The organism is Dapis brunnea BLCC-M229 (assembly GCF_050015995.1).
In the GTDB taxonomy this organism is placed as follows: Bacteria; Cyanobacteriota; Cyanobacteriia; order Cyanobacteriales; family Microcoleaceae; genus Trichodesmium.
In genome coordinates, this window is sequence record NZ_JBNHEP010000099.1 from 82,819 (window position 1) to 137,065 (window position 54,247).

Annotated in this window: 43 protein-coding genes and 3 pseudogenes; 15 read left to right on the forward strand and 31 right to left on the reverse strand. The window is 36.3% G+C overall.

Features of this window, described 5'->3' with window-relative positions; translation table 11 throughout:
• Positions 1 to 179: 179 nt before the first annotated feature.
• Complete coding sequence (locus ACP6PM_RS12140) at positions 180 to 1,835, forward strand: SulP family inorganic anion transporter (protein ID WP_426584900.1); 1,656 nt, start codon at positions 180 to 182, stop codon at positions 1,833 to 1,835.
• 370 nt (positions 1,836 to 2,205) lie between these two features.
• Here the strand turns inward: ACP6PM_RS12140 and ACP6PM_RS12145 are convergent, their stop codons facing one another.
• The 6 genes from ACP6PM_RS12145 to ACP6PM_RS12170 form a co-directional block, all read right to left on the reverse strand.
• Positions 2,206 to 3,714, reverse strand: coding sequence for an MFS transporter (locus ACP6PM_RS12145; protein WP_426584902.1), 1,509 nt, complete (start codon positions 3,712 to 3,714; stop codon positions 2,206 to 2,208).
• 645 nt (positions 3,715 to 4,359) lie between these two features.
• A complete protein-coding gene (locus ACP6PM_RS12150) occupies positions 4,360 to 5,025 on the reverse strand; it encodes a hypothetical protein (protein ID WP_426584904.1) in 666 nt (221 codons plus the stop codon).
• Positions 5,026 to 5,239: 214 nt separating this feature from the next.
• Entirely contained in the window at positions 5,240 to 6,772 is a 1,533-nt protein-coding gene (locus ACP6PM_RS12155) for a ferredoxin--nitrite reductase (protein ID WP_426584906.1), read from the reverse strand.
• 732 nt (positions 6,773 to 7,504) lie between these two features.
• Complete coding sequence (locus tag ACP6PM_RS12160) at positions 7,505 to 8,041, reverse strand: transposase (RefSeq protein ID WP_426584908.1); 537 nt, start codon at positions 8,039 to 8,041, stop codon at positions 7,505 to 7,507.
• 88 nt (positions 8,042 to 8,129) lie between these two features.
• On the reverse strand, positions 8,130 to 8,345 hold the full coding sequence (locus tag ACP6PM_RS12165) for a transposase (protein WP_426584910.1): 216 nt from the start codon (positions 8,343 to 8,345) through the stop codon (positions 8,130 to 8,132).
• A 177-nt stretch (positions 8,346 to 8,522) separates the two neighbouring features.
• Positions 8,523 to 8,651, reverse strand: coding sequence for a four helix bundle protein (locus tag ACP6PM_RS12170; RefSeq protein ID WP_426584912.1), 129 nt, complete (start codon positions 8,649 to 8,651; stop codon positions 8,523 to 8,525).
• Positions 8,652 to 8,767: 116 nt separating this feature from the next.
• Between ACP6PM_RS12170 and ACP6PM_RS12175 the strand changes: the two genes are divergently transcribed.
• Entirely contained in the window at positions 8,768 to 8,914 is a 147-nt protein-coding gene (locus ACP6PM_RS12175) for a hypothetical protein (protein ID WP_426584914.1), read from the forward strand.
• 274 nt (positions 8,915 to 9,188) lie between these two features.
• On the opposite strand, the gene pyrR is transcribed toward ACP6PM_RS12175, so the two are convergent.
• Genes pyrR through ACP6PM_RS12190 form a run of 3 tightly spaced genes read right to left on the reverse strand, consistent with a single transcriptional unit; the run spans position 9,189 to position 11,262 of the window.
• Positions 9,189 to 9,719 (reverse strand): bifunctional pyr operon transcriptional regulator/uracil phosphoribosyltransferase PyrR, encoded by a 531-nt coding sequence (gene pyrR / locus ACP6PM_RS12180; protein ID WP_426584916.1) that lies wholly within the window; start codon positions 9,717 to 9,719, stop codon positions 9,189 to 9,191.
• Entirely contained in the window at positions 9,716 to 10,771 is a 1,056-nt protein-coding gene (gene cbiB / locus ACP6PM_RS12185; protein ID WP_426584918.1) for an adenosylcobinamide-phosphate synthase CbiB, read from the reverse strand. Before cbiB ends, pyrR begins: the two co-directional genes overlap by 4 nt.
• 47 nt (positions 10,772 to 10,818) lie before the next feature.
• Entirely contained in the window at positions 10,819 to 11,262 is a 444-nt protein-coding gene (locus ACP6PM_RS12190; RefSeq protein WP_426584920.1) for an Rrf2 family transcriptional regulator, read from the reverse strand.
• 313 nt (positions 11,263 to 11,575) lie between these two features.
• On the opposite strand from ACP6PM_RS12190, the gene ACP6PM_RS12195 reads away from it, so the two are divergent.
• Positions 11,576 to 12,004, forward strand: coding sequence for an AbrB family transcriptional regulator (locus tag ACP6PM_RS12195; RefSeq protein ID WP_426584922.1), 429 nt, complete (start codon positions 11,576 to 11,578; stop codon positions 12,002 to 12,004).
• A 901-nt stretch (positions 12,005 to 12,905) separates the two neighbouring features.
• On the opposite strand, the gene ACP6PM_RS12200 is transcribed toward ACP6PM_RS12195, so the two are convergent.
• The 8 genes and pseudogenes from ACP6PM_RS12200 to ACP6PM_RS12235 all read right to left on the reverse strand — a co-directional run bounded on the left by ACP6PM_RS12200 (position 12,906) and on the right by ACP6PM_RS12235 (position 23,152).
• Entirely contained in the window at positions 12,906 to 13,814 is a 909-nt protein-coding gene (locus ACP6PM_RS12200; RefSeq protein ID WP_426584924.1) for an AAA family ATPase, read from the reverse strand.
• A gap of 594 nt (positions 13,815 to 14,408) precedes the next feature.
• The gene (locus tag ACP6PM_RS12205) at positions 14,409 to 14,633 is read right to left on the reverse strand and encodes a hypothetical protein (protein ID WP_426584926.1); all 225 of its coding nucleotides are present in this window, start codon (positions 14,631 to 14,633) and stop codon (positions 14,409 to 14,411) included.
• A gap of 35 nt (positions 14,634 to 14,668) precedes the next feature.
• Positions 14,669 to 15,023 (reverse strand): annotated as a pseudogene (locus ACP6PM_RS12210) (RNA-guided endonuclease InsQ/TnpB family protein); the annotation flags it as partial.
• A gap of 446 nt (positions 15,024 to 15,469) precedes the next feature.
• A complete protein-coding gene (locus ACP6PM_RS12215; RefSeq protein ID WP_426584928.1) occupies positions 15,470 to 15,772 on the reverse strand; it encodes an RNA recognition motif domain-containing protein in 303 nt (100 codons plus the stop codon).
• Positions 15,773 to 16,896: 1,124 nt separating this feature from the next.
• A complete protein-coding gene (locus ACP6PM_RS12220) occupies positions 16,897 to 18,003 on the reverse strand; it encodes a bifunctional riboflavin kinase/FAD synthetase (RefSeq protein WP_426584930.1) in 1,107 nt (368 codons plus the stop codon).
• An 88-nt stretch (positions 18,004 to 18,091) separates the two neighbouring features.
• Positions 18,092 to 19,006, reverse strand: coding sequence for an MBL fold metallo-hydrolase (locus ACP6PM_RS12225; RefSeq protein WP_426584931.1), 915 nt, complete (start codon positions 19,004 to 19,006; stop codon positions 18,092 to 18,094).
• 287 nt (positions 19,007 to 19,293) lie between these two features.
• The gene (locus ACP6PM_RS12230; protein WP_426584933.1) at positions 19,294 to 19,518 is read right to left on the reverse strand and encodes a zinc ribbon domain-containing protein; all 225 of its coding nucleotides are present in this window, start codon (positions 19,516 to 19,518) and stop codon (positions 19,294 to 19,296) included.
• A gap of 1,984 nt (positions 19,519 to 21,502) precedes the next feature.
• Positions 21,503 to 23,152, reverse strand: coding sequence for a DUF655 domain-containing protein (locus ACP6PM_RS12235; RefSeq protein WP_426584935.1), 1,650 nt, complete (start codon positions 23,150 to 23,152; stop codon positions 21,503 to 21,505).
• Between the two features lie 437 nt (positions 23,153 to 23,589).
• Here ACP6PM_RS12235 and ACP6PM_RS12240 point away from each other — a divergent pair, with 437 nt between their 5' ends.
• From ACP6PM_RS12240 to ACP6PM_RS12250, 3 genes are all read left to right on the forward strand, one after another.
• The gene (locus ACP6PM_RS12240; protein ID WP_426584937.1) at positions 23,590 to 23,988 is read left to right on the forward strand and encodes a DUF7682 family zinc-binding protein; all 399 of its coding nucleotides are present in this window, start codon (positions 23,590 to 23,592) and stop codon (positions 23,986 to 23,988) included.
• A gap of 782 nt (positions 23,989 to 24,770) precedes the next feature.
• Entirely contained in the window at positions 24,771 to 25,949 is a 1,179-nt protein-coding gene (locus ACP6PM_RS12245; RefSeq protein WP_426584986.1) for a cysteine desulfurase family protein, read from the forward strand.
• 700 nt (positions 25,950 to 26,649) lie between these two features.
• Positions 26,650 to 27,492: a prohibitin family protein gene (locus ACP6PM_RS12250; RefSeq protein WP_426584939.1), complete on the forward strand. Its 843-nt coding sequence runs from the start codon at positions 26,650 to 26,652 to the stop codon at positions 27,490 to 27,492.
• 167 nt (positions 27,493 to 27,659) lie between these two features.
• Here the strand turns inward: ACP6PM_RS12250 and ACP6PM_RS12255 are convergent, their stop codons facing one another.
• The 3 genes from ACP6PM_RS12255 to ACP6PM_RS12265 all read right to left on the reverse strand — a co-directional run bounded on the left by ACP6PM_RS12255 (position 27,660) and on the right by ACP6PM_RS12265 (position 31,547).
• Positions 27,660 to 28,208, reverse strand: a complete 549-nt coding sequence (locus ACP6PM_RS12255) for an FcoT family thioesterase (protein WP_426584987.1) — start codon at positions 28,206 to 28,208, stop codon at positions 27,660 to 27,662.
• A 325-nt stretch (positions 28,209 to 28,533) separates the two neighbouring features.
• Positions 28,534 to 29,721: a 7,8-didemethyl-8-hydroxy-5-deazariboflavin synthase subunit CofH gene (cofH, locus tag ACP6PM_RS12260; protein ID WP_426584941.1), complete on the reverse strand. Its 1,188-nt coding sequence runs from the start codon at positions 29,719 to 29,721 to the stop codon at positions 28,534 to 28,536.
• A gap of 410 nt (positions 29,722 to 30,131) precedes the next feature.
• On the reverse strand, positions 30,132 to 31,547 hold the full coding sequence (locus ACP6PM_RS12265; protein ID WP_426584943.1) for a helix-turn-helix domain-containing protein: 1,416 nt from the start codon (positions 31,545 to 31,547) through the stop codon (positions 30,132 to 30,134).
• Positions 31,548 to 31,676: 129 nt separating this feature from the next.
• Here ACP6PM_RS12265 and ACP6PM_RS12270 point away from each other — a divergent pair, with 129 nt between their 5' ends.
• From ACP6PM_RS12270 to ACP6PM_RS12280, 3 genes are all read left to right on the forward strand, one after another.
• A complete protein-coding gene (locus ACP6PM_RS12270) occupies positions 31,677 to 32,831 on the forward strand; it encodes a P-loop NTPase family protein (protein WP_426584945.1) in 1,155 nt (384 codons plus the stop codon).
• Complete coding sequence (locus tag ACP6PM_RS12275; RefSeq protein ID WP_426584946.1) at positions 32,828 to 34,357, forward strand: WD40 repeat domain-containing protein; 1,530 nt, start codon at positions 32,828 to 32,830, stop codon at positions 34,355 to 34,357. Before ACP6PM_RS12270 ends, ACP6PM_RS12275 begins: the two co-directional genes overlap by 4 nt.
• A gap of 432 nt (positions 34,358 to 34,789) precedes the next feature.
• Entirely contained in the window at positions 34,790 to 35,263 is a 474-nt protein-coding gene (locus ACP6PM_RS12280) for a hypothetical protein (protein ID WP_426584948.1), read from the forward strand.
• Positions 35,264 to 35,432: 169 nt separating this feature from the next.
• On the opposite strand, the gene ACP6PM_RS12285 is transcribed toward ACP6PM_RS12280, so the two are convergent.
• Both ACP6PM_RS12285 and ACP6PM_RS12290 read right to left on the reverse strand, forming a co-directional pair.
• Entirely contained in the window at positions 35,433 to 36,299 is an 867-nt protein-coding gene (locus tag ACP6PM_RS12285) for a Uma2 family endonuclease (RefSeq protein ID WP_426584950.1), read from the reverse strand.
• Between the two features lie 143 nt (positions 36,300 to 36,442).
• Entirely contained in the window at positions 36,443 to 37,054 is a 612-nt protein-coding gene (locus ACP6PM_RS12290; RefSeq protein ID WP_426584951.1) for a DUF3318 domain-containing protein, read from the reverse strand.
• Positions 37,055 to 37,398: 344 nt separating this feature from the next.
• On the opposite strand from ACP6PM_RS12290, the gene ACP6PM_RS12295 reads away from it, so the two are divergent.
• Positions 37,399 to 37,701, forward strand: a complete 303-nt coding sequence (locus ACP6PM_RS12295; protein WP_426584953.1) for a hypothetical protein — start codon at positions 37,399 to 37,401, stop codon at positions 37,699 to 37,701.
• A 727-nt stretch (positions 37,702 to 38,428) separates the two neighbouring features.
• Entirely contained in the window at positions 38,429 to 40,018 is a 1,590-nt protein-coding gene (locus ACP6PM_RS12300) for a peptide ligase PGM1-related protein (RefSeq protein WP_426584955.1), read from the forward strand.
• Position 40,019: 1 nt separating this feature from the next.
• Here the strand turns inward: ACP6PM_RS12300 and ACP6PM_RS12305 are convergent, their stop codons facing one another.
• The 8 genes and pseudogenes from ACP6PM_RS12305 to ACP6PM_RS12340 all read right to left on the reverse strand — a co-directional run bounded on the left by ACP6PM_RS12305 (position 40,020) and on the right by ACP6PM_RS12340 (position 49,279).
• Positions 40,020 to 40,601 (reverse strand): hypothetical protein, encoded by a 582-nt coding sequence (locus ACP6PM_RS12305; RefSeq protein WP_426584956.1) that lies wholly within the window; start codon positions 40,599 to 40,601, stop codon positions 40,020 to 40,022.
• A gap of 104 nt (positions 40,602 to 40,705) precedes the next feature.
• A complete protein-coding gene (locus tag ACP6PM_RS12310; protein WP_426584989.1) occupies positions 40,706 to 41,008 on the reverse strand; it encodes a type II toxin-antitoxin system PemK/MazF family toxin in 303 nt (100 codons plus the stop codon).
• A gap of 33 nt (positions 41,009 to 41,041) precedes the next feature.
• Complete coding sequence (locus ACP6PM_RS12315; protein ID WP_426584958.1) at positions 41,042 to 41,350, reverse strand: hypothetical protein; 309 nt, start codon at positions 41,348 to 41,350, stop codon at positions 41,042 to 41,044.
• A gap of 23 nt (positions 41,351 to 41,373) precedes the next feature.
• Positions 41,374 to 41,706 (reverse strand): annotated as a pseudogene (locus ACP6PM_RS12320) (DUF5615 family PIN-like protein).
• Positions 41,703 to 41,927 carry a DUF433 domain-containing protein gene (locus ACP6PM_RS12325; RefSeq protein WP_426584960.1) on the reverse strand — a complete coding sequence of 75 codons (225 nt, stop codon included), beginning with the start codon at positions 41,925 to 41,927 and terminating at the stop codon, positions 41,703 to 41,705. Before ACP6PM_RS12325 ends, ACP6PM_RS12320 begins: the two are co-directional and overlap by 4 nt.
• 55 nt (positions 41,928 to 41,982) lie before the next feature.
• Positions 41,983 to 47,553, reverse strand: a complete 5,571-nt coding sequence (locus tag ACP6PM_RS12330; protein WP_426584962.1) for an nSTAND1 domain-containing NTPase — start codon at positions 47,551 to 47,553, stop codon at positions 41,983 to 41,985.
• A 190-nt stretch (positions 47,554 to 47,743) separates the two neighbouring features.
• A complete protein-coding gene (locus tag ACP6PM_RS12335; RefSeq protein WP_426584964.1) occupies positions 47,744 to 48,118 on the reverse strand; it encodes a XisI protein in 375 nt (124 codons plus the stop codon).
• Between the two features lie 45 nt (positions 48,119 to 48,163).
• Positions 48,164 to 49,279, reverse strand: coding sequence for a DUF1822 family protein (locus tag ACP6PM_RS12340; protein WP_426584966.1), 1,116 nt, complete (start codon positions 49,277 to 49,279; stop codon positions 48,164 to 48,166).
• A gap of 179 nt (positions 49,280 to 49,458) precedes the next feature.
• Between ACP6PM_RS12340 and ACP6PM_RS12345 the strand changes: the two genes are divergently transcribed.
• The 4 genes from ACP6PM_RS12345 to ACP6PM_RS12360 all read left to right on the forward strand — a co-directional run bounded on the left by ACP6PM_RS12345 (position 49,459) and on the right by ACP6PM_RS12360 (position 52,993).
• The gene (locus ACP6PM_RS12345) at positions 49,459 to 49,710 is read left to right on the forward strand and encodes a hypothetical protein (RefSeq protein WP_426584967.1); all 252 of its coding nucleotides are present in this window, start codon (positions 49,459 to 49,461) and stop codon (positions 49,708 to 49,710) included.
• Positions 49,711 to 49,801: 91 nt separating this feature from the next.
• Positions 49,802 to 50,065, forward strand: a complete 264-nt coding sequence (locus ACP6PM_RS12350) for a hypothetical protein (protein ID WP_426584968.1) — start codon at positions 49,802 to 49,804, stop codon at positions 50,063 to 50,065.
• A gap of 193 nt (positions 50,066 to 50,258) precedes the next feature.
• Positions 50,259 to 50,642 (forward strand): hypothetical protein, encoded by a 384-nt coding sequence (locus ACP6PM_RS12355; RefSeq protein WP_426584970.1) that lies wholly within the window; start codon positions 50,259 to 50,261, stop codon positions 50,640 to 50,642.
• Positions 50,643 to 50,983: 341 nt separating this feature from the next.
• Positions 50,984 to 52,993, forward strand: a complete 2,010-nt coding sequence (locus ACP6PM_RS12360) for an FAD-dependent oxidoreductase (RefSeq protein WP_426584972.1) — start codon at positions 50,984 to 50,986, stop codon at positions 52,991 to 52,993.
• A gap of 706 nt (positions 52,994 to 53,699) precedes the next feature.
• Here the strand turns inward: ACP6PM_RS12360 and ACP6PM_RS12365 are convergent.
• A pseudogene (locus tag ACP6PM_RS12365) lies at positions 53,700 to 53,910 on the reverse strand (IS630 family transposase); the annotation flags it as partial.
• Between the last annotated feature and the right edge of the window lie 337 nt (positions 53,911 to 54,247).

Consider the following 54,247-nt stretch of genomic DNA (forward strand, 5'->3'; position numbering starts at 1 on the left):
AAGGTAAACTTAAATAGCAAGTCCGAAAAACAGGAAAAAGGCCAAACCGGAAAGTTTACCAACTTAGTCCACAGAAGAACTGTGGCTTTTACTCTGAGGAGATTATTTCCTCTATTAAAATCTAATTGTGTTGATTAGTTTTCTGTTTTAACCTAGTAAAGTAATAGATCAAAGCGCTCATGCAACTTGTTAATAGGTTACATTTCAATAACCTGCGGGGGGATTTATTGGGCGGTATGACCGCTGCAATTGTGGCACTGCCTTTAGCTTTAGCCTTCGGGGTATCCTCCGGTGCTGGTGCAATAACTGGTCTTTACGGTGCCATCTTCGTTGGTTTTTTTGCAGCTCTGTGTGGAGGCACACCTTCGCAAATTACTGGTCCAACTGGTCCCATGACCGTTATCATGGCAACTGTATTTAGCACTTTAATCGCTAAGAATCCAGATTTAGGTCTGGAGATGGCATTTACTGTTGTTATGCTTGGCGGACTATTCCAGATACTCTTTGGAGTCCTGCAACTCGGAAAATATATCGTTCTGATACCCTACGCCGTAATCTCAGGATTTATGTCAGGAGTCGGCGTAATAATTATCTTGATTCAGGTCGGTCCATTTCTCGGTCATCCTGGCTCCGCGAATGTAGTTGAATCAGTTAGCAAAATCCCATACTTCTTCACCAATCTCCATCCGGTTGCAACTGCGCTAGGAATTCTCACACTGATAATTCTTTTCCTGACACCGCGCAGAGTAACTGCATTCATCCCGTCCCCACTCCTAGCATTAGTAATAGGAACTTTAATTTCAGTATTCTTGCTGCGAGATAGTAATTTGATACTCATTGGAGAAATTCCCACTGGTTTGCCAAAACCACACTTGCCAATATTTACCTTAGAGCAAATGAAGACTATGCTCGTAAATGGTTTGATGCTGGGAACTCTAGGGGCTATAGACTCCCTGCTTACCTCCTTGGTTGCTGACAACATTACTCACACTAATCACGACTCCGAGCGCGAATTAATTGGTCAGGGGATCGGAAATATAGTGTCTGGACTCTTTGGTGGATTACCAGGAGCGGGAGCAACCATGCGAACTGTCATCAATGTTCATGTTGGTGGAAGAACACCCCTATCAGGTATTACTCATTCAGTTATTTTACTATTTATTCTCTTGTGGGCTGGAAAACTGACCGAAGTCATACCCCAAGCTATCCTCGCAGGTATCTTACTCAAAGTCGGAATTGACATTATCGACTGGGAATTCCTCAAACGAGCGCATAAGTTATCACTCAAAGCTGCTGGCATTATGTACAGTGTACTATTGCTAACTGTCTTTGTCGATCTGATTACTGCAGTCGCCATTGGTGTATTCATTGCCAATCTCTTGACGGTCAAACGCCTTAGTGACCTTCAAGTTGACGAAGTTAAGGCTATAGTTGAACCCCATGATCAGGCTCCCTTAAGCCATGAAGAAAAACAACTCCTTCAGAAAGCTAGAGGTCGCCTCCTTTTGCTACATCTCGGTGGACCGATGAGTTTTGGGGCTGCCAAGGCTATCTCTGGACAGATGGGGATGGTAGAAAAGTATGATGTTCTGATTCTCGACCTCAGCGATGTTTCTTATATTGGGATTACTATGTCTCTAGCTATTGAGAATATGGTCAAAGAAGCACGTCGAAAATATCGTGAAGTGTTCTTTGTTGGTTCATCTGGTCAGGTCAAAGCCAGACTCAAAAACTTAAATATCTGGAATATTTTAGCTCCCCAAAACCTAGTAGCGACAAGGATTGAAGCTCTGCAAAACGCGCTTACTATCTTGGATGAACACTACAAAGTTTAACACTCAATAATTTAAGGTTTAGTTACTATATCAAGTTCGTTGAATCAGCGGTCAAAAAAAGTTCTTATTTCTATTTCTATACTGCTCAACTCTCCCCTCTATTTCACCTTCTCTGAATAAAAACCTCGCCCTTAAGGGCGAGGTTTTTATTCAGAATCTAGAAAAATCTTACGGTCATTCAGCAACCGTTCTACTGAAATTAGCCAAAGTTACCCAAAATCTATTTTGATATTTGAAGTTTAGTTTTCTGCTTATGTGAAAATCATCGACCGAAGTATGTCATATTACTCTTTCCACAGACTTGAGAACAGTAGGAAATCCACCTACTCATCAGTTATATTTACTCAATAGTGACAGCAACAAAAAAACCTTAGTCTTTAGCAAACACAGGAGCAGATTCGATTTGCCGATCGTCTTCCCCTTCATGGTGTTCAGCAAATGAACCTTCTGGTTCTTTCAAGAAGAAAGCACAGAAAAATGCTACAATCATTGCCATGACTCCGAGAACTTCAAAGAAAATTTTATTACCAACAGCACCTTCGGGCAACAAACTAAATAAAGTGAGATAAACCACTGCACCCACGTTACCATAAGCACCAACATTACCAGCAATCTGACCAGTCACTCGCCGTTTCACGAGGGGAACTATAGCAAAAGTAGAACCTTCAGCAGCTTGGACAAAGAAAGAACAAAGCATTGTCAGCAATACAGCAGCAGGTAGCCACCAACCTTCATCTACATGACCAAATGTTAGATAACCGATCCCCATCCCAGCAGTCAATACTGTCATTGTTAACTTACGACTACCGAGCTTATCAGATATTAAACCACCACCGGGACGAGATGCCAAATTCATAAAAGCATAACTAGCAGCAATCATCCCTGCCATTGCCTTACTCAGACCAAAAGTATTTTCAAAGAAAGCAGGGAGCATAGAAACTACTGCTAACTCAGAGCCAAAATTCACAAAATAAGTTAACTCTAAAATTGCTACCTGGGAGAATTTATAGCGATCGCTAGGGGGATAGCGTTTTTCTCCAGCAATTAGCTCTTTATTAGTTGCCCAACAGTTATAAGCTTGGAAAGCATACAAACCTAATAGCAGTAACCAGACAATATAAAGTTGACCAGGGGATAAGAAACCTACTTTACTCAACCGCCAAGCTAACAAACAGAGAACTCCTGTTAAAGGAAGATTCATCACCAGGAGGAAAATAAAATCACTTTGGGTGGTAACTTCTAAACCTCTAGCACGTTTTGGTTTCTGATAAACCTTGCCTGGGGGTGTATCTTGAACATTAAAGAAATAAAACACACCATAAAGTGCAGCAATGATACCTGTCAGAGCGATCGATAACCGCCAGTTCAATACATCACCGGAACCAAAAGTTAACCAAGCAGCTATAGTTGGCAGTGTAAAAGCAGCACCAGCAGAACCAAAGTTACCCCAACCCCCATAGATACCTTCTGCCAAACCTATTTCTTTAGGTGGGAACCATTCAGCTACCATGCGGATACCAATAACAAAACCAGCACCAACAATACTTAATGCTAAACGAGCAATCACCAACTGGCTAAAGTTTTGAGCAAGAGCAAAACCGATACAGGGAATAGCTGCATACATCAGTAAGAGTGAATAGGTAATTCTTGGTCCGTATTTATCTAGCAACATTCCGATAATAATTCGGGCAGGTACTGTGAGTGCAACGTTACAGATGGCAATAGTTCTGATTTGAGAAGTTTCTAAACCAAAGTCTGCTTTTAATGATGTTGCTAATGGTGCTAAGTTAAACCAAACAACAAAGGAGAGAAAAAAGGCAAACCAGGTTAAATGGAGGATACGGTAACGACCGCGAAAAGACCAGAGTTCTGTTAACATATTTTATTTGATTAGGATTATGCTTATGTTCTGTTTATCAATTTATAAAGGTTAGCGCTAGTAGTCTGTCTAGTTAATTTTTAAGTGTTGATAATATGTTTCGACTTTTGCCAACATATTTGTTCAGCATTCGGTAGGAAAACGTGAAGCGTGGTCTTAGCCATAACATATCGCTCACACGTACGCGGAGCAGAGTGTTCCCACTGGGCAACAATTGAATCAGGATAGGTGCGTGCGTCAGTCTTGATTTATGGCTGTTTTCATTAAAATAGACCAATTATCAGGTCTGTTACTTATCAAGCTTGACGCATACTTATATTTTTTCTTTACTGTACCTTTGTGAAAACCGCTATAATTTTTGGAGGGCGTTATACTCTCACTTTTCATCTTGCGGAGCAGAACATACCGTTCTACTGAACTTAGCCAAACGATGCTTTTAGCTTTGGAGTCTAGTTTCCTGTTTCGTCGAGAAGCACTGACCGCAGTCTGTTACCTTATTCTCAAGAGCAGGCTTAACATCGGTGGGAACTCTACCTACTGATGTACATAGTTTTCCAGATTTTCTCACAGTCTAGATTTTAGCTGTATAACGCACCTTACACTAATCCTATCAGCTTGAAAATCCCTAACATGAACATCTAAGACTTATTCAGCTACCCATTGGTTAACTTGAAGTACACCATTGGGAGTTAGTAGCACTAAAAATTCTGCTGTTGGTTTGTTAGCATCAGTAGTGCTAGAGTTAGTCAATTTTGCTAAAGGAGTTTCTGCAATATACTCGGAAGCTGCTTTATTGATATGTTCATACTTGGCAATCATTCCTGCGGAGTTCATTGTGACTCGATAGGCTAAATTTTCAGAAAAAGTTGGATATTGTTGCCATGCTTTGTCAATCTGGTTGTACAGTATCGAGCTTAATTTCTCAAGAGTATTTGAGTTAGTAATTTTTGGTGCTGCTTGAGTTTCTGGAACTGCCATAGTTACTTCAGTTTCTATCGGTGCAGTTTCTGCAGGTACTGTATTGACTGATGAGACTGACTGGGTAGTATCAACCACTGGAGAAACGGCCGAAGTTGATGCGATAACAGTAGATTTTGATGTGGATGTGTTGGCTACAATAGGAGCAGTATCAGTAGTGGATGTAGCAACAGTAGTTTCTGCTTGTTGTTGAGCATATTCTGTTAGAGAGCGCTGCCAACTATTGGCATAAAAACCAGCAAATAGTGTTAACCCAATTACAGATATAATCTTCAAACCTAGAGATTTTGCGGTTTCGGATGAATTGTTAGAACTATTAACTGTAGTAGACATTGTTGAGATTCTCCTTGTTGTAAAAATGTTGTGTTTTGAGTGTAATAAATTTTAGCTGTGAGACTAAATTTGAGAAGCGCTATATAAAGTCAAGACTAAACTTGATTACAGAAGTTGCTAATTTCCCTCTTTGTTTTTTGCGTGACTAATTAAGCTTCTCCGGTCTTTTTTGCAAGATTTATGATAGATTTTCTAGATACCCTTGCTCTAAAATTTACTTTGGTTGAGCACCAAAATTTTCAATTAACAAATTCCGTAATATTGGTTTAAGGTCTTCACAAGGAATACCTTTTTGGACACAACTGCCAAGTTGAGCATCCTTACCAACTTTACCACCCATGTACAAATCAACACCCTCAACCATTTTCCCATCTTTGCGAGCTTTAGTACCCATGAGACCAATTTCTGCAACCTGGGGTTGTCCGCAGGAGTTGGGGCAACCAGTCCAATGAATGCGTACTGCTTTTGGCATTGATAGTTCGGTTTCTAGTTCTTTGGCTATTGCCAAGGCGCGATTTTTTGTTTCAACCAGAGCAAAGTTACAAAACTGTGCCCCTGTGCATGAAACTAAGGCCCTAGTTAATGGTTGAGGATTAATAGAAAACTTTTCTAGAAGGGGTTCAGCTAGAAATGCTTCCAGTCGAGAGTCAGGAATATTAGGAATGATAACATTTTGTTCAACGGTCAAACGGATTTCTCCATTACCATAAACTTCAGCTAAACGAGCTAGGTCAAACATATCGGCAGCATAGAATCTGCCAACAGGAATATTTAATCCTACGTAGTTTAACCCTGGTTGTTTTTGTTTGTCAACCCCGATGTGGTCGCGCTTTTCCCAGATAATTTCGTCTTTGAGTGCTTCTGTTTCTAGAGTTTGCCCCATTTGTTGCTCAACTTCTATGCGGAACTTTTCGAGTCCCCACTCGTCAATGAGCCACATTAACCTTGATTTTTGCCGATTTCCCCGGAGTCCGTTATCGCGGTAAACTTCTAAAATGGCCCGGCAAAGGGCAACGACTCGATCTGGTTCTACCCAAACATTTAGAGGTATAGCGGCTTCGCACCGTTTAGCAGAGAAAAAGCCACCCACTAGAACGTTGAAACCAAATTGCTCATTTTTGTAGGCAGGAATAAAGGCAATGTCATTGATTTCCGCGTGAACTGAATTATCACGACATCCAGCGATCGCTATATTGAATTTTCGTGGTAGATTAGTAAATTCAGGGTTGCCTTTGCTATTACCAGTAATCATGTCTTGGACTTGCTGTACTAACTCACGGGTGTCGTAGAGTTCGTCAGCATCAATGCCAGCAACTGGGGAACCTGTAATATTTCGGACGTTATCCATGCCAGATTGAACACTGGTTAAACCAACTCGTTCAAATTTATTGAAGATGTCTGGAATGTCTTCAATTCTAATTCCTCGCAGTTGTAGATTTTGTCTGGTAGTAATGTCAGCATTACCGTCTTCGCCGTAGCGTTGGACTATTTCTGCTAAAACTCCCATTTGTTGACTAGTAATAATTCCATTAGGCATACGCATCCTTAACATAAATTTGCCTGGAGTCACAGGTCGAAAGAATACACCCAACCATTTGAGTCTGTGGTTACGGTCTGTTTCGTCTATTGCTTCCCAACCTATTCTGGCAAAATGTTCTATTTCTGTTTTTACTGCTAGACCATCTTTTTCTGCTTTAAATTTTTCAAACTTATTTAGTTTTGTTTGGCGTTCTATAGTGCCTGTCATCTATATTTTATTTCCTTAATTTACAGACTTTTATTTCCAGATCAAAACCTAATTTTAGGTCTAGTTTTGAGTTAATTGCTTGGTTTTTTTGAGATGTTTACTAGGATAAAAAACTTTTTTAAGAAATTATATGTTTTCTGAGCATATCTGTTTAACTAATTTTATTTTAATTCGTTGTTGACTAATTTAGAGGAAGGCAAATAAATAATTCGTAGCTTATATTACTAAATGTTTATTTTTATGAATTTTATGTATTTTAAAAATGCGTTTATTGCATAATGTTGGGAATATATATAACCAGACTTTAGCAAAAAGTAATTTAAAAATAGTATCAAAAGATTACACAGCAAGAGTTTAAGCTCAAATCATCCTATTTATGCCTAAGTTTGAGCCATTTTTAGTCTTTTGAGGTATTTTCCTTACCCCGATTGACTTTAAAGCCATTTTTGTTATGAAAAATCTCAAAGTCCCGCTATTTTACCAGGGGAATATGGGTCGGATATCGTCGGTTTAATTTTTGACAATGGTTGTAAGCATTCAGCTATCAGCTTTTTAATAAATGATATCAAATCCGGTAGCATTGGTATAATTAGATAGTTAATCTAGGAGTCAGGAGTCAGGAGAAAAGAGAATTTAGAAAGATTTGCTCTTTACTGAAGATGAAAATTTTTTGATACTGAATTAAGCGGATTTGATATAGAACCTATTTGGGATCTTTTTTTGTTTTGGCGTTCAGGCGATCGCCAATCTCTTAAGCATAAGTCTAACAAAACAAAGATTAATCTTGGTGGTGGCATTCTCAAGAGTTCTTTCAAAGTTTTTGACTAAACTCTTACATCTTTCCATCCAAGAATTAGTTCTTTCAATGACCCATCGAGCTTTGACGGGTACAAAACCCCTTTGTCCCTGCTTCTTCTTCTCAACTTTTGAGGGCTTAGGTGAGAGCTTAAACCGAATCTTGGTCATAATCGCTGGATAAATTTTTTTCAACTCAATCGTTAATTTTTCCGGGTGATATCCGTTATCAAGAAGAATAGTGATTTTAGGAATATTGACAGGTTTAGATTTGAAGTAATCAATATTGTCAGACAACATTTCAATTAATCCCACATCATCAGAGACTGATGCTTTAGTACAATGAGCAAAAAAAGGAAAACCGAGGCTATCTACTGCTAGATGCCGCTTGATTCCATTAGTACTCTTGTAAAAGCAGAATCCTTTCGACTCTGTACTCGCATTACAAGTATTTTTGACAGATAAGTGAGTCAATGATGATTAAAGTTGTCCATTTAGCTTTTTTTTTAACCTTTTGACGCAGTTGTCCATGTAAAACATCTCTAATCTTCTCAATTACCCCTTAATCTCGCCATTGTTTGTAGTGCCAAAATACCGTCGAATAAGCAGGTAAATCCTTGGGTAAATCACACCAGTTACAGCCATTCTTAAGTTGGTAGAGAACACCATCCAATATTTCTCTTTTAGTCCATTTGGGGGGTTTAGTTCTTTTCTTTTTGGGTAACAGGGGTTCAATTAGAACCCACTCCTCATCTGTCAAGCTACTAGAGTATGGCATTTTCTATCCATTATAGTCTTTCAGAAAGATCCCAAATGGCTTCTATAAAGCAAGTATTCGTTTAACCTCTAGTAAATTTTTAACCAGAGATTCGTCTAGTCTAAGCTTTGATTAAATTCAGGTCGCGAGCAAGTAAAAGATGATACTCAAGCTCACTGGTTGAAACCATAGCAATTGTCATAGTTCTGCATCTCCATTTCTACCACATCCTTCTGCAATATTTGCAGGAATTGAAGCACAAGAACGATGAGCTTGAGTTGTCAACCCATACAATTCTGTGGCGGGAAATGTAGATTTAGCTCGCACTTACTGTTAAGGTTAACTGATAAGCTCTTACCCATTCTTTTAATTCTTTGAAATCTCTCAATTGCTTTTTCCTCCTTTAAAGGTAATGAAACTGATAGCTGATAGCTGACTGCTGAATGCTTACCAATGGTTCTAGCTTGTTCTACTGGAGCGATCGCATCCCTACTAAACTACGGCAAAATGTGGCTGACGAAAGTAAGGTGGTGGAAAAAGCACAAGCAGGCGAGTTTACAGCGGTTTTCATAATTAGTAGACCACAGTAGAGAAGTTCCATCGAACTTCCCTACAAGGTTTTGGTTGTGACGTGAGGTCATGTATCAGCAAAAGCGCTGTATTGTTTATCTGCTTTAATTTTGGTCCATGGCGTTGGGACGGTCGCTTTGTTCGAGCCATATTAGGTCTATAATATAACCTTATTAGATATAGCACTACAAAAAAGTGTTGGGAAATTAATAAAATTGAAATCCTTTACAACCAATACTTTTGACTTAAGCTGAATGCTGAATGCTTAAAGCTATATCTTTGAAAACTTGCTATCTACCTAAATAACTCCACCCCATCCCTCCCATCAATATCTTGCACATAAACCTTCACCTGCTCCTCCTTAGCAGTAGGTAATTTTTTACCTGTAAAATCTGGATGAATAGGCAACTCCCGATGACCCCTATCCACCAAAACAACTAATCTAATTACTTCTGGGCGACCATACTCCACAACTGCATTCAAAGCAGCTCGTACTGTTCGACCTTTATAAATCACATCATCAACTAACACCACAATCTTACCAGTAATATCCACAGGAATTTCTGTTTTAGCTGGTGTTCGCATTCCCACTTGATACAAGTCATCGCGATAAAAAGTAATATCCAATGCTCCCACAGGTACCTTAACTTGTTCTAGTAATTCAATTTGATTTGCCAAAATTTTTGCTAGTGGAACTCCTCTGGTATGAATACCTAATAATACCAGTTGAGATAAATCTCCTGACTTTTCAATTACTTGGGAAGCTAGACGAGTAACAGTACGTCGTAACTCCTTTGCTGATAAAATTTCTACTGTATTGCTCATTTATTTACCCACCACAAATAACAGATAAAAAACAATCCCAACCATATTAAAAAGCAGTACCGAGTTAACCGTAATGCTCGATCGATCGTTTCTGGTGTAATTGGATGAGTGGCGTCTCCCAATAGTGGTTTATTTTTAACCACCCCCTTGTAAGAATTTGCACCACCCATTTGCACCCCTAATGTTGCAGCATAAGCACACTCACTCCAACCAGCATTAGGACTTGGGTCTTTCACTGCATCCCTTTGACATATTCTCCAAACGTATAGAGGTTTGCCAGAGAGAAATGCTATAGTCAGCACATTTAACCTACAAGGTAGCCAGGTTAAAACGTCTTCTAGTTTCGCACTAAACCATCCTAGATCGGTATAGGGTGCTTCTTTATAGCCTACCATTGAGTCTAATGTACTGGCAGCTTTGTAAGCAAAGGCCAAAGGTACACTGCCTACATTAGGTATTATTGCTCCTACTAAAGCATAAAATAATGGTGCTATTACTCCATCTGTAGCATTTTCTGTGACTGTTTCTAAAACTGCACGAAATATTTCTGAAATTGATAAGTTTTCTGTATCTCTACCTACATATAAACTTAATTTTTGACGTGCTTGAATTAAATTACCATTTACGACAGGTTGAAGTACGTCTTTAGCTGCGGCATTTAAACTTTTACCAGCAAAACAGCTAGCTAATAGAATGCTCTCTAATATTACTGTGAATAAAGGAAATTGGACAAAATTTATTCGTAAAGCTTGAAAAATTAACCAACTGATAATTCCACTACCGAAAACAAGAGCTACTGCCAATAAAATACCTAGCAATCTCAGTATAAGTGCAGGGAGGTTCTCTCTACGATGTTTACTGAGTTGAAAAATCAGTTGAGTGTAATGAGTAATTATCCAACCCATGACCTTGACAGGATGTGGCCAACTCCAAGGATCGCCAATCAAATAATCTAAGCAAGCAGCTATAAAAACAACAATGAAGCTATAGTTATAAGTCACAGAAATTAAATAATTATAAATTTGTTTTAGTGAATAATCATTGTCAATCATCTAAATGCCGATCAACTTTCACAACTTTATAGTCAAGCTATCAAAAACTAAACAACAAAACTTGTTTCTTCTCCTACTACAGCTTGCCAACTACGGACATCGTAGTATAAGTCTTCTAGGGAAATATTGTAAAGAGCTTCAGAAAGTTTTTTATGTAGTCGATGCCAGATAGAATAAGTAACCCAGTCTTCTGCCTGGTTAGTATCAGGAGCATATCGAGGCAAAGGTTCGATTCTTTCACCAACAGATTCTAGTATTTCTCCTAGAGATATTTGAGCTGGTAATTTAGCTAGTTGATATCCACCTTGAGCGCCACGAAATGATACAACTAAACCTGCACGACGCATATCTATTAATAACTTTTCAAGATAGGCTAGAGGTATGTCTTGACGTAGTGCTATTTCTTTGACAGATACTGGAGTATTACTTTGTTGTAAGCTTAAATCTAAAAGTGCCTTAACACTGTAATGTCCACGAGTAGTTAACTTCATTGTATTGTTATTAATTAAAAGAGGCTAAAGTAATTTATAGCTGCAACTATATCAAATGGCCATTCAACTAAACTCCTTAATAGTTAATAGTTGATAGTTCAATGCTGATATTACATACTATATAGATGATTGCTGAGTGTAATAAATTTCTATTCTTAGATTATTGTCTGAAAAATTTAATCAAATATGTGAATTTTTCACATAATTAGTGTAATATAGTTTTACAAGCAAATATCAAGCTATTGTTTCTTGGAAGTTAAACAAGCTAAGACAAAAGTTGATAACTGTAGTAAAGTGTTATAGGACTAAAAACATGGGTAAAAAGAAAAATCCTGAACCCTTACAAGGGAAAGAATTACTTGAAAAAGTCAAAGAGTTAGATAAAAAAAGTAAAGAAGAGAAAGCTAGAGAATGTGGCTACTACACTGTTACTAAAAGTGGTGTTGAACGAGTCAACATGATGAAGTTTTTGAATGCCTTGATTGATGCTGAGGGTATTGAGTTAGATGGAAAACAAAATGGTAATGGACGTGGCGGACGTTCTGCTAGTTATAAGATTAGTGTACAATCCAATGGTAATTTATTAATTGGTGCTGCTTATACTAAACAAATGGATTTACAGCCTGGAGATGAGTTTGAAATTTCCTTGGGACGTAAACATATTCATTTGCGTCAAGTAGAGGCAGAGGCAGAAGAAGAAGAGGAAGAAGAAGAAGAAGCAGTATCAGCAGGAACATTTTAAGTTAAGGCTACATAATTCACATATTTACCGAAAAGCAAGATTGAAATCCCTGTCTCTTTCAGAGCAGGGATAAAAACAAGCAAGCAATTTTTGCTTGAGCTGCTGAATGCTTTCCTTTATTAATAATTAACGAAAGCAAGGCAGAATTAGCTTTTGCACAATGAATATTTGCTAGTAGAAGTGAAATTTATGACGGTTATTAGCTTCCTCGCCGGAGTTACCCCACATCTTTGTAGCGCAGTTATTCCGCAAAAGGCAAGAAGCAAACGCCAGTATCAGTGTGGAATTAATTCTGGTCGAGGATGTGTTTCAATTACAATGAAGATAGAGAAGAAGCTGAAAATACTCTCCCTAATACCAAATTCAAAAAAGGTAGTTACATCCTAATCTATTATTTATTCCTATATTGATATTGAAAAATTAGATGGTTTGCATAAATTAGAATTGTCGCTAAATAAATGGAAAAAATCGCTCAAATTAAAACACAGCAGTAATTCCAGACGTTTTAAATTTGGAATAGCTAAAATTCTTACTTGAGTTGGGTTTGCCAGTTTTTTTTAGTTATAAAGCGACAAGTCTATTGTTTGTCAAAATTCAGCCTTTTTGTTCTCTTTATTAATATATTTCATTTGTAAGAGGTAAGCGAATGCTGAGGTAGTCAAGCTGTCAAAGGAATGAGCTTGAATAGATTAGGATTAGTCTCATTCCCGTTATACTTAATTTAGTAAGTTTTTTAATTTGTAAATTAGACATCTCCAAAAATAAAAAGTAAAGTCAATTATTATCCATAAATTATCAATTCCTCCTCCCTATTCCCTGTTCCCTGTTCCCTGTTCCCTGTTCCCTCTTTTCTGGAGATGTCTATTGCTCGGCTATTAACTATAGTCATCAAAAACTAAAACTAGGAAACTGTGACAGAACCCAGTAATCTTTCCATAATTGTTTGAGTACGTTTTCCCCCTGCTGTTATCAAGCGATGGGAAAGCACATAAGGAACAAGAAACTTCACATCATCAGGAATAGCATAATCTCTTCCCGTGAGAAAGCCTAAAGCTTGAGTTGCTCGGTGCAAAGCAACCGTTCCACGAGGACTAACACCTAGTGTAATTTCTTCATCTTCCCTTGTTGCTCTAACTAAGCTGAGAATATATTTTTGCAAAAACTCATTTACTTTTACCAAACTGCACAAACGACGTAACTCTTGTACTTCCTCCAAAGTAATGCAAGCTTTTAGTGTACTGACCCCTGAACCTTCAGAGATTCTTTGTAGCATCTGAAGTTCTTCCGACTCTGTAGGATAGCCTAATGTCAGAGATAAAGTAAAACGATCCATTTGTGCTTCTGGCAGTGGAAATGTACCTTGATACTCAATTGGGTTCTGAGTTGCAATGACAAAAAATGGGTCAGGAACAGAACGTGAAACCCCATCTACAGTAACTTGTTTTTCTTCCATTACTTCCAATAGAGCAGATTGAGTACGGGGTGTTGCACGATTAATTTCATCTGTCAATAGTACGTTGGCAAACACCGGACCGGGTAGAAATTCAAATTCCCCACTACGAGGGTTCCAAATATTAGTACCAGTAATATCGGTAGGTAGTAAGTCAGGAGTACATTGAATTCGCTGAAACTTTCCAGCGATCGAATAAGCTAGAGATTTCGCTAGTAAGGTTTTACCTACACCGGGAACATCTTCTAAAAGAACATGACCTCCTGAAAGTAATGCTACTAATACTAATGTGATGGCATGTTCTTTACCAACAATAGTCTGACTGAGATTTTGTTTCAGTTTTTCAATACTTTCTTTCATAAAATTATTATTTGCTGTATGTTTTGATGGAAACAAATAAACCCGTATTCTCTCCTCCGCTATATTTTTATTTCAACCCTGTCCTACCCGGCGAGGTCTTTAAGTACAGCTTCATAAAGAAATAGTATTAGGTGGTAGATGGTAGGTTTTAGGTAGTCAGTAAATCTTCATATTCCAACATTATAAATTAGCTTCCCAACCATGATAGCTCGTTATTTGTAAAATTATTTTTTCATGCATGGTATTATTTATTATTCTCAAACTAAATCAAGTCTTAAGTAGCAGATTATTTATCAAAATACTTTCCACAAAATAGTTTTTATTGAGCTACTACCTAATATTCTTAACCGAACACTTCTAGGATGATAAATTATAGGGATATATTTGTATTAACACTACTATTTTCATTAATAAATAACAAATGCAATTTGATTATAGGTCAAATAGCCATGACCATAAATGAAGTTTTAACAGATTACATAATTAGCTAAGTTATCAAGATTTTTAGATTGCCAAGATCAATTATCTATACTCAGTCCAAAATCGATGTCATCTCTTGATAATATATCTTTCAGCTAATAACATTATTGTCGGTTAGACTTCAACTCGGTTAATCTTTTCCGTTTTTATTTTTGACCAACTCACTCCGTAAATTCGAGAGCAAAAGGAGGTAATAATAGCTATTAAGTCTTCTATCAATTCATCTTGTTTTTTCTCACTTTGATTAACAAATTCAACTTTTTTGTCTAGTTCTTTTAACAAAATTTCTAGATAATTAGTGCCGAATTTTGCTAGAGGATCTTTGTGTTCAATAATCAATACATTATAGTCTGGGTCAACTATAGCGTTTCTCAGTAAGCAAATTTTGTGAACTCAGCACTACCACCATTGCGCTTTTTCTTAAAAGTTAGGATATTTAGCGCGTCCACTAAAAAAGTTAGTGAAAGCAGTCTGTAAATGTCTCAAACCTTGTTGTAATGGTACACTGCTAACTTCTGCTAGAAAATCTAAATCTTCCTGCTTTTTCCAGTTGGTAAGCATAGCTGAAGTTTGAGCATATCCCACCCGTTCCTGTCTCTCATACCAAACTTGAGTTCTAGCAGCTAAAGCTTTTTTGTATATGAGCCGCACACAACCCAACGTCCTGAGCAACAGATTTTCCTGCTCTGGAGTAGGGTAAAATCTAAATTTGTATGCTTTATCAACCATCTACTATTTACTGTCAACATTTACATTTTCACAAATTATATGTGAAAGCACAATATTGATTGGCATTCATCCCGACGCTTCCTTACAGGAAAGCGCGGGTATAAATGCCAACATTTTGATAAATCAAGCTATCAAGTCAGACTTTGAATTATCTTCATCAGTTCTGATAATCGTGCCGGATGGCAATTTATAACCTGTCAAATCTCCTTGTTTCAAGCACCTCCAGGTTTTTTGATAACTTATTTCTATTTTTTTAGCATAGTCTTAAAGTTTCATGTCTATAAATTTAACATGAATGACTATATTTGACTATTTTATTAAAGATATCAGCGCGATCGCTGTGCAAATCATAAAAAGCATAAATCAAATTGTGATTAACTTCAAAATATAAAAGGAATAGGATTAATTCCCATCCCTTGAATTGAATTTGATTTGATTAATAGATTTTAGTAGTCACGAGAGGAGCGGTCTCTTCTACCGCCACCACCGCCGCCACCGCGTCGGTCTTCTCGTGGCCTGGCCTTATTAACCTTGAGATTACGTCCCATCCATTCAGCACCATCAAGTGCTTGAATGGCAGCTTCTTCTTCTTCTTCAGTCTCCATTTCTACAAAAGCAAAGCCCCGAGGGCGACCGGTTTCACGGTCACTAGGAACTTGAACTCGCTTCACAGTACCATATTCAGCAAAGACATCCTTTATATCTTCATCTGTTGCATCGTAGGAAAGGTTCCCAACGTAAACTGACATAATTGACCTCCAAAATAGGAATGTAATGTAGAGAGATTTCGGAAGGCCAGCAATGCCAGATGAAACATCATCAAAAAGCTCATCACTCAAAGCAAAAACTGCAACCTATACCTATTCTCAAACTAGATTCTATCATAGAGAGTTTTGGTTAATAATTATACAAATTATAACTTTCCTCCGACTGAAAATAGGCAGTAAAGTGTTTTAGATTTTAGCTTTATAAAAGTTCCATTAAACCTCTGGACTAAATTCTCAGTCAAATCTTGCAACTCAAATTTAGGACTGCTATATTTTTTCAGTTTTTCATAATTATCATAATCATGCTCTAGAAATAATTGATTCCAAATGAATAATAAATTAAATTCAGGCAAAATCAACTCATTACTAAATTATTTTCCCTTGACACAATACCATTTTTTTTACCTTACAAAAAACAAGGTTGACAGTAATATGTTCAAATGAGGATGAAAACTAACTCTAGATTTTAATTTATCAAACCAATTTGATAAATTTTTGCTACAAATTATTAGAAGTTAGGAACCAGATAGGGTCGCCGTCGGATTGGCGATGTACAGGATTCAGGAGTTATTATATCATGTCCGCTTGAATAGTTATAAATAAAGAGGGAGGAGTCAGGAGGGAAGAGGGGGAAAAAGAAGGTATAAACAGGAGAAAGTTTTTTGATCGCGGAGCGGAACGAAGTTCTATCCCTAATTATCTGGACATGATATAATTTACCAATCAGAAGGCATGGCTTCTAACGATTCCTCTTTAACATTTTTTATCTGTTTTTTTGTCTATTGACAGCTATTAAGTATTTTTTCATCACCAATCTCAGGGTTAATTTTTCATCTGACTGATAACTGAATCCTTACATGACATACATCAAAAATTAAGTTCTTTAATCACTCAATTTATCTATAACATTATTTTTTGAAAATGCTATAATTTAGTCTTTTGAGGTTAAAAGTAAGGATAATAGCTATAACTACTACTAAAAGCTAGTAGTAGTCCATCAGAACTTTTTCTTTGGTCAACTAAGAAGAAACGAAGTAACCGAGATTTATCACATTGGGTAGATCGGCGAATAACTCGGTCTATGGATAAGCGGGGAACTATCAAAATTATATAGTTTGATTTGTAAGTATACTTCTAGCAATTCTACAATCTTCATGTATTTTAGCTTTCAGTAAATCTAGAGAAGCAAATTTTTGTTCGGGTCGCAAAAACTCTATTAAATTTACAGTTAAAGTTTGACCATATAAATCTCCAGACCAGTCTAATAAGTGAACTTCTACAGTTGGCTGTAAACCATTTAATGTAGGGCGACAACCAACATTCATCACACCTAAGTAGGGGCGATCGCCAGAAAATATTTCTTGGGGTTGCTTCTGTCGAGAAAAATAGACTTCTACAGCATAAACCCCAAAACGAGGCAAAAATTTTTGTGGTGGTAGCTGAAGATTTGCTGTAGGAAATCCTAATGTTCTACCTAATTGTTGCCCCTGGACTACTTGACCAACTAAACTGTAGGGGCGACCTAACAAACGATTTGATTTCTTCAGGTCTCCTTCTTCTAAAGCTTTACGAATTATAGAACTGCTAATACGTTCTCCATTTTCACAAGTATATAGAGGTACAATTGTTACACCTATATTGTAATTAGCAGCGATCGCCTGTAAATCTTTTGCATCTCCTGATCTCTTGCGTCCAAAACGGAAATCCCATCCTACACTTACTCTATCTGCTTGTAAGTGTTTTACCAGAATTTCTTCTACAAATTGAATAGGAGTTAAATCTGCCAATTCTTGATTAAATGGCAATAATACCACTTGTTCAACTCCAATTTGTTGGAAAAGAGCTAATTTTTCTGCTATTGGAGCCAACAATTTTTTTGGTTTTCCACTAAAAAACTCTTGGGGATGAGGATTAAAAGTAACAACCGTGGAATAAATTTTTTGCCCTTGCTCATCATCATTATTACCCAATTCACTTTGGCAATGCCATGATGAGAGTTTTAACTCTGGATGAAACAATTGCAGCTTTTTGCCTTCATCTACTTCTGTAGCTGTCGCCAATTCAGATGGACAGACATAAAGTAACTTTGATCTGCCCTTTAAGTTTAAAATCGGTTCAATTACTTGCCAGTGTCCTCGATGTAAACCATCAAAGTTTCCCAAGGCAACTGTAGTTGGAGTTAGAGCCGTAGCTAAAGAAGAAGTTATCCACACACCTTATATTTTCATTTATTTAATCATCTTTTACCACATTTAGTTTTTTTTGTCTAATTTTTTTGTTAGTTTACTAACAAAATTCAAATTAAGCAGAAATTTTAACTTCTTTTACAGTATTTACTTCTGAATTATTTTTTTGACCATTGCCAGGAGGAATTAATTGAATTGATAGACCTTCTCTTGCCATCAAACTATTAGGAAATTTTTCAGCTACTTGCTCTCCCACCTTATCTAAAAATTCATCATTGTGCAGGGGGTCATGGTGAAAAATCACCAATTTTTTGACTTGAGCTGCTTTAGCAATTTTTACAGCCTCCTGCCAAGTAGAATGGCCCCAGCCTATTTTACTAGATTTTTCCGAGTAATATTCTTCATCTGTATAGGTTGCGTCGTAGATTAACACATCTGCTTGACGAGCCAAAAATAAAACATTTTCATCAAGACGATCGGGAAAATGTTCTGTGTCTGAAACATAAGCTGCAGAATATCCTTGCCAGTTGACACGATATCCTACTGCTTCTCCTGGATGGTTAAGCAAAGCATTTTCGATAAGTACATCATCAATTTTAATTGACTTACCTATTTCCAGATCGAAAAATTTGAGTTCAGCACCCATAATTTGCAGAGGTACCGGAAAATTAGGGTTGAGCATCTGGTCATTAAGTCTTTGTTGAATAGTAGCTCCATTAGGAGCAACTGGCCCATATATACGGAAACGATTACTTTTAACAAAGGCAGGTGCAAAAAAGGGAAAACCTTGAATGTGGTCCCAGTGGGAGTGAGTGAATAACATATGGGCATCTATTGGCATTTGAGACAGAAGGGATTGACCCAAAACTCGTAGGCCAGTACCACCATCAAAGATGAAGCGATGTCCACCAACTCGCATTTCTAAACAAGGTGTGTTGCCTCCATATCTGACTGTTTCTGTGCCTGGGCAAGCAATACTGCCTCTTACGCCCCAAAATTGAATTGTGAATTGATTTTGTTTAACCGACATGAGTTTTATCGCAGAATTTCTTCAGTGAGTCCATCAAGGAGATTTTATTGATGAGTCAAGTTTTTGCCACTAAATGGCTTAGCCTTAAGAATAAATATGTATACTTAAATAGTATTTTAACTGTTATCTTCCTTGACATACTCCCGACATCAAATCACAGATTATGATGCGGGATTCTTATCATTGATAATTCTACGCTCATAAAGACAACTTAGATTAGCAATATTGCTATCACGTGCTCCAGAGGTCTGACTCTCCCCTAGCTTTCAGGTTTACCCCAGTTTCCGTTAGCGCAGCTCCTCTGCAAGAGGCAGTTCTGCAGGAAAGGAGGCGTACCCCTCGGTACTTTTGACTATTACTCCTAGCATTTCTAATCCCTTTGCTAGAATCTTCCTGGCTGCCTTGTGGTCACGGTCTGGAATATACTTGCAATGCGGAAATTTGTGAGTTCTTACTGAGAGTGATTTTTTGACAGTTTGAGGACAATTTGAACACTTGCTAGTTGTGAACAAAGCTTTTGCAAGTCATTGCGCAAGAGGTTTTTATTATCCATCCAATAACGCAAACAACTGTTTCTGATGAACTGACCTGTAACAATCATTTCATCTAAGACTTTGTAATAGAGTTGTCGCTAAATAGAGGGAAAAAATCACTCAAACCTAGACAGAGCAATAATTCTGGGTACTTTTATTTGCTAATAGTTATAATCCTTACAGGACAAGGCTTTCGGGAATTTTTAAGCTTATAAAGCGACAAGTCTAATGATTTTGACTGCCTTTTGGTTTAGCCTCAATTACTAGCAATTTATGATTAACTCCTTAGTTAGATTTATATGGGGGTAAACTATTAATATTTGTACATCATTGTAGCATTGAACCACAATAATATACTCATTATTCATCCAGGCACGCCTATCAAAGATTATAGTGTTGGCCTTCTGATGATTTCAGGTAATTTACTATCATTGAGGCACTAATTTCACTCACTTTGTTTTGATTAGGTATGTTCAATAATTAATAATTAACAATTAATAATTAATAATTACCTCTTCTTATAACAGATAGGATTTGCGCTCAAGGAATTTTTTTTCTTGTCTTGGTCGATTGTATATGGCGCACTTCAGAGCGGTTCTACATTGAGAGTGAAACCTCGCCATCCCATCCTAGTGCCGTGTCAAGACTAAAATTGTGGGTGTTTGAGCGAGCAACCTAGAAGACCTATCCCTCAACCCTTCTCCTGTGAGCATAGAGGACTGCTCCCCGTTCCCTTGCAGGGAAGGGGGTTGGGGGGTTAGGTTTTTTAACCCACATTTTCAAGCTTGACACGCCACTAGGTCATGCTCCGCGATTCAAGTCGCTCCGCTTTAATGCGCGTTATGCGGGGTGCTAAACTACCGCTCTCTTGGTCGATTGGATATGGCTAGGTTTCCTCAGGATCTCTCGAGCGCTTTTTCTCCATGAATGGAGAGGCTTTATACCTGAATTTTTCAGTAATAGTATCAGCTTGGGAATATTGAAAAGGCCACATTTTGGGATAGTGTTTATGGTTCTAGTTTACCCCTTGCAAGAATAAGATTAGCAAGTATTTTGGTGAGAATTAGGTTAGTTTGGCAATGGTGGAATCTCAGGTTATTTCTAGCAGTTGACCTTGTTTTTGACTCAATTTTAATCAAGCCTCTGACTGTTTCAATTTAGTTTGACCCTCAACTAGAATTATTAATTGTTTCTAGTGGTTTGTTTCATTAGTTCTGAAGGGTTGTAATTTGTCACAACAACTTATTATTTATAATTTAATAATTTGCTTACCCATCAAAATTAATGAAAAGGACTACTAGTGGTTTGTTTCATTAGTTCTGAAGGGTTGTAATTTGTCACAACAACTTATTATTTATAATTTAATAATTTGCTTACCCATCAAAATTAATGAAAAGGACTACTAGTACGGTGTCTAGACTAAAATGATGAGTCAATAATTTAATAATGTTTATTTCACAAGTTTATTAGCAATTGCCTTTTAATATTTTTGGTTAATCTAAAGCTCCTGGAATTGATATTACCTTCACAAAGTATAGCAACCTTAAATGATTTTAAGATTTACGCAAGGACACTATATTTATAAGTATTTAGCAATAAAAATGAAGGAGGGAGCAGATTTGTTGTGGATAGCTAAGGCGATCTTATTTGCTTTCCCCAATAGTTTTAATTCTAGCTCAGTATCTCAATTTGCGGTTTTCATTAATATAGACCACAATCAGAAGATATGTAACTTTTTAAAGTTTACCCATATTTATATTGTTTCTGTTAGCCAAATTAAATATTGCCTATAACTAATTAGGTTGTGGTGTACAATTAGTAATATTTTCAGAAAAAGTCAAGCAGGCTGGTAATTACTATTCCTTGAAAAGGAGGAAATTATAACATAAAAATGTTCCCTAATTTCTACCTGAATCACGAGTGAGCATCAAATGACTACAAGTAATTATAGTTTTCTAACAAATTACCAAGTCACCCGATCGCTTAATTTGTCTAACATTTTAGGTCCAATTCCAGATACTCGATCTAGGTCTGCTAAAGATGTAAAGGGTTTATTTTTTCGAGCTTTAATAATTCGCTCTGCTAATTTAGGTCCGACGCCAGGCAATGTTTCTAATTCTTCAGCACTAGAAGTATTTAGATTAATTTTCTTGTTAGTATCTATTACCGAAGTTTCAGTTTCTGTTAATCGATCACCACATTCTTGTTTTTGTATCTCAACTTTTTTCATCAACCAGGATGGTATACCCATAGTTGCTGTTTGATAAAGTCTTTGAAATTCACGGTCAAAATGAGCTGCTACTGTGGAATTTTCTATTACTAATAAAGTTTCATCATTGTTCTGATTAGCTGCTTCAGTCCAATTATGAGAACCAGTAATTACAATGGAATTATCAATAATTCCAAATTTGTGATGGAGGCGATCGCCAGGAGGTAAGTTAGGTACGCCTACTGTAGATATTGGTTTTTGCCAAGTACGATTATCAGTTTCATATTTACATTTATTTGCTAGGGCAATTCCCATCATATCTAATCCTTCACTATAGTAACGATAAGCAAAACTAGGGTCAATTAAACCTTGGATTAAGACTCCTTGTAGGGATTTATTTTCTAGGGTATTAACTAATGGTTGTGATGAAAATACAAATAGGGATAAATTAATAGATGTTTGTGCTTTTTCTAATGTTTGATTAATTAAACCATTGACACTTTTTTGCCAAGATTGACTATTAGAAATAGGAGAAAATTTTACTGCAACTTTTGTATCGCCAACCAATACTTGCTTCACAGATCTAAATGGTTTTTTTACGCCAAATTTACTATCTGGTTTACCTCCAGGACCATCTCCCCATAAGATATTAAATTCTTCTGTGAATAGTTCAGCTAATTCAAAACTTTCTATTTTTAAAAGATTATTAGCATTTCCTCGACTCAGGGGTTCTGAAAAATCCCCATGAATACCACTGGTAGTAAAATTAGCCGACGTAACAATAATAGTTTGACCATCCACAACTAGAAATTTGTGGTGCATCAGACCACTACCCTTAGAACCATCAGCAGTATCATCAATCAAGGGAACTCCTGCATTACTTAAAATTATTAGAGCATCTCTACGATTAATTTCATCTTGACTAATATCACCATCCATGTTAATGTCAGCCATCTGAATAAATTCATTGTAGCGATTGCGCTCTCGTTCAGACATTTGAGCGACCTCAGATGGACTAAAACTTCTCCAGGGACGATTGTAGGTATTTTCAATAATAACTCGCACTTTCACCCCAGCTTGATACCGTTCGGCCAAAGCTTGAGCAATGGCTGGTAAACGTAACTCTTGAACCGCCACATCTACACTAGAAGTAGCATCAGCAATAGTATTAACAATTATTTCTTCGAGATTTTCTCCCAGTCGGGTTTGCTGACGTAGGGGTTCAGTATATCTTGAAGCTTGGGATTGATTAAAGTAAGATTTAATTAAGGGGTCTTGTGGCAATGGGGATACAGGAGGAACCAACTGCTGAGGTTGATTCAGACAAGCAGTTAGGCTAAAAGCCAATAGTAAAACATAGCCAAAGCACTGTTGAATAGAAGAAAATGGTACTGATATTAGCAAAGTCAATAACCTATTACTTCATCTAAAAAAAATTGCTCTAAAACGTAAACGCAAGAGCAATTTAATTATAGTACCCACCAGAGCGGTTAGAACATTCTCGCACTTCTCAAATTTATTCGTGCTGCTTTCTTTAACTTCTAACTTCTAACTTCTAACTTCTGACTTAAATTATATAGGCTTCCTGACAAAGTATGATCTATAGTAAGCTACGGTGTGGGCTGTAGGTTAAATATTTCTCAATGTTAATTCTACCGAAATTTGAGCAAGTAATGAATTTTTAGGATTGTGCCATAATAGCCGATAATTTAAAGTTATAGTTAACTTAAATTTTGCTTTCTGTAGAGATGTTTTCTGTATTGTCCATTTGCTATGCTATTGAGAAGTAAGAATGATAGCCAAAACTGAGAGAACCTAGTGAGAACTAACTTTGCTGTTTTATGCCGAAAAGAAAAAGGACTTTTCCGTGTGGCCATAAAGGATATGGGAGAAAATGCCATCGCTGTGAACAAGAGCAAATGGTACAGCAAAGAGTTGACGAACAAATAGCGGAAAAACGAGAGAAAAAGTTAGAGTGGGAAGCTTCCTTCGATGGTGATTTGATAGACTTGAAGGGTCTACCAGACTATGTAGTAGTTAAAGCTAGAACAATTATTTCTGGATTAAATAATCATCAAAGCTATCGGGAATTTGGAGGTAAACGACTCCGCCACAATCGTTTTATTGTGAGTATACCTGTTACCCGAAACTATAGAATGATTTGTCAAGATTATGGGAGTTTTGTTGTACCACAGAAGGTGATGTCCCATGAAGATTATAATGTTTGTAAACCTAAGTAGTTGGTGCCACTACGGGGTAGTAAAAAGGTAAAAGTATTGATTAATAAGGCTCCGAGTATTTTGTAACTAGTGGATTATTTCCAAAGTTCTACATTAGTAATTGTTTGGAATTGAAAAGTCAAAGGTTCAGCACCATTACAAAATTGTTTATCTATCCTAATTTGATGTGAGCCATACAGTATAATAAATTCATTCTGATAAAATGTGTAATTAATTTTGTCTACCTGCTTAGAAGTATCAGAGAATATTTGAGAAGTTTAAAAGTATATATAGCATTTACATTTATTGAGCAATTCAACCATCAGATATAATAGGGAAGAATGGAAAGTAATCAGAGAATTTTTATTGTAGATAAAAATGAAAATATACTTTCAAAACTTATATGGAAACCCTATATATTGCAAATTTTCAAGTTGACATAAATAATTAAATAAAAATTAGTAATTTGGGCAATTATTAAGCTAAAATAAATCTCCATAAAAAACGATAAAATTATGGAATAAGACCTACTCATTCAGAATAGGTAAAGTCGGAGTAATTCAGTTTTATCTGAACCAAAATTCAAAAATTGATCTAGAGTTATTGCCTGACTAAAATTTAATTTTTGGAGATATTTAAAACCAAATAAGTATAGCGCTACGCAAATAGGTTAGGACATTTATAAATCCTCAAATCCTTTGATAGTCTCCTGTTCCCTGTTCCCTGTTCCCTATTCCCTAGCGCGTAGCGCTATAACTATAATTTCGACAAAATTAGCATAAGAAAACAAACCGACAAAAATGATGCAAATTTATCTAGACTATAGTGCCACAACACCAACAAGACCAGAAGCGATCGCTTTTATGCAGCAAGTTTTTACCCAACAATGGGGTAATCCATCTAGCTTACATACATGGGGCCAAAGGTCGGCAACATTAGTGGAAAGGGCAAGAATAAAAGTAGCAAATCTTCTTAATACAGTCCCAGAATCAATTATTTTTACTTCTGGGGGAACAGAAGCTGATAATATGGCAATAATGGGTGTAGCACGTTGCTATGGAAAACCCCAACATATAATTATCTCTAGTGTAGAACATTCTGCTATTTCAGAACCAGCAAAAATGCTAGAAAACTGGGGTTGGCAAGTGACAAGATTACCTGTGGATAGACAAGGAAGGGTAAATCCTCAACAACTACAAGCTGCATTACAACCGAATACAGTTTTAGTTTCAATAATTTATGGCCAAAGTGAAGTTGGCACTCTCCAATCTATTGCAGAATTAGGTAATATTTGTCGTTCTCATGGGGTTTTGTTTCATACTGATGCAGTTCAGGTGGTTGGGCGTTTACCAGTAGATGTACAAAAACTGCCAGTAGATTTGTTGTCTTTATCTAGTCATAAGATTTATGGTCCTCAAGGTGCAGGGGCACTTTATATACGAGAGGGTGTGGAGTTAGTCCCTTTATTGGGTGGTGGAGGCCAAGAGATGAAGTTACGTTCTGGTACTCAAGCAGTAGCAGCGATCGCTGGTTTTGGTTTAGCGGCAGAATTAGCTAATGAAGAGATAGCTACAGAAACATCAAGGTTGATTAGGTTACGCGATCGCTTATTTGCAGAGATGGCAGATAGCCCTTATGTAATTTGTACTGGCGATCGATTACATAGATTACCTCATCATGTTAGTTTTTGTATTGTGCCTCCGGAAGGTGAAACAGGTGATAAGGTTACTGGTAAAACTCTAGTGCGACAATTGAACTTAGCTGGAATTGGTATTAGTGCTGGTTCAGCTTGTCATAGTGGTAAAATAGCTCCGAGTCCGATATTATTGGCAATGGGATATACTGAAGATGTGGCTATTAGGGGTATTCGTTTAACATTGGGACGAGAAACAACGGAAGCTGATATTGATTGGACGGCGATGGTACTGAAGCAAATTTTAGCAAGACTGATGCCTCAGAGATTAGCCGTTTCTAATTGCTAATATTTGGAATAGGGAACACAAAAAAACTTCAATTTTTTACACCACTACCTAAATTTGAAATATGAACAGAGAATTCAAGATTTAAGAGAGTGGATAATAGGAAATAGTAGGAGGTATACCGTTTCACGGAAGTCAGAAGTCAAAAGTCAGAAGTCATAAGTGACATTTGAATGGCTTAAAAGTTTGATTATACAGTAACTTCACCTTATTATTTCACATTATCAATTCCCAACTATTTGTGAAATTTTTAAAGTGGATTGGTATAATAGCAAAGTTGTGAGCAAAAGAAAAAATTCTCATCTAGTTTCATAACTAATACCATTTTGGAAAAAGAATGTTACGAATAATAAGGACTATTAAAAGACTTTATTAAAAATGTATATTTGACGAAAAATATAAATTAAGACAGAAAAAAAAGTATCAAAACTATTCATTCTGACTCCTGACTCCTAAAAAATATTCTAGCTATTTGTAGCAAAAATTTATAAATTTGGTATATTTTAGAAATGCTAGCTCTAAAAATAAACTAATTGGAAATAGATATTATTTGTCTAGTAGCTACAACTTTCCTAAACAGTAAAAAAAATAGTGTGTGGCAGATTATAAAAATATTATATAATTTGAGTGTTAATTTTCAATTGCAACTAAGATTGACAAAGAAAATTCAAGAGTTGTAGTCTTAAATTTCGGAGTAGATAAATTGAAAAGTCAACAACAAAGTTTACAAACATTAATATTAGCAACCGTCTTATCTGTAATATTGCTAATTGGCTTTAATTCGTTTGTAATTATTAATCCCGGTCAAGCGGGTGTTCTGAGTATCTTAGGTAAAGCTAGAGATGGAGCTTTGCTAGAAGGAATTCACTTTAAACCTCCTCTTGTTTCTGAGGTTGATATATATGATGTGACGGTGCAAAAGTTTGAAGTTCCTGGTCAAAGTTCGACAAAAGATTTACAACAATTATCTGCTAGTTTTGCCATTAACTTTCGCTTAGATCCAGTGCGGATAGTAAAAATTAGAAGAGAACAAGGCACTCTACAAAATTTGGTTGCTAAAGTAATTGCACCACAAACTCAAGAATCTTTTAAAATTGCTGCGGCTAGAAGAACTGTTGAAGAAGCTATTACAAAAAGGGTAGAATTAAAATCAGACTTTGATAATGCTTTAGGTTCTCGCTTGGAGAAATATGGAATCATTGTGTTAGATACTAGCGTGATCGATCTAACTTTTTCTCCTGAATTTGCTAGGGCAGTTGAAGATAAACAAATTGCGGAACAAAGAGCGCAAAGAGCAGTGTATATTGCTGAGGAAGCAGAGCAAGAAGCTGAAGCAGAAATTAATCGTGCTAAGGGTAAGGCAGAAGCTCAAAAACTATTAGCTGAAACATTAAAAGCACAAGGTGGTGAGTTAGTTTTACAAAAAGAAGCGATAGAAGCTTGGAAAAAAGGTGGTTCTCAAATGCCTAAAGTTTTAATTCTTGGTAGTGAAAAGTCTCAGAACGTTCCTTTTATTTTCAATCTTAGTAATATGGATGAAAATTAGTAGTTAAAATAAGGAATAAGGTAAGCAGAAGAGAGTATTTAGTGAGGAATTTGATTTGAACTGAATACTCTCAAATTTTGTCAGCCATCAGCAGAATCTTAACTATAGAAAACCTGAAATAATTTTGTTGAGTTAGGTATTTCTGCGTTAAGCTAGGGAAAGTTCAGTTATGAATGCTTAATTGCTAAATCAACCTCCCCTGAAGCCATACCTCCCTGACGATCTGAAAGTTCTATAAGGGTTTTCAGAATACTTAATTTGGCTCCTTTTCGTTCCTTAATAACTTCAAACTTACAGAAGAATTCTTTCGAGTTGATTACAGATTTATAAGTACTATCAAGCCTCGTAATATAAATATTACTAGGCCAAAACTTATAATACTCTTCTACAGTCATCTCCTGTAGACAAAGCAGTAATTTTTTTTTTGTAGCATAGGCAAGAGAAACAACCATAACTTGATTGTAACAAATTACAAATTCAACTGCATTGAAATGTCCTGTATCATCAATATAGCAAGATGATTCAATTGAGAATGTCCCCTCAACAATATAATTACTATCAGATTGTAATTTTCCCAAGGATAAAATAGATGCTTCCTGGAGATATACTGTTCCCTTGCTTGAATATGGCTTAGAGATTGTTTGTAAAGGAAATATAAAAAGGAGATAGGGAACAGGGAACAGGGAACAGGGAACAGGGAACAGGGAATAGGGAATAGGGAATAGGGAATAAGGAGGAAGAAATCAAGACAAATATTTGTCGCTTAAAAATCTAGGAATATATGTACTGAATACTTCTCTACCTACCAAATTTCAATCTCTTGAAGTATTACCGCTTTTAGATTTTAGTCACTCGCATGTTCTCTTAATACTTATTTTACAAACAGTCTCTTAAGTGCTTTGATCAGGTAATCATTGTCTATTTTTTGTAAATATTCCTTTTGTATCATTGTTTTAACTCAGTTAGGACATTAACGACATTACTAAATTTACCATTGTTTTTATTCAACAGAAAGCATGATATAACTTCTAAATTATGACTTCAATAAAGCGTATTCCTTTGTTGATAATTTCTCCCTAAATCTCTAATAGCTTCCTGCAAAGTTTCCACTTCCATACAAGTACCTCCAACAGCACCTGCCATTGTTGTAATATGTTCTTCCATTAAGGTACCACCAATATCATTACAACCCCACGTTAATGCCTCCTTGGCTCCATCTAAACCAATTTTTACCCAACTCGGTTGATGATTAATAATCCAATTTCCTAAGAATATTCTCGATACCGCCGTTAACAATAAAACATCCAACAAAATAGGTTGGTCTCGCCCCACCCTCCGACGCAAAGGTGCAGGTGCTTCTTGCCCCACAAATGGTAATAAAATAAACTCTGTTATTCTTGCTGGATAATCTTTTTCAATGGCAGTTTGTTGGAGAAAACGCAATCTCTCTAAATGTAAAATCTGTTGTTGAGGGGTTTCAATATGACCGCACAACATGGTACTTGTAGTTGACATTCCCAACCGATGCGCCGTACCTACTATTTCTAACCAGGTCGCCGTGTCAATTTTTTCCGGGCAAATAACTCGCCTCACTGCATCATCCAAAACTTCCGCAGCAGTACCTGGCATCGATCCCACCCCCGCATCCCGCAAAGCAGCAATTACATATTCATAACTCACCCCATCTTCCCTAGCAATAAACTGCACCTCTTGGGGAGAAAAAGCGTGTAAATGTAATTGGGGAAACTCATCCTTAATACCTTTTACCAGTTGCAAATAATAAGGTAAAGATTTTCCAGCAACTTTAGCTTGAAGATTTAATCCTCCTTGCATACAAATTTCTGTCGCTCCACGTTGCACCGCATCATTAGCTTTTTCTAAAATTTGATTGATATCTAACCAAAATGCACCAGCATCCCCCTCGTCTCGACGAAATGCACAAAAACTACAATGTTGTTCGCAGATATTGGTGAAATTTATATTACGGTTGATAATGTAAGTTACTGTATCACCTGCTTGTTGTTGTCGGAGTTGGTCTGCCGTTTTCTGGATAGCGGTTATTTCTGGTGGAAGTTTGGTTAAAGTAAGTTTCCCAAAATTTTGTTGAGTAGTTGGAGATAATAATAAAAGTGTCTCTGCTGGGGATAGGTCGTAACCTTCGAGAGCGCGATTTAAAATTGTCTCTAAGTTTAAATCTAGGTTTTGGTTTGTCAAATTGAAAGTAGTCATGTTTATCTGGTAAAAGGTGAGAGTAAGAACGTTTATAGCAGTTTTCAATTAAGCAAACCACAGTAGTAGGGAGTCTACACTAAAATTGTGGGTTGTTTGCTTAAGACCTCTCCCCCGACCCCTCTCCTGCAAGGAGAGGGGGGACTGTTCTCCCCCAACGCTAGTAGGAAAGGGGGTTGAGGGGTTAGGTTTTTTTCAACCTACATTTTAAAGCTAGACGCGCTAGTAGGGATTTTCTATTGAAGGTCTCTACAGGTTTTTGGTTGTGAGGATGTAGTCCATCAATCAGCAAAAGCGCTGTAATCAGAAAATAATCAACTTCTGGCACAGGAGTTTACAGAGTCAGTTGTTACTTTTGCAGGTTTGGATAGCGATCGCTACTTGCCTGCGCTTGACCAATTTTATTGACTCTATTCAATCTCTCTTTTATTTTTTAAGTATTGTTTCCAGACAGGATTAAGAGTAAATACTGTCAAGTTATTCTCTGACTGCCTATCTAATAATAATCGTTTTTTTAGGGATTGAATTAAGTTTACAGATTCCTGAATAGATAGTTGTAATTTGTTAATTATTTCTCCTATTGAAATAGGTTTGCTTTGGTTGGCAATTTGCTCCATAACTTTTATTTCCACAGAAGATAAACGTTGCAATTGTTGTTCTAATTCTGTTTGTAATGCTTCTGGTAAAATTAGGGTTTCATATTCCAGAAATTCTGCTACTTGAGCGCCAAATAATTCTTGAATTGTTGTTGCTACCATCTCTAACCATCGGGGATTTCCTTGATAATTATTAATCAATTTTTCCCAGGATTCTCGATTTGCTAATTGGCGTTTTTGGCAGATTTCATTTGCAGCAGCTCCTAAGCTTCCTAAAATCAAGGTTCGTACTGGATAATTTTCTGTTTCTAATTTGGTAATTTCTGGAATTTTTTCTCTACTTATTAATAGCAAACAACTCTGATGGGAGACTGTGACAAGTAGTTGAAAAAAATCTCGATAATCTTCATAACCAGATTTGTATTGACCTGAAAGTTTTCCTGTAGCAAATAATTTTTGTACGTCATCAAATATGATGCAGCAACGATATTTTTCTAGGTATTTTTGTAGTTGTGATAATAGAGTTTCGATATTGTCTGAAGTTTCTATTTCTGGTGCAAAAATTTCCAGGAGGTTAGTGATAGTTGTGGTGAGGGTGGGAGAAAAGCGGAGAGTCCGATAAATGATGTAATTAAAATTAGTTTTGATTTGCTGGATTAACTTTAGAGAAAGGGTCGTTTTGCCAATGCCACTTATTCCTAAAAGAGATATGACACGGAGGCGATCGCTCACTATCCATTTTGATAAGGTAGAAAGTTCCTCTGTGCGACCATAAAAGTTGATAATTTCTGGTGCTTTGTCTAGGTTGATAATATGTTGAGTTGGTGTTTGTTGAGAGTTGGTTTTTGTTGGGGAAGCGCGAGAGTTTGACGGACAGATATTAATGTTACTTGTTACGTTATCTCTACAAAAAACAGGTGCAAAATTGTAAATACTTGCATTTTCTAATATTGTTCTAAAATTTGTTTTGGTAATATTTTCACCCAGTACTTCTGATAAAGTTTTCCATAATTTAGCACCGATATACCTAACATGAGTTTCACTAGCATAAGTTTCCTCAGCAATTTTTTTGTAAGTCTGACCTTCTAAAGTGCGTTGCAATATAGTTTTTTGCATATAGTCTAAATTTTCTCCAGTATGGTCATAAATTAGCTCTTCAGCTAACTTCAAAACTTCTTGAATATCCATAGATTCGGAAATGTTAGGAATTTTAGGAATTATAGCAAACAAATCGTATATTTCCTACAAATCCTACAAACAAATTGAGAGAAAATTTCTCACAATTCCTACTGACAAAGCCAGAATTGATCGGGAAAAATGGAGTATTAGGACATTGACAAATAAACTAATCCACAAGTTATGAATACTTACTCAGTTATTATGCTTGGGCCAAGTGGGTCTGGGAAAACTGTGTTCTTAGCAAGTATGTACAAAAAGCTATCTACACATGGGAAACTAGGCTTTTTTTTGAAAGTTGAAGGTGCAGAAAAAAGAAAGCGTTTAAATAACATCTACACACAAATAGCTTTTGAGGAAGAATGGCCTACCGGAAATAAATTGTCTGAAGTATCGGAATGGAAATTTACTTGTTGCGTACAAACAAAAGATTTGTCTATTTATGATGCCTGCAAATTTATTTACATAGACTACGCAGGTGGTAGGTTGACTGACGAAATGGAGGAAGAAGACGAAGAGTTTAATAATAAAATCCAAGCCGCAGATATCATGCTAGTCTTACTAGATGGTCAAAGACTTTGTAATCTGATGCGTCGGGAAAAACCAGGTATGGTTTTTGTTTCCAGAGAGCTGCCAAATATGTTACAAGAGGTGCAAAAAATTCAAAACAAACCAGTACATTTTGTTATTAGTAAATGGGATATTGTCGAACCACATTATAGTCTCCAACAAATACGCGATCGCCTCCTTGAAATTGAAGAGTTTACTAATTTAGTCAGAGCTAGAAATGAAGCTGGAACCCCAGTTAGACTCATTCCTGTTAGTTCAGTTGGCAAAGGATTTGCGACTTTACTACAAGATGGTAGTATGGCAAAAAACGTTGGTGTCTTGCCTAAACCATTTCAACTTGAAGTACCTTTAGCTTGTATTTTGCCTGACATAATTCAAAATCAAGTGGAAGAATTGATCAAAAAAATAACAGCAGAACAAGGCAAAAAGATAGAAGTTAAGGCAGAATTAAGTTTTGGGGAAAGACTAGGGCAATTTTTGGGTTTTCTTGGTGGGGGAGTCAAAAAACTACAGCAATCGTTACCCGAAGAATATCAGTTTGGTGAAGATATTATCGAAAATTTGATTGAAACTGCTGAAAGACCTGCTAGGGAAAAAGTAGCAGAAGCTCAAAGAAGAACAGAAGAATTACGTGCTAAACAAGCAGAATCTCTCAACAAAGTGGTTGATGAAAAAACAGCACTCGACTCCGCTGTTAATTCTTTTTCATTGATTAAAAATCAACTAGATATTGATTTTCCAGAATCAGATTTGAGAAATGTATTATGAATAAGGAAGTTTGGTGTTTTTTAGTAAGTGCAAATAAGTACCTTGATTATAGAACAGTTGTAGCTCCTGATTTTATGTGTGAAAAAAATTATACGCTCATACTTGCTCAGGCAGCAGGAGGAGAAATAACTGACAAAGATACTGCATACTATCGGAGAATTATTAACTCTAAAGTCGAAGATTTAACATTAGTTTTCCGAGTTATTGAAGGTGTGGAAACAGATATAGGTATTTCTGGAGATGGTATTCTCAAAGACTCATTTGGTAGAGTCATTAGTTTAGTTGAAGGTATTGTTTTTAAAGGGGATGTTTCTGAAACAAATCTGTTAGTGACTTCAGAGGATTTTGATGAATTTCACAAGAAAATTATTGACAATTATCAAAAATTTTGGCAGAAAATTAGCCCAATTCCTGCTTATGATTCTCAATCATTTTCATTGTCAGAAAAACACAATGAAGATAATGCTTTTAAACTTCTTAAATTAGAGGATTATATTGTTGGAAATAAAGCTCACAAAGAAGTTGAATTATTAACTGATGAACAATTATCAGAAAAGGATAAATCTAGGGATGAATCTTTAGGCGATCACTCTCAATCATGGCAACCTAAAATTCTTAGGAAATTTAGTGGAGAGATTAATTCAATTGCTGTATCTCCTAATGGTCAAGAAATTGCTATTCGATATGGTCAAAACAAAATAGTTATTCAAGGTCTTAAAGAGAAGACACTATTAAATAAAAGGGAATTATTCGGAGGAAATGCAACCCCAATTGTAATTGACCCCACTAGTAAATTTATTGTAACTGCTGTCATTGAAGAGTTTGATGAAAATATTATCAGACTTTGGGATTTAAACACGAAAGAATCGAAGCAACTGGGGAGTCACGAAAATAGCATATCGAGTAGAGCAAGAGTACAAGCAGTAGTCTTTACTCCTGATAGTCAAACAGTTATTAGTGGTGACAATAATGGAAGCATTAAAGTATGGGATGCAAGTGGAGCAGGAGAAATAAAAACTACATCTATCCCAAAACATGATACTCAAATCAGGTGTATGGCAGTTGATAACAAAAACAATATTCTTGCAAGTGGAGACCAAAAGGGTAATATTAAGATTTGGGAATTAGGATTAGGAGTACCAAGTCTAACGGAAAAAATGACTATTTCGGCTGCTCCACTCCCTATTAATTCATTAGCATTTTCCCCCGATGGTAAAATCCTAGCAAGTGGTGGTGATGACTACACAATCAAACTCTGGGATACGAAAACAGGCGAGGGATACGATCGCCACGAAAGAAAACATTCAAATATTGTTAACTCGTTAGCTTTCAGCTCCGATGGAAAGTTAATTGCGAGTGGAGACGATGATGGAAGGATTAAAATTTGGAGTCTGAAAAGTCAAACAGCTATTTTTGTAGGAAACAAACATACAAGTGCTGTAACCTCAGTAGTGTTTACTTCTGATGGCAAACTCATTAGTGGTGGTAAAGATGGTAAGTTGATTACATGGGAGCAAATCAAATAAACATCTTCGATAATCAAAAATAAAATCAATTCTTATTGCCTTTGTTGCACAAATATCAGTCCTTGCAGTGTAATACTTATTAATAAGATTTATTGATAAATCCTTGTTTTATAATGCTTCTAAAATTTTTATGCAACAAAGTCATTCTTATCTATAAATTATTAATACTCTCCCCCTGTTCTCTCTTTTTGAGTGGCCAAAAAGTTATGATTTTGGGCAGACAATCATAGAAAGAAAGGGACAACTATTCCTCCTAACTCCTCTATAATTTTCTTAACTCCTGACTCCTACCCTAACCATTCATACTTTTTCAGCAAACCCTCTTGTTGACAAAAGCAACAATTTTGTTTATACTTATTATTATGTAACTTTTTTTTCATGTTTTCCCACTCTTGTATATTTAACTATTGTCCAACAGTTGATAAAAAAATCATGGGTACTAAAGAAGCATCTTTTTTATTAGGTATGTCTCGTCAACGTTTATTAGTTTTATTAGCTCAAGGAAGAGTTAAAGGAGCTGAAAAAAAAGGTAGATTCTGGGAAATTCCAGTTTCTGAAAGTGGAATGCCTGTAATAATTCCGGCTCGGCGTGGTCCGAAAGGTATGTGGCGCAAGCAAGAATCTATTAAACCAAAAATGATTCATGTCAATCAAAACATAATTAAAAGTAATAAAACTAAGTCTCCAGAGAAATTGGAACCTGTAGTGTCACTCAAGCACGGCAATGATAACTATTATGGTTATGAATTATATATTTCAGGTCCTTGCCAAATCGTCTATCGACCTTATAAACCAGCAAGTTGTGGCGCTCACTTATGGATTAATACTTATCATTCTGTGCAATTTATAGATACTAAATCGAATCCAGCTACCGCAAGGCAACCCAGCAAACAAATTTTCATCTAGTCTGGTTTCAAAGGCAGTCCGATCATCACAAAAAAATATTTATTCGCTCAGAGCAGCTAAACTGACAATAACTTCAGCAGGATTTGTGCTGTTTGTTTGTGGGAAATCGTCTATCTGACAAAATAGTAGGGACGTTCCATAGAAGATCCCTACATTGCTTTGACATCTATTACTCCACAATTTTCTGAACTTCCTCAACACTCAAACTGAGAGTTTCAGAAACTTCCTCTATACTTAAACCCATTGCCAATAACCGAGAAATAGCATTCCTTTGGATAAGCAACGCCTTTTCAAGTTCAGATTCAGTACGTTCAAGTTCAGACTCAGCAAGTTCCGCTCTTGCTTTTTCAATTTCCGCACGTTCGTTTCCTATTAACAGCAAATTACCTTCTGCATCCCACCAACGTAACCACAACATAAATTGATTGTCATAATTACCTTGCCAAAGTCCTAATTCTACTCCCAAACGCTCAATAGGATAGTGACCCCGCTCATTTGGTGACATCTGCTGGTAATACCCATCCACCAAGTGATAAACTTCCAGATGACCGCTTGTAATTTCGTAAATGCCATAATAAGGAATTCGGATAACCTGTTCGTATACCCAAAACTTTCCAGGTTTAATTTTCTTTCCCTCAGATGTTCGAGATACAGGCGTTCGATCTCGTTCTTCTGCACCATCACCTGATGCCAACTCTAAAGCAATAAATGGTGCAATATGTTCTCGCCAGATAACATAAGAGCGACGATATTGACCATCCAGTAAAGGGGGTACATTAGGAACATAAAACCAATCTGGGCAAACTGCACCTTGTTCGGGGGGGTCTGTTTCCCGCCAATATATGCCACAGTCTTGTCCGATCGCATATTCTCCATCAGGGTGAATACGCTGCAAAACTGGAGTAATGGAGTCTGTAAGAATAATGCTTTGGGGATGCTCTTGGAAGTTTTTCACAAATGTACCGTCTGACTCTGGTAGTTGGGTATGGTCAGGAAAAGGTCGTAGTAGTTCAGTTTGAATGTTTGTTTCCGTCATCACTAACCCATCAATATTTGATATTGTTGTCTTAATTTTAGCAAAAATTTAGTTGTTTTTTAGGCATTGCTGAATATAAAACCAACAGACAAGATATCTATGCTACAAAAAAAATAGACAGAAAAATGCTTCCACTACTACAATTATTCTTTCCTCACTTTTTCTGGTACTCCTACTGGAGATAAACCAGCGATCGCCTTTAAATTTTGAGACCTAATTAACTCAGTAAAATTAAAATTATTACGCCCTTCAATTTTTGCTAAATTTTCAATTCCTTGTAATAAATGATTAGCTGCTTCAGGTGCTTCATAACCTCTTCTAGTTGCTATTCTAATTGCCATTTCATCTGCTGCTAATTCTGTTTGTGTACTATGATTACTCTGCCAAATTCTTGTCAAACCAATTACACTTAAACCACTAGCAACCAAAATTCCAACTACATCAGCTTCAGTTAATTGGGAAATTATTCCTAGTAACCCAACTCCCAAAATTCCTTGATTTATATTTGGTTTAAACCATTGAATTTCACATAACCAACTCACAGTTCTCAATATGATTAAATCTCGTTGTGCTTTAGGTAAATTCATCCATAAATCAAAATTTAGATAGATCGTCCGATCATTTTTCCATGGTACAGGAAAGGTCGTTTTAATAATTGTAGGTTGCTCTGGTTTTCCAACTATTTTTGTCATCATTCGACCAGAAGCGGGCATAATATCGAATAAACGACTAGTTTCAGAAAGTTCAGGATTCATATTTTTAACTGCCCCCAAAGTATTATATAAAGTTTTATAATAAATTTGCTTAAAACAAAAGTACGGCAGATTCTAACTATAGCAGTCACCAGAGTGCTTAGGATATTCTTGCACCTCTCAAATTTAGTGACAGCAGCAATTTAACTTCTGTACCCTGCCAATCCAACAAATTCCTCCTATCTAAACTTCTGACTTCTGACTTCTGACTTCTGACTTCAATTTATGCCTCTAGCTTTTAGATTAGCTGAATTCAGGATAAAATTCTCATATAGTAGGTAAATTTTTCCTCTAGTTTTGAGTTAAAATATTGACATAAGTAAAATTATATGATAAGAGAGTAAAGAATGGAAGCTTTTGATCCAACTCCTCCCCAATGGACTGAATCAGCAATTCATGGGTTTGATTTTTGCTGTCCCAAATGTGGAGCAACTACAATGGAAGCACAAGCAGCATGGATTAATCGACGATCGCCTGTATATACAGAAAATAGTCGCCGCAAATGGCAAGAATTTTATCATTGTCATTGTAATACCAGTTGGTGGGCTTGGAGTAGCGATCGCCCACCTTCTAAGTATGCTCGTGGTGAGCAAGATAATGATATGAGTGATTTAGATGGCGATCTGGGGGATCTAGATTTAGACCTTTAAGTCAAAATCCTCAACTAATAATTTGGCGTTGGTGAATAAAAGTATGATTTGACAGGAGTCAGGAGTCAGGAGTTAGGAGTCAGGAGTCAGGAGTCAGGAGTCAGGAGTTAGAAAGGAGCTTTTTCCGTGCCAGTTAGAGGGGAAATAGGTCTGATTTACACATTATAAATTTAGTAATTTCATACCGTGTTTCAGCAACACCAATAATTTTAAATGGCAGTTTTAGTCATAGTAATATTGATTAAGTTTCAATGGCTTAAGGGGTTTTATGACTAAAGATGCAACGTATTATTTTAGCTTACTCTACTTACCTATTATTACTTCTTTAGCACTTTTTTCAGTATAGTAGAATAGTTATATATAATCATTCTGAATAAGACTGAATCACTTTTTTAACTGAAACTCTTTCAAGGCAAGAAAACCTTGTCTCAATCTTAACTGGAATGACTATAGAACCTAATTGGTATCTTTTTCAATATGAAGTTTTTTTAGTAAGAGTCAGAAGTAGAGCAGAAGTAAGTTTGGCAACATACCTTTGGTAAAAACTAAGATATCACAACCTTTTTATAGAGGTTTTGTGCTGAATTTTCGTAAATATTTAATAGGATCAAATTAAATTTGATGGCTGATTTTTTCCTCGCTCCTGATGATTACTTATACTTACGAATGCTGATTATTATAGATGTTAAATTGGTTCTATCAAATTCAATCATAATTGATAAAAACTATGACAAAATTAAACACTGCTAATCAAGAAAAAGCCTTACTATTTAGGGAACTACAAACTCATTTGCGCGATCGCTGGCAAAGTATAGATTTCTCTGACCAGGGTGACTCGGATATTTTGGTTATCCCTTCTGTAACCCTAGACCAACGAGAGTTGCTCAAAGTAGAGGGTGTTCACAATTATGAAGAACGACATCTATTTTCTTTAATACGTCTGCGTAACCCCCGCACCCGATTAATTTATGTTACTTCTGAACCTCTGCATCCCAGCATTATTGACTACTACTTGCAACTGTTACCAGGAATTCCCTTTTCCCACGCCCGCGATCGCCTGCTCCTATTTGCTACTTATGATGCTTCTGCGAGACCTCTAACTGAGAAAATTTTAGAACGTCCCCGTCTCATTGAGCGTATTCGACAAGCGTTGCGTCGGGAAAAATCTTACATGGTTTGCTATAACTGTACCCCACTCGAACGAGAGTTGTCCTTGCAGTTGGGTATCCCTGTGTTAGGATCGGACCCAGATTTGAGTTATTGGGGTACTAAAAGTGGCAGTAGGCAGATATTTGCTGAATGTAATATTCCTCATCCTGATGGTAGTGAGTTAGTTTGGAATATTGACGATCTGGCATTAGTAACAGCGCAGTTGTGGGAACGGCAACCTCACCTTCAACGAATAGTGATTAAGTTGAATGAGGGTTTTTCGGGGGAAGGTAATGCGCTGTTAGATTTACAACCACTACAAAAAGTAGGGAAGAGCGACAGGGTGAAAGCTATAGTTAATAGTTTTACGGCACTGCGGTTTCAGTCTGTTAATGAAACTTGGAAAAATTTTAGTAAGCGCATTTTTGAGTTAGGTGCAATAGCGGAAGCATTCATAGAGGGAGAGGTAAAGCGATCGCCCAGCGTACAAGCTCGAATTACCCCCAAAGGTGAAGTCGAAATTATCTCTACCCATGACCAAATTTTGGGAGGACCTGATGGGCAAATTTTTCTCGGTTGTCGTTTTCCTGCTGATGAAACTTACCGATTAAATTTACAAGATTTAGGTATAAAAATAGGAAAAAGTTTAGCTGAAAAAGGTGCTTTAGATAAATTTGGAGTAGATTTTGTCGCTGTAGATCGGGGTACAAATGAATCGCCAAAATGGGATTTATTTGCGATTGAAATTAACTTGCGTCGGGGTGGTACAACTCATCCATTTATGACATTAAAGTTATTAACAAATGGAAGTTATGATTATGACACTGGTTTATTTTATAGTCAGCAGGAGCGGGCAAAATTTTACAAAGCTACCGATAATTTACAAAAAAGTCGTTATCGGGGTTTATTGCCTAATGACTTAATGGATATTATTGCTTTGAATCGATTACATTTTGATAGTGGTACTGAGACAGGAACGTTATTTCACATGATGGGTTGTTTATCACAATTTGGCAAATTAGGTTTAACGAGTATTGGCAATTCTCCTGAACAAGCGGAGGAAATTTATCAAAAAGTTATTGATGCTTTGGATAATGAAACAACAGGAGATAATAATAGCTGGGGATTACCCCCAACTAATTCTATTTCTTGGAATAATGAGATTTAATTTATGTAGTTGAAACCTTGGTATTATTGTTAGGTTTAATATCTCTTCTTCCCCAAGGTTTCAAAAAGGAAATAATAAAGATGAAAATCAGACTCAAAATTTGAATTGATGCACCAATAACTATGGCTTGAGTATCAAACATAAACAGAGGATTACTCAAAGCTTTTAATCTTTCTGCATCAGAAATAGCTGTCATTGCATTAGTCCAAGGTCCTAACCACAGTGTTCCAGAAATAATCAATGTACTAGTAAGAATCCATTTAGTAATTACCCAATAAAATTTAAAAAATCCCCAAATTGTTAACCAGCAAAGTAAGGCTCCAGTTAGTAAAGTTATATTAGCAGCGGGAATAACTACCCAATCATCTAATAATTTTACAATTGAATTAATTCCGTAAAGTTCATCACCGTTAGTCCTGTTAAAATTATTGAAAACCATAATTAGCATACAAAGGGCAGTGCCAAACCAAATTGCTCCAGAAATAACATGAGCAGATATGAGCCAACTTTTTTGGTTTCCTGTTAGTCTAATTCCTGGTTTCTGATTTTTTTTCTCTTTAGGTAAGACAGACTGATTAGTCATAGTTTATCTTTTGATTAGTTTTATTAATTTATAATAGCAATCGCTTATAATTTTAACCCATAAATAGAAAGTATTTCACTTTCTTTTTCTGTCTATGAAAAAATTTAACCATCATATTCTACTAATAAAGCAATACCTGTCGATATTTTCTTCATAATTTCAGGAGAACAAACACCGATTTTTTTGACTAATCTTTGCAAATCCATTCCTCTGATTTGCAATAGATCGACAGTAGAAACCTTGGTTAAATTATTTTCTAAATCGGGTTCGATTTTGATATGCCAACTATCATTTTCAAAATAATCTTTCCAATCAGTTATCGGTGCAATTAATTTAATTGGTAATCTGCCAATTCCATCAGAACTAATAATAATAGCCGGACGAACTTTTTGAATTTCTGCTCCAATAGTTGGGTTATTTCAGTTATCAGTTATCAGTTATCAGTTATCAGTACCTCCGTCTGAAAGCTTATGCTTAAAATCCTGAAGTTTATTTTTTTCATCCCAAGTTTGTAATTCTTGCCATTCTCTATCTTGCTGATAATGTGCTAACATTTTTTCGGCTTGCTTTGCTAAAATTTCTCGTCTTTTTTCTAATGGTAATTTCATTAAATAGCGGGCATCTGTTTCATCTTTTTCTTGGAGATAAGTCAAGAAATCTAGGGCTATTTTTAGTCGTTCCGGGGAAAGATTTACTAGCTTTTCTTTAGCTGTTTCAAGGATTGTGGGGTCTGTTGATTTTAATGACATTTTTGACTTCCTTATCTGATCTTTTAATATAGAACTAAAACTGAATTACTAGCATCTTGACTCAAAGCTACAATATCATCATACCGAGAACGTAAAAGTATCTCAATTTCAGATGTTGTGCAATTTCCTACTCTTATCCAGATTAACTGAGGAGGAAAACCAAGTAAAATCACCAAATCATAAAAATCAGCATCTTTAGTGACAATAATATATTGATTATCGCGAGCATATTACCATACATCTCGATCGCTAGCTTGGTCTAATCCTAAAAAATAAAGATGACTAGACTGTGGATAAATATCAGCTAAACGCGACACTAAACGAGGCGATAAATTATGGTCAAATAAAAGTTTCATTTAGGTACTATTAAAGTTTGTTGTTCCCGTTCAGCAACATAGCTAAGACAAGCCAAAATATCCTGTTTTGTTAAATAGGGAAAATCTTCTAATAATTCTTCATAAGTCATCCCCGCAGCTAGATAGGAAAGTACATCGTAAACGGTTATTCTCATACCTCGAATACAAGGTTTTCCACTGCGTTTTCCTGGTTCGATAGTAATAATGTTTTGTTCTGGCATATTTTATTGATAAATTAGGATAATTTTATTTTACACAAATTCCAGGATTTTCTAACTATTTAATTTCCTCTTGACACACTTTTAATTTCTCTTTTTCTTGGGGGCGGTTAGTTAAATATTCTTGCAACCAATCGCATCCTGTTGCTAATAGTTCGTTTAAGTTTTTATTCTGCCAAATAAATACTTTACTTTGACCAGTTGCTATATATTTACCATCAGGGGAAAAGACAATTTGAGTTTGGTCTGATTCGGGAACTGTATATTTAGCAATTTGTTTCCCATTAATACTCCAGATACTTAATTCATTGGGATGACTTAAAACCGCAATTTGTTGACTATCAGGACTGAAAGTCAGGACACCACTAGGAATTTGTTCCAGTTTAATATTGCTAATTAGCTTTCCAGAAAAATCCCATATTTTGATTGAATAATCTATACTTGCTGTTGCCAATAGTTGATTATCAGGACTGAAAAATACACCCACAATTCCGCCTTGATTATTAATTTCAACAAGTTTCTTCGTCTTGATATTTCTCAAGGATAAATTTTGACTTCCTAAATCCCATGTTGCCAAATATTCACTGTCATGGCTAAATTTTGCTGTATTTCCAATATAAAGTCGCCAATTACTTATGTCTAAAATTACTTTTTCTCTAAGAACAGTTTTTTCTTCAATTTTTATACTGCTACGATTTTCAACTTTAAGTTTTACATGAGTACCAGGTTCTCCTAGAAGTAAAGTGTTTATTTCATCTATATTTTTTGTGTCAGAAATTTTATGACCATCTATTTCTAGAATTTTATCCCCGCTTCTTAAACCTGCTTCCTCTGCTGTAGAATTTTGCCAGACATCCAGTATTCTTACTCCCTCACGAAAACCAACTTTTTCTTTTTTGACATCCAATAGAATAGCTAGCATGGACAATTCATCCCCTTGTAAGGACTTTCCATTTACATCTAAAGGATTGAGTAAGTTTCCAGAAGCATCCCAAAGTTTACCTATACCTGATGAAATAGTAAGAATATATTTGCCATTCGGACTAACTAAAACTCGACCAATAATTGGAGAAAGGGAATTATTTTTAAATTGCTTGACTTCCTGTGTCGATAAATCCCAAAAACGTAGAATATTTTCCCAATACTCACCATAAGTGCCAATTGTAGCTATCTTGCTGCCATCTAAATTAGAACTATATTTTCTATCAGCCTTATATTTTCCTCCAAACCAAGTCATTAATAGTCTTTCTTCCGAACTAACATTTGTTTTTAATTGGGAAATTAAATTAGCTTCTAAATCAAGTTTTTGGATGCCTTCCTTGGTAACAAGTACGATAAATTTACCATCAGGAGTCATACTAGCAAAAATAGCTTTTTCAAAAAAATCACCAGAGGTGAAGTAACTACTCAACATTTCATTTTCTGCAAAATTACCATAGTTAATTCTGATGTTTTCCCCTTGTTGCCAATCCCAAATATCGACATAATTAGACTTAGGATATTTGTTGATTACCACAAGTTTTTTGCCATCTGCGCTGTACTGTAAATCAATAAAGCCTTTTACTTTCATTTGCGTAGTTTCTATTTCATAATTAGTAGGTAATTCTACGACATAAAACTTGGCTTTATTACTTAACAAATTTATTCCCTCTGCTCCTGAAATAGTAATTATTTGACTATCAGGACTATAGTTTAAACTATAACCAGAAGTAAAACTTATTGTCGAGCTAGCAGTGAGCTTTCCTGATGTAGCATCATAAAATATGACTGCTCCTTCACCAGGAATTGCTATAGCAATTTGTTTACCATCGGGGCTCAAACTAACACCTCCAGCAATACCTGTATTAGTAATAGATTGGAAAAAGAAACCGAAATTTGCTATTTTTTTACCAGATAAATCCCAAAGTTTGGGTGAAACACCAACAATTTTATCTGAATTAATATCAACTCCCAAAGTTAATACTTGCTGTCCGTCAGGGCTAATATCTATTTCAATAACTTGGTTGGTGTTAGCTTTAAATTCTCTAATTTTTTCCAAGGTTTTTAAGTTCCAAAATTGCACCATACCAACAGCATTTCCTATTGCAATCTCTTCGCCATTAGCAGTAAACTCTAAACTCTGTATAGTTCCACTTCCATCAATTTTTAATTCTTTAATTTTCTTACCTGATAAATCAAAAAAATCTACGTTTACTTTCAGTGTTGATGTTACAGCAATATACTGACTATCTGGACTAAATTCAACTATTGAATATCCGTCAACCAACTCTGATGATTCTGCTACTTTCTTTCCAGAAAAATCCCAAATATAGAATGTACCTGTTCTTCCCGCAATAGTAGCAATGTATTTACCATTAGGACTAATTGCTAACTTATGAATTTCTAGCTTTTCAGGTATTTGCCATTCAGTAACTTTCTCTCCTGCTAAATTCCAAATTATTACTTTACTTTCGCCATCTGCAAAACTATGTGAAACAATGTGCTTACCATCAGGAGTAAAAAAAGCTTGCCTAATGAATTCAGCATTACCCAAATTATAACTCTGAAACTCATTTTTTTCTTTAATATTGTTAGTAATAGTCTGCAACGCCAACAAAGGACGAGTAGTCGGATAATTCCCCAACTTTTCATCATCTTTAACCAATTGTTTCAACTTTTGCCCTGCATCCATCGCCGTCATTAATGCACTAATTCCACCTTCCCCAGACTGAAATTGATTCAATGCTAAATTACTCAAACTATCTACTTCATTAATCAAACTTTGTCTTTCCGCACGTTGCCATTGCCACACCGCTCCCACAGCAAATAATGACACCATCACCAAACCAACACTTAACCCAGAAATAAGTTTTTGCCGCTCTCTCTCTCGTCTTTTCCTACTTTTCTCAACATACCCCCTCTCTTTTTCAGGAATTTTTTGCTCTGCTTTTTCCAACCAACTTTCTGCCTCTTTTAACAAACCTCCTTGCAACAAAAAGTCATCCTTCTTTTCCTTTTCCCACTGACTCAAATTATCCCTTAATTTCTCTTGCCAACGTCGAAATTCCCAATCTTGCTCTATCCAATTTTTTAACCGACTCCAAGCAGTAATTAAAACTTCGTGAATTAACTCTACAGAAGCAACATCTTTTTCCTTAGAAGTGTTTGTAAACTCAGAAAAACCTCTCTCCAAACCTCTCTCCTGCGAGGAGAGAGGCTTTGAAACCCCCATTCCCCTCCCCCCTTTCAAAGGGGGGTTAGGGGGGATAGGAAGGGGGGCAGGGGGGGTTAGGTTTTTAGGATTCATCGTTTTTCTTAGAAGTGTTTGTAAACCCATAAAAAACCTCTCTCCAAACCTCTCTCCTGCAAGGAGAGAGGCTTTGAAGCCCCATTCCCTTGTAGGGAAGGGGGGCAGGGGGGTTAGGTTTTTAGGATTCTCTGTGCAATACTTCTCAAACAGTTTCTTATTTGTCACTACCAAACGCTCGTCGGCAAATTTAATTACTAACTGCCAATTTTCTTTGCCAATATCTGCAAAAGTGGCAATTTTCCGAGTAGCAATGCGACTAACTTCCCCCGATTTTTCCTGACTTATCGGTTGTACTAATTGAGTAAAAATATATCGCGCCTGCTCTTTCTCCTCCTGACTTAACCCAATATAAATCTTTTCCGCATAATCCCCTAAAACTTTAGTCAAACCTCCAATTTCTTCATAACTCGTCAGAGAAATTACTCCATATTTTTGCCTTTTCCATAACTCCTCCAAAGCAAATTGCAGCATCGGTAAATGACCAGAATTTTGCCGATAATCTTGAATCATTCTCTTAATTAACTCATCCGCAAATTCTACTTCAAACTTTTGAGTAGGCAGAGCGATCGCCTCCTTCAACTCTTCATCATTCATAGGAGTAATTAACTTATCCCGTTCATCAAAAATCTTACCCAAATCTTCATCTAAAGCTTGAGATAAAAAATCTGCCCGTAAAGTTAAAACAATCTTCCAACTCTCTTCCCGAACCGCCTCAACCAAACCTGCCAAAAATGACCGACGTTTCTCCTCAGAACATAAAGTATAAAGTTCCTCAAATTGGTCGATTACCAACAAAATTTGACAACCATTCTTTTCTTGCACAATGGCAGTTAAACATTTAGCTAACTCCCCATAATTAGCCTCCAAATTTACCACCAAATCCAAAAAAGATAAATTATTTGCAGTTAAATTAGGTGAAATATTCCCCAATTCCTCAGCCAAATTTTCCCAAGGATTCGGATGAGGAAAACCAGGACGAATTTTCACCACAAAACGGGGTAAAAATTCCGTAGCTTGAGCCAACCATTGAGGAATTAAACCAGCAGCAACTAAAGAAGATTTTCCACTACCAGAAGCACCAATCACAGCAACTAAATTTTGCCTTGCCACCTTTGACAACAAAGAATTAGTCAACACTTTCCTGCCAAAAAATATCTCCGTATCATTTTCAGTAAAAGAACTCAATCCTTTGTAGGGAGACATCTGAATCTTTCCTCCCAACTCCAACCAACGGGGAGGAATTTCCGCAGGATTTTGACATAAAACAGGCAACCAACTCACACAAGGAAAATCTTTTTCTAATATTTGTAACCTTTGCCGACTCTCCCGCAAAGAACTATATAAAGATAAACCTTGAGTATAATTTTCCAGAAAAAATTGGAGAAACTTCGGAGCAATAGCCACAGGTAAATTTTCCCGCATCACAATAATTTGTGGTAAATGTAAATCCTCACTCTCTGCCAATTGATAAGCCAAACCTAAACCATCACAACTATTAAAAATCGCCAACTTTAAACCATACTTAACAGCTTGTTGAAGATGATTTTTTATTTCAGAAATAGTCAAAACATCTTGACCATTAATTTGAATCGTACCAATACTGCCATTATCTTTAGTTTTGCCATGACCAGCAAAAAATAAAATATCCCAATATTTTCCCCACAAAGGTTCATCTAATTGTGTGCGTTGAGGTTCTATTAACCAACAAATTTCTGCATCAGGAATTAATTCTCGAATTACCTGTTCATCAGCATCAGTTCCGGCATTATCTCCCAAAATAACTAAAATTTTTACCTTATCTTTTTTGTCAGATTTTATTGTTGTCTTAACTCGCTGAAAATTAGGAGAAGCGATGGAAATTTCAGCCTTCGGAAAATCCTTTAAAAAATCCCATTCATGCCAAGGCAAACGTCGCAACCAATGATTTTCAGTTGCCAATAAAATTCTCGTACTTTCTGATTTATCTAAATTATTCCGAAGTAAAATTTCTATCGGTTGAAAATCGGGGGAACTCAACCAAGTATTAAAAGTTTGAGCTAATAACTCAGCAGCCTTTTTACAAGCTGTAAAAGCATCATTTTTATCCCCATCTGAAATATTAGTCAAACCAGCTTTAGATTTTAAACGATTAGAAAAAAAGACCTCTAAATTTGTATATAAACTTTGCCAATGACGATATTGTTCTAAGATTTCAGAATGTGGAGGTAAATGTGCTGACTTACTAGCGATCGCTAAACTAGGTTCATTTTTTATCGAATCTATATCTTGCGAAATTTCACAACGCACCGAAAAACCCTTTTGAAATCCACCATCAATATTGAGAGTAACTAACTTTCCCATAACTGCTCCTAAATTTATCAGAAGGATGAATAAATATTAAGTGGGACAGGCATCCTGCCTGCTCCTCTGTTCCTGCCCGTCCGAAAATACAAGGAACGGGCAAGATGCCCATTCCACAAAACTATTAAAATATCCCGCATTTATGCAATGCCCGAAATTTTGTTGATAAACCCGGTTTCTGCAACAATTTCTAACTTACAGAAAAATCAGAAAATTGTCGAACAAAAGGCGAACGAAAAGCCAAAACAATATCAGATTTTGGCACACCTAAATCTAATAATTGTTGAGCAATACCTTGCTCAGTAAAATCTTGCTGAATCCAAATTTTGCCATCTTTAATATCAACATGAATAGAACAACCATAATCCCGTTTTTCATTTTGCCAACGCAAAGAAATTAAGAGGTAATGATTTCTTTCCGAATCCAAAATTAGTTGTGTTTCATATTGTGAATCTTGAGTATGATATTGATAGTGTTCTTTAAGTATTTGTGTGACAATTTCTGGATAATTTAATCGCTCCATAAAACAATTATCTCCAAAGTACCGTTCGTAGGGACGTTGCATGCAACGTCCCTACATTATGGTTAATCAATGTATTTTATATCTAAACTAAACAACAAAATCCTCACTAATCACAGCTTCACCTAATACCAATTGTACTGTAAATTCTTCCCCTAATTCTCCTGCAAATTGACATTGAATAATCCTATCTTCACTTCTAGCTGTAACTTCTTGAAAAACTTCATTTTTACTTAAAACAATCAACTTCAAATTAGGAGGAAGATAAAAATTATCCCCAGTCGGATAAACCCGTAAAGTTATTTCCACTTCAAAAGAATCATCATTTTCTGGTAGTAAATTTACCAGTAAAACTACAGAATGACTCAACAAATCTGATCGTAAATCAATAAGTTTTGTACCTTGAATTTCGTCCCTACTTCTAAATACTAATCGTGAAGGACTTAATAATTCATTTGCTGCTTGCCATCCAGTAGTTAAAATATTATCAAACCATTGAGTTAAATTCACCCGACTTGGTATGATTTCTACATCTATAATAGGAACACCTAATCTCTCTGAAAGTAAACCTTGTTGATGCAAAGATTCTACTTGCTCACAAGCAGATTGAGAACCTTTGAAAACCAAAATTATACTACCCATTTTAATTTCCACTACCCTAAGATAAGGACATCCTGTTATCGCCCTCACTTTGTTCTCAATTTCTAACAATTGTTTTGCTGAAACATCATCAGGGATTCTAATTAATAAATTTGTTTCTTTTTCAGGATTAGGAGGTTGAGGTTGTTTTTTATATTTAGAATTCAACAAATTAAAAACAATATCTTTAGGATTACCAATTTCTATATCTTCAGTATTGCCAGTTTTGATATTTTTAGGATTACCAATTTCTTGCTCCAGCAATTTTTGTAAGCAAAAATGAATCCCTTTTTTCTTTTTATCATTACTTAGTTTAGTTCTGAGAGAATCAACTGATGTAATATCTTCTAATTCAGAAACCATATCTGGAAGTTGTTTTGCAACTAATGCCATTAATAAATACTGCTTGTGAAATTTGCTTAAGCCTTCCCTCATTGACCATTTTTTTTTAATTTTTTCTAGGTCAAAAATTAAATCATTAACATTCCAAGTAGCTTGAGCTTCAGCATAAAAGTTATAATTAACTAAATCTTGAAGACACTTAGAATTACTTGCAGCTTGATTCATCAAATTTACCTCGCAACGTTTTTTTTCTAATAGTCATAATTTTACCATTGTTGTTAATAATGACCATTAGTTATAAATAATTTCCATTATCAATTTGCCTTGTAGAGTAGGAATTGAGAGGCCAAAAAATACTTAATTAAGCCTCATCAATTTTACTAAAACAAAGGAGTCATTTTCTTATGAGCAATCCTATCGTAGCCACCACTGCAGTAGGCGGTGCATTAGCTGGAGCAGCTACTACAGGCGGTACATTAGCAACTGTTACCGGAACAACTGCTACTGGTATCGCTACTACAACTGGTGGTATTGGTATCACAACCTTAGCAACAACAGCAGGTACAGCAACTTCAGTAGCTATCGCTCCCGTCGTAGCTGTAGTAGCAGCACCAGTTGCAGTCGGAGCATTTGTTTGGTGGTTACTGCGTGATTAACTTTGGCTAAACAGCATCTACATTTGTAGGGTGCATTGCAACGCACCCTACCGATCGCCCATACCAACAAAAAAACAGGAGAAATTTAGATATGTCTGCATCTGAAATTGTTATGCACCAGATGTTTGCTGAAGCTGTTGCCCACTATCACCCCTTTGGTGAATATCTCGGCTATCAAGAGGCCGCAGATGGATTTATTGTCTATTATGAAGGCACGAATGGTCAACAATATATGGCAATAGATACAGAAGGAAACGTCCTTGGGGATACGACGATGGGAACAACGAGAACAGTTGGTGCTTTCGCGGTGGGAGTCGCTATTCTCGATGCTCTGTTCGGAGGTTCATCTTCCTAGTTGTCTTCATCAAGATATTGGTTAAATGGCAAAGTCTTTACAACTTTGCCTACATTTTGGTATAACACCTCGGTTTTTATTGTCAAAGTTTTGGGCATCAATAGGAATAACATATTAAGGATGCTTTTCCCGGTTAGGTGAGGAAACAAACCCGGTTTTTCAAAGATTTATTCTATTTAAGGAATCATTCATTATGAACAAAAATTTGTCAATTATTTCTGCTGCACTTTTCGCTATTTATTCTAGTTTGACTATTACTTTACCCGCAATAGCTAAGTCAAGCACAAGCGATCGCCCACAGACTATCCAAGTCACCCCAGAAAATTTACCAAAAAACACCATTGCTCAAACAGGGCGGTATGCTTTTAGTATTATTTGGTTGTCTTCTTCTACAAGAAGGATTACTCTGAAGAGCGTTTCTACAGGTAACAGGTTTGATATTTATTATGCCAGCCCAATTAGTCCAAAAGTTGGGGACATGATTACAGTAATTATGGATAATGGTAGATGGAATACTCTCATCAATGAACGCACAGGTAAATCTTCAGCAGTTACGAGCGTTCAAAGGAAATACTAAACTAAAACGAAGATAAACAGGTTAGATAGGGACTTACGGACCAAAATAACAAATCGGGTTTAGAGCGCTTTTCATTGTCAGTAGTAGGGATGTTCGCATTTTTGTTATGCAACGTCCCTACATTAATTAGGGTTAATAATATATTTGATATCTAAACTAAATCACAAAATCCTCAGTAATTACGGCTTCCCCTAAAAATAATTGTATTGAGTTGGGCTTAAAATTCCTCAACTATGTACTCATTATTCAATTGGCCATACAAATATATTCGACTCGAAATCAAGTTTGTTCAAATTAATCTAAAATTTGAGTATTTGATTATTAAAAGTTCATCTAAAATTATGCTCAAAAAAAACAAACCAATAATTAGTCTAATTCTCAGCTTATTCTCCCTAACTCCTACGATCGCCCCCACCTTAGCAGCGCCACCCCGTACCCCAGATCAAGAAGAAACCTGCGAAATTTTAGTCATCGGTGGCGGTTTGTCAGGAGCAGCAACTGCCTACGAATCACTATTAGCAGGACGCACCGTTTGTATCACCGAAATCACCGACTGGGTGGGCGGTCAAATTTCCTCCCAAGGCACCTCCGCTCTCGACGAACGCGGAACTCAACGCAGTCTCCTATTTTATCCCCGTGGTTATCTAGAATTACGGGAACGCATTGAGGAAAAATACGGTAGACTTAATCCTGGCACCTGTTGGGTAAGCGTCTCCTGTTTTATGCCTTACGATGGTCACGGTATCCTATTTGAGATGTTAGAGGATGCTGCCAAAAAAGGCGGAGGTACATTAAAATGGTTTCCCAATACTATTATCAAAGAATTAGATATATCTAATAATCAAATTAATAGAGCGATCGCCATCCAATATCAACCAGCAGCAGGCACCCCACCCATCAACAGCGAACCCCTATCTCAAATTATCGAAGATGCTTACCGTTACCAAAACTCAGCAAGATTTGACAAAACCATAATTCAGTTTGTACCCCAACCATCCCCAGATAAAACAGGTGGTGCTGACTGGTATGTTGTAGAAGCAACCGAAACTGGAGAAATTATTGCTCTCGCAGATGTTCCCTATCGTCTCGGTATCGATCCACAAACCTACGTTGACCCCTCATCCCCTGTTGACACTAGAGACTCCTACTGCACTCAAGGTTTTACCTACACTTTCGCAATGGAGGCGACCGAAACACCTCAAACCCATGTGGAACCGCCATTTTATTCTCAGTACGCCCCCTACTATAGTTATGAATTATCCAGATTAGCTAATTTCAACTTAGTTTTCACCTATCGGCAAATTTGGTCAATGAAACCAGACGCACCCCAACCCCCCGACTACAAAAAACGAACTATTTATCCCGGTGATATTTCCATGCAAAATTGGACTTGGGGTAATGACTACCGCCCTGGAAACCGCGACGATAACTTGATTTATAGTCGAGGACAACTACAAGCTACAGGTCAACTACAACCGGGGGGTTGGATGGGTGGTTTGCGTGCTGAAACTCTCCGTCGAGGTGAGGAAAATGCTCTCGGTTATTTTCATTGGTTAGTTGAAGGAACTACTGACTCTCAGTTAGGGGAAGGAGTGAAGAAAAAATATCCAAATCATCTTTTATTGACTGGGTTGGACGCGCCGATGGGAACAGCTCATGGGTTATCGAAATATCCTTATATGCGAGAGGGGCGACGCATTATTGGTCGTGTCGGGAAAACTCACCCAAAAGGTTTTACTGTGGGAGAGGTTGATATTGCTAAAAAGAATTTTCGGGATGATTTTTATCTACAAAATTTACCGCCGGATAGGTTACATTATTTGTGGGGAGCTGTTTCTGCTTTTGTTCCCCCAGATGCACAAATTAATTCAATGAAAGAAATGCCTCAAAGAGCAAGAGCAACGATTTTTCCTGATAGTGTAGGGATAGGTCATTACGCCATAGATTTTCATCCTTGTATGACAAAAAGTCCGGCAGAAGCACCTGGAAATTCTGAAAGAGCAGGTATTAGGCGAGGTCAGGGTTCTGCCTATCCTTTTCAAATACCTTTACGAGCAATGATTCCCCAAAAAATTGATAATTTGTTAGTAGCTGGAAAGAGTATCGCGACAAGTTATATTGCTGCTGCTGCTTATCGAGTACATTCTTTTGAATGGTCTGCTGGAGCTGCTGCTGGTACAACAATTGATTTTGCTTTAGAAAGGGGTATTTTTCCTTATGAATTAATTGATGATATGCCTTCTAAGGAATGGGAATTAGAAATATTACAAGGTCTTTTGCAGGAAAATGGCAATCCCACAGCTTTTCCTGAAACTTCTATTTTTAATAATACTTGGGATGAATGGAAATAGAATTAGAGATGAGGTATTTGTGTTGGGTGGAAAATATAGCAGAAGTCAAAAGTTAAAAGTTCAATTCTTGCTGTGACTATATTTGAGAATTTGAGAATTTCCTAACAGTAATGGTGAGTGCTATAAAAGAAATAATTCTACACTCATCACAAAATTCTCATATTCTATCCACTTAAAAATTTATACCGTTAAAGCTCAGGCAGATAGACCTCTGAAAAAATTAATCTTTAGAGATGTCTAATATTTTCAAATTTATTGATTTAATATATAGACTTTTTTAGGGTTGTGTCTGAACTTGGTAACCTAAAGTTTTTCAACTTGAAATAAGGAAACTAACTTAGGGTGAGACGTACTAAAAACAAAAGCATCATAGTTATATCTATACTTTGGTTTTTTAATCGCGACAGAAAATGTATGATTACAAGTTCTATTAATTGAAACTTGTCTAAATTTAGAAATTTTACATTTAGTTGGTAACATTTTTCTACCTAATAAAAAATAACTCTAGTTTTTGTCAGAATACTTATCACCATTACCTATTAACCGCGAGCTTTTTTGTTTCCCTGATATTACTCCAGTAAAAATCAATCTAACATCTGTTAGTTAAATTTTGAATAAATTTTGGTTAAGCTTCAGTAAAAAGGCGGATTTATGATTAACAATAATATCCTCTTGGCATAATTAGTAATAAATAACTATAGCAGTCCTAAATTGGTTGTGGCAAAATTCCATACTGAAAAAGTTTAGGAAAGTCGAATATTTGACCAGAGGGCAAAAAACTTAAATAGCCACTTAACTACTTTAAAAGAACTGCAAAGATGATAAAATTGTCTAATAAAATTTTTGGTTTGCAACCAAATATCTTCAACGGGGTTTTGCTCCGGCGCATTCGGGGTAAATTTTGTACAATTTATCAACTATTCTTCTTCTATAGCAATCCTAAATAGGTTGTGACAATTTTTATAATAATTAATTCGATATTTTGTGGTGCGGAATGTGGGTTTCAATATCAAGAAAAAAACCTTTTTTAGCTTTATACCCCCTTTATAATACCAAATTAATGCATAGATAGTTACAGTAAAATGACCGCAAAACTGTTATTAATTTTGCGGCCGATGTAGGGGGGTTCATTAATGGATAATTACCTCTCTCTTTTAGGAAGAGGATTGACCAACGCCGAAAAAATTTATTCTCAAGGGGAGAAAAGAAAATATTCCTTATATTCAATTCCGTAACGGTTAAAACCCGAGGTAA

Coding starts and splice junctions, on each gene's coding strand:
- ACP6PM_RS12290 (WP_426584951.1), bottom strand. CDS start 37,054: ATGAATCCTGAACTTTCTGAAACTAGTCGTTTATTCGATATTATGCCC.
- ACP6PM_RS12165 (WP_426584910.1), bottom strand. CDS start 8,345: ATGCCATACTCTAGTAGCTTGACAGATGAGGAGTGGGTTCTAATTGAA.
- ACP6PM_RS12360 (WP_426584972.1), top strand. CDS start 50,984: ATGCTCAAAAAAAACAAACCAATAATTAGTCTAATTCTCAGCTTATTC.
- ACP6PM_RS12240 (WP_426584937.1), top strand. CDS start 23,590: ATGCCGAAAAGAAAAAGGACTTTTCCGTGTGGCCATAAAGGATATGGG.
- ACP6PM_RS12145 (WP_426584902.1), bottom strand. CDS start 3,714: ATGTTAACAGAACTCTGGTCTTTTCGCGGTCGTTACCGTATCCTCCAT.
- ACP6PM_RS12305 (WP_426584956.1), bottom strand. CDS start 40,601: ATGACTAATCAGTCTGTCTTACCTAAAGAGAAAAAAAATCAGAAACCA.
- ACP6PM_RS12195 (WP_426584922.1), top strand. CDS start 11,576: ATGGGTAAAAAGAAAAATCCTGAACCCTTACAAGGGAAAGAATTACTT.
- cbiB (WP_426584918.1), bottom strand. CDS start 10,771: ATGATTGACAATGATTATTCACTAAAACAAATTTATAATTATTTAATT.
- ACP6PM_RS12200 (WP_426584924.1), bottom strand. CDS start 13,814: ATGAAAGAAAGTATTGAAAAACTGAAACAAAATCTCAGTCAGACTATT.
- ACP6PM_RS12285 (WP_426584950.1), bottom strand. CDS start 36,299: ATGACGGAAACAAACATTCAAACTGAACTACTACGACCTTTTCCTGAC.
- ACP6PM_RS12315 (WP_426584958.1), bottom strand. CDS start 41,350: ATGTCATTAAAATCAACAGACCCCACAATCCTTGAAACAGCTAAAGAA.
- ACP6PM_RS12190 (WP_426584920.1), bottom strand. CDS start 11,262: ATGAAGTTAACTACTCGTGGACATTACAGTGTTAAGGCACTTTTAGAT.
- ACP6PM_RS12245 (WP_426584986.1), top strand. CDS start 24,771: ATGCAAATTTATCTAGACTATAGTGCCACAACACCAACAAGACCAGAA.
- pyrR (WP_426584916.1), bottom strand. CDS start 9,719: ATGAGCAATACAGTAGAAATTTTATCAGCAAAGGAGTTACGACGTACT.
- ACP6PM_RS12355 (WP_426584970.1), top strand. CDS start 50,259: ATGAACAAAAATTTGTCAATTATTTCTGCTGCACTTTTCGCTATTTAT.
- ACP6PM_RS12270 (WP_426584945.1), top strand. CDS start 31,677: ATGAATACTTACTCAGTTATTATGCTTGGGCCAAGTGGGTCTGGGAAA.
- ACP6PM_RS12225 (WP_426584931.1), bottom strand. CDS start 19,006: ATGTCGGTTAAACAAAATCAATTCACAATTCAATTTTGGGGCGTAAGA.
- ACP6PM_RS12300 (WP_426584955.1), top strand. CDS start 38,429: ATGACAAAATTAAACACTGCTAATCAAGAAAAAGCCTTACTATTTAGG.
- ACP6PM_RS12215 (WP_426584928.1), bottom strand. CDS start 15,772: ATGTCAGTTTACGTTGGGAACCTTTCCTACGATGCAACAGATGAAGAT.
- ACP6PM_RS12325 (WP_426584960.1), bottom strand. CDS start 41,927: ATGCCAGAACAAAACATTATTACTATCGAACCAGGAAAACGCAGTGGA.
- ACP6PM_RS12335 (WP_426584964.1), bottom strand. CDS start 48,118: ATGCAACGTCCCTACGAACGGTACTTTGGAGATAATTGTTTTATGGAG.
- ACP6PM_RS12175 (WP_426584914.1), top strand. CDS start 8,768: ATGCTTACCAATGGTTCTAGCTTGTTCTACTGGAGCGATCGCATCCCT.
- ACP6PM_RS12155 (WP_426584906.1), bottom strand. CDS start 6,772: ATGACAGGCACTATAGAACGCCAAACAAAACTAAATAAGTTTGAAAAA.
- ACP6PM_RS12350 (WP_426584968.1), top strand. CDS start 49,802: ATGTCTGCATCTGAAATTGTTATGCACCAGATGTTTGCTGAAGCTGTT.
- ACP6PM_RS12140 (WP_426584900.1), top strand. CDS start 180: ATGCAACTTGTTAATAGGTTACATTTCAATAACCTGCGGGGGGATTTA.
- ACP6PM_RS12340 (WP_426584966.1), bottom strand. CDS start 49,279: ATGAATCAAGCTGCAAGTAATTCTAAGTGTCTTCAAGATTTAGTTAAT.
- cofH (WP_426584941.1), bottom strand. CDS start 29,721: ATGACTACTTTCAATTTGACAAACCAAAACCTAGATTTAAACTTAGAG.
- ACP6PM_RS12345 (WP_426584967.1), top strand. CDS start 49,459: ATGAGCAATCCTATCGTAGCCACCACTGCAGTAGGCGGTGCATTAGCT.
- ACP6PM_RS12280 (WP_426584948.1), top strand. CDS start 34,790: ATGGGTACTAAAGAAGCATCTTTTTTATTAGGTATGTCTCGTCAACGT.
- ACP6PM_RS12330 (WP_426584962.1), bottom strand. CDS start 47,553: ATGGGAAAGTTAGTTACTCTCAATATTGATGGTGGATTTCAAAAGGGT.
- ACP6PM_RS12275 (WP_426584946.1), top strand. CDS start 32,828: ATGAATAAGGAAGTTTGGTGTTTTTTAGTAAGTGCAAATAAGTACCTT.
- ACP6PM_RS12295 (WP_426584953.1), top strand. CDS start 37,399: ATGGAAGCTTTTGATCCAACTCCTCCCCAATGGACTGAATCAGCAATT.
- ACP6PM_RS12150 (WP_426584904.1), bottom strand. CDS start 5,025: ATGTCTACTACAGTTAATAGTTCTAACAATTCATCCGAAACCGCAAAA.